This is a genomic window from Pseudomonas oryzihabitans (genome assembly GCF_032027545.1).
GTDB lineage: Bacteria > Pseudomonadota > Gammaproteobacteria > Pseudomonadales > Pseudomonadaceae > Chryseomonas > Chryseomonas oryzihabitans_F.
This window is the reverse complement of record NZ_JAVSJB010000007.1, coordinates 1-55,798: the sequence shown is the minus strand read 5'-3', so window position 1 is coordinate 55,798 and position 55,798 is coordinate 1. Positions and strand designations below refer to the sequence as shown.

Below are 55,798 nucleotides of genomic sequence, written 5' to 3'. Positions count from 1 at the left end.
ATGGCGGTCTCGGTAGTGGTGCTGGTCGGCGAAGCCAACAGCTGGTTGCCGGACCTGGTGGCCAAGGCGCGCAGCCTCAGGGTGGGCGCGGGCCACGAGACCGGCACCGACGTCGGCCCGCTGATTTCCTGCCAGGCGCTGGATCGGGTCAGCGGCCTGATCGAGCGCGGCGTGAGCGAGGGCGCGACCCTGGAGCTGGATGGCCGCAACATCCAGGTCGATCACTACGAGAAGGGCAACTTCGTCGGTCCGACGCTGTTCTCCGGCGTCACTCCGGAGATGACGCTGTATCGCGAGGAAGTCTTCGGCCCGGTGCTCTGCGTGGTGCATGCCGCCACCCTCGACGAGGCCATCGCCCTGATCAATGCCAATCCCAATGGCAACGGCGTCGCCCTCTTCACTCGCTCCGGCGCGGCGGCGCGGCGCTTCCAGGAAGACATCGACGTCGGCCAGGTGGGCATCAACGTGCCCATCCCGGTGCCGGTGCCGCTGTTTTCCTTCAGCGGCTCGCGGGCATCCAAGCTGGGCGACCTGGGGCCCTATGGCAAGCAGGCGGTGCTCTTCTATACCCAGACCAAGACCATCACCACGCGCTGGCCCGACGAGCAGGACGTCGGTGGCGCCGTGAACACCACCATCACCCTCAAATGACGGGAGACGCCAGCATGCATCTGGGATTTCTGGGACTGGGCAACATGGGCGCGCCCATGGCCCGCAACCTGCTCAAGGCCGGCCATCAACTGACCGTCTACGACGTCTCCGCCACGGCGCTCGAAACGCTGCAGGCCGAAGGGGCCAAGGTCGCTGCTTCTCCCGCCGCGGTAGCGGATGGTGGTGCCGAGGTGATCATCACCATGCTGCCTGCGGCCGCCCATGTGAAGACGGTCTATCTGGGTGACGACGGCCTGATCGCCCATGCCCGGCCGGGCACCCTGCTGATCGATTCCTCTACCATAGATCCGCTCAGTGCGCGTGCCGTGGCCTCGGCCGCCGCCGAGCGCGGCTTGGAGCTACTGGATGCCCCGGTCTCCGGGGGCACCGGTGGCGCTGCGGCCGGTACCCTCACCTTCATGGTCGGCGGCAGCGAGGCCGGCTTCCAGCGCGCCCAACCGCTGTTGGCGACCATGGGGCGCAACCTGGTGCACTGCGGAGCCAGCGGCAACGGCCAGGTGGCCAAGGTGGCCAACAACCTGCTGCTCGGCATCTCCATGGTCGGGGTGGCCGAGGCCATGGCCCTGGGGACCCGCCTGGGCATGGACGCCAAGACCCTGGCCGGGGTGATCAATACCAGCAGCGGCCGGTGCTGGAGTTCGGAGGTGAACAATCCCTATCCGGACGTGCTACCCCAGGCACCGGCCTCGCGCGGCTACCAGGGCGGCTTCGCCGCCGACCTGATGCTCAAGGACCTGGGCCTGGCCACAGAAGCGGCCCGCGCCGTGCGCCAGCCGGTGATCCTCGGCGCGGTGGCGCAGCAGCTCTATCAGCGCTTCAGCCGTACGGGTGGCGGTGGCCTGGATTTCTCGGCCATCATCCAGGACTACCTGGACGAGGACGATGCATGAGCGAGGCTAAGGTACTGCTGGAAAGACGCGGCGGGGTCGGCTACCTGACCCTCAATCGCCCAGCCGGGCTCAATGCCCTGGACCTGGAGATGGTGCGCACCCTGCAGGGGGCGCTACGGGATTGGGAACACGACTCCGCGGTGCGGGTGATCGTGCTGCGCGGCAACGGCCTCAAGGCCTTCTGCGCCGGTGGCGACGTCCGCGCGCTGTACGACAGCTATCAGCGCGGCGATGACCTGCACCTGACCTTCTTCACCGAAGAATACGCCCTGGACCTGGCCCTGCACCGCTATCCCAAGCCGATCCTGGCCCTGGCCCACGGTCTGGTGCTGGGCGGCGGCATGGGCCTGGTGCAGGCAGCGCGCTTGCGCATCGTCAGTGAGCGCACGCGCATGGCCATGCCGGAGACCGCCATCGGCTATTTTCCCGACGTCGGCGCCAGTCATTTCCTGCCACGCCTGCCCGATCACCTGGGTCTCTACCTGGGCCTCACCGGCGTGCAGATCGGCCCTGCCGACGCCCTGGCGGCGGGCCTGGCCGACGTCTTCATTCCCGAAGCGGCGAACGATGAACTGCTACAGCGACTGGAAGCGGCCACTGCCAAGGGCCCGACCGATCTCGCCGCCCTACTCCGCGAATTCGCCACTGCACCCGCCGAAGAGGCGCGCCTGACCGACCTGCGCCCGGCCATCGCCGAGCATTTCGCCGCCGCGACCGTCGGCGAGCTGCGCGAAAGTCTGCAGCGGGAAGCGCGCCCTGCCTTCCTGGACTGGGCACGGGAAACCCTCGCCACCCTGGATGCGCGCTCGCCGCTGGCCGTCGCCACTGCACTGGAGTTGCTACGCCAAGGCAGCGGCTTGTCGCTCGAACAGTGCTTCGCGTTGGAATTGCACCTGGATCGCCGCTGGTTCGAGAAGGGTGAGATCGTCGAGGGGGTGCGCGCCATGCTGGTGGACAAGGACCGCACGCCGCATTGGAGCCCGGCCCGCTGGGAGGATCTCGATCCCCGCCGCGTCAGCGCCTTCTTCGCCGACTTTCGCCACGCCTGAGCGAGGCCTGTCATGCACGACATCCGCATCACCCAGATCTACGAAGGATCGAGCGAAATCCAGCGCCTGCTGATCACCCGGGAACCCGATCGCTACGAAATGTGAGGGCGTCCGGGATGCTGGCCGTGACCTGTCCAGCAAAAGCCGAAGCTGACATCCCCAGGTCATCTGGACGGGCCGCAACGGGTGCTACGCTCAGGGCTGGGGTCGCGCTGGTACCCCGCTTTCGCCAAGGATCAACGCTATGGCCTCCCTGCTCGCCTGCATCGATGGTTCCCCCCACGCCGAGAGCGTCTGCGATCACTCCGCCTGGCTGTCGCGGCGGCTGGATGCGCCGGTCACCCTGCTGCATGTGCAGGAAGCCGCCGCCAGCGGGCAGAAGGTCGCCAACGGCGCCCCGGTGTTTCTCGACGACGAAGGCAGCGGAGCGGCCAAGGCCCTGCTGCTCAACGCCCGCCAGCGCCTGCTGCAACAGGGACTGACGCTCCCCGCCCAGATCCTGCAGCGCCCCGACGGCCTGATCGACACCCTGAAGACGCTGGAAGCCGATACCCGCCTGCTGGTGATCGGCAAGCGCGGCGAGCGTTCCGGCGCCAACGGCATCGGCAGCCAGCTGGAAGCCGTGGTGCGCGCCGTGCACCGGCCGATCCTGGTGTGTTCCGGCCCATTCAAGACACCCCGCCAGTTCACCATCGCCTACGACGGCCGGGAAGCCACCCACCAGGGCGTGCTGGCCCTCGCCCGCAGTCCCCTGCTGGCGGGCATGAGTGGCACCCTGCTGCGCGTCGGGGAGGACGATCCCACCCTGCGCAAACGCCTGGAAGACCTGGCGCTGCTACTGCGCAGCGCAGGCTGCCGCATCGACACCACGGTGGCCCGCGGCGACGTGGAACGCATCGTGCCGCGCCACCTGGACGAGCGCCGCGCTGATCTGCTGATCATGGGTGCCTACAGTCACTCTTCGGTCTGGCGCTTCCTGCGCGGCAGTCGTACCACCCAGCTGCTGCACAAGACCGAGGTGCCGTTGTTGTTGTTGCGCTGAGCGGCAGCCTATCCGCCTGGCACGCGCTTCGTCGGCAAGCCGACGGCCAGGCTCAAGCCTCTGCCCGCACCGCCGAAGCAGCTTAGGTAGTGTCCGGCCGTCCGCCGGGCCCCTGGCGCGTCGGTAGCCCCAATGAGCACCCATGTCATCCATTTCACCAGTCCCATCAATTCCACCAGCTGTGGCCAGCTGATCGCCCAGTGCTCCCAGGCGGTCCAGCAGGACGCCTCGCGTATCCTGCTCAGGATCGCCACCATGGGCGGTGACTGCAGCTACGGCTTCACGATGTACAACTTCCTGCTGTCCCTGCCCGTGCCAGTGCACACCCACAACCTGGGTACCGTGGAATCCATGGGCAACATCCTGTTCCTGGCCGGCCAGCACCGCACCGCCAGCCGGCACAGCAAGTTCCTCTACCACTCCTTCTATTGGAACCTGAACAACTCGGTCGATCATGCGCGCATGGCCGAGTACGCCATGTGCCTGGACTACGATCTGGATCTCTATGCCCGCATCGTCGCCGAGCGCACCGTCGGCGCGGCGGAAGCCCTGGACATCCATAGCTGCCTCAAGGCCAACGCCCGGCTGCTCAGCCCGGAAGCGGCCCTGGCGACCGGGGTCATCCACGCGGTGGACGAGTGCCCGCTGCAGCCCGGCGACGTCGTAAGCTGCATTCATCTCTGACAGGCAAAAAAAAAGACCCGAGGGCGATGAGCCCTCGGGTCGGTCAGTGGGTCTCAGCCGATCAGCGGCTGAAGGACACCAGCTTGTTGGGATAGCCGACGCTGGCATCCAGGCTACTCGCGTCGAGGAAGACCCCGAGGTTGCTGGCGCCGCTCTGGACGTAGCTGATCTTGACCACCTGGCCATTGCTCAGCCGTACCGAGCCGCCCACCTTGAAGGTCGAGCGATTTTCCGCGGTGGCCGGGATCGAGACGGCGGCGGCGCGGCGGTAGATGCCGCGGTTCCAGTCGGCGTTGGTGAAGTCATTGATGGCCGAGCTGACGCTGGCAGTGCTGGTCACCCCGGTGGGCGAGACCGTCACCGTCTTCGGATAGCCTACGGCGTTGCCGTTGAAGGGCGCGCCCTCGGTGAAGACGCCGAGGCTGCTGCCGGCCTGCACCGAGGAGATCCGCCGCACCTGGCCGTCCGCGGTGGTCAGGTAGGCGCCAGCCTTGAAGGCGGCGCGGTTCACCGCGGTACCGGGTACCGAGACAGCGGCCTTGCTACGGAACACGCCGTTGAGCCAGTCCGGATTGGTGAAGTCATTGAGTACCGAGGTCACGGTGCCGGCCGTCGCGCCGCCGCTGGCGGGCGGGACCTGGACACCGGCGTTGCTGCCCGCGTTATCGGTATTGCCGCTACTGCCGCCGCTGTTGCCCACGTTGCCGGTGCCGCCGGTGGCCGGTGCGGTGCTGCCACTGGCTACCGGACCTATGGCCGTGCAACTGCTGTCGTCCAGGTACTTGCGCAGGGTCGGCCACTGCGGGCGCTCCTGGCCGTTGATGGGCTCCACCGACATGAAGTAGCTGCCCCAGCCCGGACCCGCCGCCCAGTAGGACGCCGGGATGCAGTTCTGCTTGAGATAGGCCAGCATGTTGTCCATCAGCAGGTTCCAGCGCGGGTTGTTGTCCGGCACGCCGAATTCGCCGATGTAGCCGCGCTTGCCGTTCTTCTTCAGCCAGTCGACGAAAGGCTTGACGCGGGTGACGCCGTAGTTGGCATCGAGCTTGTTGACGTCGGTCTTGTCGTAGCTGCCGCCGGCGTTCTCGTCGAAGTAGGAATGCGCCGAGAAGATGATGTTGTTGGCAGGGTCCTTGAGGCCCAGCAGCGCGTCGTTGAACTCCGCCCAGCGGGTAGCGCTGGACCAGCCATTGCCCTCGACGATGACCGGCCGCGAGCTGTCCACCGCGCGCACGCCGTTGATGCCGTACTGGGCCGCGGTGGGCCAGTAGGCCATGGCATCGTGAGGCTCGTTCATGATGTCGTAGGCGTACAGCGACGACTGGCCGCTCCACTGCCGCGCGATGTGGGTCATGATCTCCTGGTAGCGCGCATAGGGCACGCCGCTGGTCCCTATCACCTGGCCGCGATAGCGGGCGTAGTTGTGCAGGTCGAGAATGATCTTGATGCCATGCTTCTGCGCGTAGCCGAAGGTCTGGTTCACCAGGGCCACGTAGGCACTGTCCAACGGTCCGCCCAGTTGCGGCTGCAGGCGCTCCCAGATGATGGGGAAGCGGATCAGCTTGACGCCTCGGGCACTCCACTGCTGGAAGTAGGCTTCCACCGGGAAGATGTAGTTGGTGCCGTTGATGCCAGGCAGCACCTGGGGTGCGAAGCCGGCGCCGGACAGGTTCAACCCGACCAGGCTGACGGGTTCCGCCTGGGCGACCGTGGCGGACAGGGCGATGACGGTAGCGACCGCGGCGAGCGGACGACGTAGGGCGGTGACGAAGGGGCGGATAGGAGTCATGGACAGGTACTGCTTTGGGAGGCGTGGCGTCGATGTCCTTTGTTTACGAGCAAAGCCTGGGTTCAAGGTAGGGCCACTGGGACGTGACGAAGGAGCTCTGCGTCCTGCAGTTGGTATGACTAATACAAGTCATATGCCAGCTATTTTCTGACGCAGGCTTAATTCCCTGTTTTTAGGCTACAGGCAGCGCTCAAAACGCCAGACTAGAGGCGCTGAGCAAAACGTAACCAAATATGCGCGACCTAGGGTCGCAGTGCGGAAAAGCTGCGACTGACGAAAGAATTAATGCTGCCAGACAGAAATCTGACGCCATGGATCAGCCTTGACTGACGCGGGGGAATTTTCTCTCGCCACCGCTTTCCAAGGCTCAGCAACGTCTTGTATATAAGGTCCAGTCATGCGCGCAGAACAGCCGGGAACCCCTGTCTTCCGACCCACCCTCCTGGTGGTGGACGACGAGCCTCTGGTAGCGGACTTCGTCCGCGAGATCCTCGAACCCGAAGGCTTCAATATCATCGCCGCTGACTCCGCAGATGCCGCTCTGCCGATTCTGGAAAAGGAAGAGGCCAACATCGACATCCTGCTGACGGACATCCGCATGCCCGGTTCCATGGATGGCGCGCAATTGGCGAATCTGGTGTGCCAACGGTGGCCAGACATGCCCATAATCGTCATGTCTGGCTACGAGACGCCCTCGACGGCGAGCATCAAGTGCAAGGTGCGCTTCCTGCCCAAGCCCTGGTCCATCGGTCAGCTGATCGATACCGTCAACGGCGTCGCCTACTCCGTTACACCCAGCGCTTGATCCTTCGGTCGCAGGCTGTTTGAGGAACCGCGGCGATGTGAACAGTGTCACATCGCCACCTCAACGATCAGTCTGGCCCGCCATGTACGTCCTGACCCAGCGCTTCGTCTCGTGCGTCAAGAACCTCGATTGCCTGTTCGGCCCCCTCGCACCCGACGGTGCCCTGCCTGTACGACTCAGCGATAGGGAAGGTCGGCGCTTCGTCACCCTCATACTCGACATCACCCGACTGCAAGACGCACGCTATTGCGAGCAACAGGCACAGCAGGCGCGTAGCTCGCTGGCCGTCTGAGCCGCCCTCAAAGCGGCGGTGCCGGTCGCAGCAGCACGGCCTTGAGCGAAAAGGCTGATGTCACGCTGGCAACCCCGGGAATGCAGGTCAGGGTATCGGCCAGAAAATGCTGGTAGGCCGCCAGATCCTGAACCACCACCCGCAGCACATAGTCCGCATCGCCGGTCATCTGGAAACAGCTCATCACCTGGGGCGCCTTGACGATCTCGCGTTCGAAGGCGCGCAGATAGTCGGTGGACTGCTTTTCCAGGCGCACCGAGACGAAGACGCTGACACTGCCGGCCAGCCGGGTTTCGTCGAGCTGGGCGTGATAGCCCTGAATGTAGCGCTCCTCTTCCAGGCGCTTGACCCGTCGCAGCGTCGGGGTCAACGACAACCCGATCTTCTGCGCCAGATCGCGCCAGCTCAGGCGCCCATCGGTGGACAGGGCATTGAGGATGCGCAGGTCGATGCGGTCCAGGCCAGCCATGGTGCAAAACCTCCAATGTTGTTCTTGTAGGGAGTTCAATAGCACCAAAAGACTGCCCTGCCCACCCTGAAATTGCGGCAAAACGGCTAGCACGGGCGGCCTATACTCAGGGGGCCAATAACAAGAATGCCGAGGCCCCCACCATGTGGCACCCTGCAGCGCATCCGGACGGCCAACCCGTCCTGCGACTCGCCCGTATCCCCTGCTCTCCAGAGGTGCGGCCATGAGCGACTACCCTCCCCTACACTTGCACGTCCCCGAGCCCAGCGGCCGCCCGGGACGCCCCACCGACTTCGGCTATCTGCAACTCTGCCCGGCCGGCAGCGCACCAAGGCCAGCCGTGGACGTGGCGCCGGTGGATACCCGGGAGCTGGCTACCCAGCTGATCCGCATCCTCGACGACGACGGCAAGGCCGTGGGTCCCTGGGCCACGGAAGAAGCGCCCGAGCTGCTGCTGAAAGGCCTGAGAGCCATGCTCAAGACGCGGCTGTTCGATGCGCGAATGCTCAAGGCCCAACGGCAGAAGAAGCTCTCCTTCTATATGCAGTGCCTGGGCGAGGAAGCCATCGCCGTTGGCCAGACCCTGGCCTTGCGCCCGGACGACATGCATTTCCCCACCTATCGCCAGCAGGGCATCCTCATCGCCCGGGAGGCGCCGCTGGAGGAAATGATCTGCCAGCTGCTGTCCAATGCCCGCGACCCGCTCAAGGGTCGCCAGTTGCCGGTGATGTATTCCTACCGCGACCTCGGCTTCTTCTCCATTTCCGGCAACCTGGGCACCCAGTACATCCAGGCGGTAGGCTGGGCCATGGCCTCGGCGATCAAGGGTGATACCCGCATCGCCGCCGGCTGGATCGGCGACGGCGCGACCGCCGAAGGCGACTTCCATGCCGCCCTAACCTTCGCCCACGTCTACCGGGCGCCGGTGATCCTCAACATCGTCAACAACCAGTGGGCCATCTCCACCTTCCAGGCCATTGCCGGTGGCGAGGGCATCACCCTGGCCACCCGCGGCCTGGGCTATGGCATCGCCGCGCTACGGGTGGATGGCAACGACTTCCTCGCCGTGCTGGCCGCCTCGCGCTGGGCCGCCGAGCGCGCCCGCCGCAACCTGGGGCCGACCCTGATCGAGTGGGTGACCTACCGCGCTGGTCCTCATTCCACCTCGGACGATCCGTCCAAGTACCGTCCCGCCGACGACTGGGCGCACTTCCCCCTGGGCGATCCCATCGACCGGCTCAAGGCGCATCTGATCGGTCGCGGCCTCTGGTCGGATGCGCAGCACCAGGCGCTGGGCGTCGAGCTGGAAGCCGAGGTGGCCGCTGCCCAGAAGGCCGCCGAAGCCCACGGCACCTTTGCCAGCGATCTCGCTCCCAGCGCCGCCGACATGTTCGAGGAGGTCTACCAGGACCTGCCGCCGCACCTGCGTCGCCAACGCCAACAGCTCGGGAAGTGATGCCATGACCGTACAACAGGAAACCGACCTGCCGACCCAGGCCGGCAGCCGCAGCACCCTGACCATGATCCAGGCCATCCGCTCGGGGCTGGACGTGATGCTCGAACGCGACAGCAACGTCGTGGTGTTTGGCGAGGACGTGGGCTACTTCGGTGGCGTCTTTCGCTGCACCGAGGGCCTGCAGGCCAAATATGGCGCCTCGCGGGTGTTCGATGCGCCCATCTCGGAGAACGGCATCGCCGGTGCTGCGGTGGGCATGGGCGCCTACGGCCTGCGGCCGGTGGCGGAGATCCAGTTCGCCGACTATGTCTACCCGGCCATCGACCAGATCGTCTCCGAGGCGGCGCGGCTGCGCTATCGCTCGGTGGGCCAGTTCACCGCGCCGCTGGTGTTCCGCATGCCCTGCGGCGGCGGCATCTACGGCGGCCAGACCCACAGCCAGAGCCCCGAGGCCATGTTCACGCAGGTCTGCGGCCTGCGCACGGTGATGCCCTCCAATCCCTACGACGCCAAGGGCTTGCTGATCGCCTCCATCGAAAGCGACGACCCGGTGATCTTTCTCGAACCCAAGCGCCTCTACAACGGCCCCTTCGACGGCCACCACGACCGCCCGGTGACGCCCTGGTCGGGGCACCCCGCCAGCGCCGTGCCGGATGGCTACTACCGGGTCGAGCTGGAGCGTGCCGCCGTGGTCCGTCCCGGCCAGCAGGTCACGGTGCTGACCTATGGCACCACGGTCTGGGTCGCCCTGGCGGCGGCCGCCGAGACCGGCATCGACGCCGAGGTGATCGACATCCGCAGCCTCTGGCCGCTGGACCTGCAGACCCTCACCGATTCGGTGAACAAGACCGGTCGCTGCGTGGTAGTCCACGAAGCCACCCGCACCTGCGGCTATGGCGCCGAGCTGGTGTCCCTGATGCAGGAGCACTGCTTCCATCGCCTGGAGGCGCCCATCGAGCGCGTGACTGGCTGGGATACCCCCTATCCCCATGCCCAGGAATGGGACTACTTCCCGGGTCCGTCCCGCGTCGGCGCCGCGCTCAAGCGCGTGATGGAGGCCTGAGATGGGTACCCATGTCATCAAGATGCCCGACATCGGCGAAGGCATCGCCGAGGTGGAACTGGTCAAGTGGTACGTGGCGGTGGGTGACGAGGTCAGCGAAGACCAGACCCTCGCCGATGTCATGACCGACAAGGCCATGGTGGAGATTCCCTCGCCGGTAGTGGGCCGGGTGGTGGTCCTGGGCGGCGAGCCTGGCCAAGTCATGGCCGTCGGTGCCGAGCTGATCCGCCTGGAGGTGGCCGGCGACGGCAATCTGCGCGAGGCTAGTCGATCAGCGGCAGAGGAATCAGCTCCCGCACCGGCACTCAGGCCAGAAGCAGCCAAGCCCGCGCCGCCCCCGCGACCGCCAGAACCGGAGGTCCATCGTGACGACGACCGACCGACTTCCCGCCCCGCCCCAGGCAGTCCACCGCTGGCCTCGCCCGCGGTACGCCAACATGCCTGGGACCTTGGCATCGAATTGAGATTCGTCACTGGCAGTGGTCAGGGCGGCCGTATCCTGCACGGCGACCTGGAAGCCTATGTGCAGCAGCGCGATGCTGGTCTGCCTCCTGCTGCCAGTGGTGGCGGTGGCCTGGCGAAACGCAGCGGCGAGGAGCGCATCCCGCTGATTGGCCTGAGACGCAAGATCGCCGAGAAGATGCAGGCCGCCAAGCGTCACATCCCCCACTTCACCTATGTAGAAGAGGTGGACGTCACCGAGCTGGAAGCCTTGCGCACCACCCTCAACCAGCGCTGGCAAGGGCGTCGCGCCCACCTCACCCTACTGCCCTTCCTGGCCCGGGCGCTGGTGGTGGCGGTTCGGGATTTCCCGCAGATGAATGCGCGCTTCGACGAAGAGAGCAGCACCCTGACCCGCTACGGCGCCGTGCACCTGGGCATCGCCACCCAGGGTGAGCAGGGCCTGGCGGTGCCGGTGGTGCGCCATGCCGAGGCGCTGGATCTCTGGGGCTGTGCCCAGGAAGTGGCGCGCCTGGCCACCGCGGTGCGCAGCGGCAAGGCCAGTCGCGACGAACTGGGTGGCTCTACCCTGACCATCAGCAGCCTCGGCCCCCTGGGCGGTATCGCCTCCACCCCCATCATCAACCATCCCGAGGTAGCCATCATCGGCGTCAACCGCATCGTCGAACGGCCGGCCTTCCGCAATGGCCTGGTGGTGCCGCGCAAGCTGATGAATCTCTCCGCCTCCTTCGACCACCGGCTGATCGATGGCCAGGACGCCGCCAGTTTCATCCAGGCCGTGCGCCTGCTGCTCGAACAACCCGCCACCCTTTTCCTGGAGTAGCCATGGATACCCGACTCCTCATCATCGGCGGCGGCCCGGGCGGTTATGTCGCTGCCCTGCGCGCTGCCCAGCTGGGCATCGCCACCACCCTGGTAGAAGGTGCTGCCCTCGGCGGTACCTGCCTCAACGTGGGCTGCATTCCCTCCAAGGCCATGATCCATGTCGCCGAGGAGTACCAGCGCGCCTGTGGTCGGGCTGACCAGGGTTCCCTCGGCATCCGCCATGGTCGCCCGGACCTGGACCTTGGCCAGGCCGTGGCCTGGAAGAACGGCATCGTTGATCGCCTCACCACTGGCGTGGCCGCCCTGCTGAAGAAGCGGGGGGTGGCGGTCATCGAAGGCTGGGCCGAGATCCTCGACGGCAAGACCGTGGAAGTACAACGTCCGGGCGGCGAACGCTTGCGTATCCGTACCGAACACCTGGTGTTGGCCATGGGCTCCACCTCGGTGGAATTGCCCAACCTGCCCTTCGGCGGGCCGGTGATATCAGCGACCGAAGCCCTGTCGCCCACGGAAATCCCCGAGCACCTGGTAGTGGTCGGTGCCGGCTACATCGGCCTGGAACTGGGCATCGCCTATCGCAAGCTGGGCGCCCGGGTCGCCGTGGTGGAAGCCCAGTCGCGGCTGCTGCCCGGCTACGATGCCGAACTGACCGGCCCACTGCGCCAACGCCTGGAGCGGCTGGGCATCGAACTGCACTTGAATTGCCGAGTCGCCGGCCTGGCCGATGATGGCGCCGGTCTGCGGATGACCAACGCCGAGGGCCAGGAGCGCGTCCTACCGGCCCAGCGCATCTTGGTCGCCGCGGGTCGCCGGCCGAGGACCGAAGGCCTGGAGCGTCTGCCGCTGGATTTCGATGGTCGCTATATCCGTGTCGACGACGGCTGCCGCACCAGCATGACCGACGTCTGGGCCATTGGTGACCTGACCGGCGAACCGCTGCTGGCACACCGCGCCATGGCCCAGGGCGAGGTGGTGGCCGAACTGATCGCCGGCAAGCGGCGGCGCTTCGCCCCGGTGGCCATTCCGGCGGTCTGCTACACCGATCCGGAGATCGTGGTGGTCGGTCTTACTCCCGAGCAGGCCAAGGACCAGGGCGTGGAGACCAAGGTCGCCAGCTTCCCCTTCGCCGCCAACGGTCGCGCCCTCACCCTGGAGGCGCCGGAAGGCTTCGTGCGGGTGGTGGCCCGCGCCGATGACCATCGCATCCTAGGCTGGCAAGCCACCGGGCAGCAGGTGGCGGAACTGGCCACGGCCTTTTCCCACAGCCTGGAAATGGGCATGCAACTGGAAGACGTCGCCGCCACCCTGCATCCCCACCCCACGCTGGGCGAGGCGGTGCAGGAAGCGGCGCTGCGTGCCCTGGGTCGGGCCCTGCATCTGTGATGGATGGACCGGCCTGGGTCTCGACGAGGTCCAGGCCAGGTTGGCTTTATGAAGATTTCGCGCGGGTTGAGTAGCTGATGGCTACCGCCCGCACCCTCACAGCTGCGCCGCTATCGTCGCCGTATCTATCACCGAGCGCACCTCGCGGATACGTCCTGCTGCGAAACGATAGAAGACATGCTAGCTGAAGCGGACGCGACGGCCATTCACTGCCAGGCCGAACAGCTCGCCCCGCGGATGGCAATCGAAGTCCAGCTGCGCTGCGAGCCACGGCGGCTCCACCACCAGTAACCGTGCGACGAACTGTAGATCGGGAATGGCGGCGTGATCGCCTTCGAGCATGGCCTGGTAGCCGGCCAGCCCCAGCGGACGGCCGTTATGCTCGACGGCCGCGTCGACGTAACGGCCCAACTCCGCCCAGGCTTGGCGATTGAGGCAATCGAGATAGGCCTGGTAGTGGTTGCCGAGTTCGGCTGCGGTAAGGGGCATGGCGAGGTCTCCACTGACGCTATCCGCTACAGGAGACCTCGACCAACCGGTAAGACTCCCCTCAACCCAGGCGATTCTTGACCACGCGTCCGCTTTGGAGAATGACCTCCAGGCGCTCACCCTGCCCCACCAGGCAGCCAATATCGGTCAGCGGATCGCCATCCACGACCAGCAGATCCGCCAAGGCACCGGCCGCGATGCAACCCAGCTCACCCTCGCGCTGCAGGATGCTCGCCGCGACACTGGTGGCGCTGCGCAAAGCTTCCAGGTTGCCCAGTACCTCGGCGCGGATGCGGAGTTCCTGGGTCTGGTATTCGTGCATCTCGCCCAGCAGATCGGAGCCATAGCCCATGGGGACGCCTGCCTCGGCATAGAGTTCGAGGGCACGGCGACCGGCCAGGCGCACGTCCTCGATCTTGGCCACGGAATCCGCCGGTAGACCGTAGCGAGCACCGTGCTCGGCGAGCATCTCGTAGGTCACCTGGGTGGGCACGGCGAAGGCGCCCCGCTCGCGCATCAACTGCGCCGTCTCCCGATCTACCAGGTTGCCATGTTCGATGGTGCGCACCCCGCACGCCACGGCGCGGCGAATGGCTCGCGCGGTATAGGCATGGGCCATCACATAGGTATTGGCCGCCTCGGCTTCCTCGACGATGGCGCGAATCTCGGCCTCGCTGTACTGGGTGTTGGCGATGGGATCGGTGGGCGAGGACACCCCGCCGGAGGCCATGATTTTGATCTGGCTGGCGCCCTGCTGCAGTTCTTCCCGCACGGCCTTGCGTACGTTGTCCACGCCATCCACCACCCGGGCGATGGCGCCGGCGCGGAAGCAGCAGCTGCACGGCTCGCTCAGCAGCAGTTCACCACGGGCGCGCATGTCGCCATGGCCACCGGTCTGCGACAACGCCTTGCCGGAGGCGAAAATGCGCGGTCCCGGTACCAGGCCAAGCGCGATGGAGCGGGCCAGGGCCCAGTCCGCGCCACCGGCATCGCGCACGGTGGTGAAGCCGCGGGCGAGCATCCCCTCGAGAATAGGCAGCGCGCGGTACATGATGATGGCGTTGGGCTGCAGGGCGTTGAACCCGAGGTTGGCGCTGGAGGCCAGCACATGCACGTGACAGTCGATGAGGCCCGGCATCAGGGTCCGGCCGCCCAGGTCGATGACGGTGATGCCTGCCTGCGGCACAGCGCTCTGGTCGCGCACGGCGGTGATGCGTTCGCCTTCCACCAGGACTTCTTTACCGGTGATCAAGGTGCCGGTGGTGAGATCGAGCAGCTTGCCGCTACGGAGCAGCAGGGGGGTACTTTGAGTCATGCGGATTCTCCCGGTTGATGGCCGCTGGCTGCGTCGCGGAACAGGGCGGCGCCCCCGGCACTGATGGCCGCGGCGAACATGATGTAGAAGGCTGGCGCCAGATGGCTGCCGGTGGCAGCGATCAGCCAGGTCACGGTGAAGGTGGCGAAGCCGCCGAACAGGGTCACGGCGAAGTTGTAGGCCACCGACAGCCCGGTGGAGAGCACGCGGGTCGGCAACAATTCGCCGAAGGCGGCCAGCAAGCCACCCAGATAGCCGGAGATCAGCAGTCCCAGCACGGCCTGGAACACCAGCAGGGACATGAGCCCCGGCCAGCGATTGAGCATCCAGAACAGCGGCCAGGTGACGCAGAAGATGGCGATGGCCGACCCCAGCAGCCAGCGCCGCTTGCCATGGCGATCCGCCAGGCGTCCTACCAGCGGGGTGGCGACCAGTAGTACCAGGCCACCGAGCACGCCAGCACTGAAGCCCAGTCCACTGGGCAGGCCCAGCACCCGTGTGGAGTAGGACGGCAGGTAGAACAGCACGGCGTAGGTGCAGACCGTCCAGAGCACCACCATGGAAAAGGTGATCGCGGTTTGGCGGGGATAGCTGCGCAGTACCTCGCGCAACGGCGACTGGGCACGCTCAGCGGCGGCATAGGCCGGGGTTTCGTCGATACGGCTACGGATGTAGAACCCGATGGGGCCGATCAGGGAGCCGAACAGGAAGGGTAGGCGCCAACCCCAGCTCTCCAGTTGCTCCGGGGTCAGCAGCGCCGACAGCAGCGCGCCACAGCCTGCGCCTAGAGCGACCGCCACTCCGATGCTGGCTTGGATCCAGCTGGAGTAATAGGCCTTTTGCCCGGCGGGCGCGTGTTCGGTGAGAAAGGCGGTCGCGCTGCCCATCTCGCCCCCCGCGGAAAAGCCCTGCAGCAAGCGGGCGAAGACGATGAGCGCTGGCGCGAACAGCCCCCACTGGGCATAACCTGGGGTCACGGCGATGATCAGGGTACCGGCGGCCATCAAGAGGATGGTCAGCGACAGCGCCGCCTTGCGGCCCCGGCGATCGGAGTAGATGCCGAGCAGGATGCCCCCCACCGGGCGCATGAAAAAACCGACGCCGAAGGTCGCCAGGGCCAGGAGGTAGGAGGTGAGTTCGCTGGCGCTCGGAAAGAACACCTTGGCGATGATGACGGAGAAGAAGCTGTAGACGGTGAAGTCGAACCACTCCAGACCGTTGCCGATCACGGTGGCGACGACCGCCTTGTTGGCCTGGCGGCGCTGAAGGATGGACGGCTGCGGGAAAGTCGTAGCGCTCTGCATTGTTGGCTCCCTGAATGCGAGTCGCGCAGGAAACTTGGGAGTCCCTGCAGCGGCGACGGCAGTTTCGATAAAGGAAACAGGACGAGGATCTCTGCCCTCTGCCGCCGAGCTTAAGGGGCTATTCGGAGCGCAGGAAAACGCTGATTGCAGGTGTTTGCATGCGTCTGGCGCATGCAAGTGGTGTCAGTGCGGTGCACTCAGGCTGTCGTTCAGCCAGGCCTCGAAACGGCGTGCCGCCAGGCCAGGCTGACGATCGCCCGGCCACAGCAGGTAGTACCCCCCCTGCCCCTGCACGCATTCGCTACAGGCTGCCACCAGCGCACCCGAGCGCAGGTGGGCATCGATCATGGGGCGCCAACCCAGGACGATACCGTGGCCGGCTACCGCCAGATCGACCAGGATGGGGTACTGACTCACGGTGAGCCGCTGGCGTATCCGCGGGGCGGGATGGCCCAGGCGTGCGAACCATTCCGCCCAGGACAGCCAGCGGCGCTGCCCGTCCTCGATCATCAGCAGGCGCCGGTCGAGCAGTTCCGGGGGTGACAGCTGATGCCCACCCAGGTAATCCGGCGCGCAATAGGCGCCCACCCATTCGGGAAACAACTGGCGACCGGCCAACCCAGGGGGCGGTGGCTCACGCAGGAAATAGAGCGCCAGATCGAATTCGGGCTTGAGCAGGGTATCGAGGTTGTCCAGCACCCGCAGGCGCACGTCGATGCCGGGAAAGGCACTGGCGAAGCGGCCGATCAGCGGGCCCAGCCACAGAGCGGCCACGCCCGAGGAGCAGGCCAGCACCAGCTGCTGTTCCCCGCTGAGATCCATGACATCCGCCGTGGTTTCCGCGAGACCCGCGAGCACTTGCTGGACCCGCTCGGCATAGCGCTGCCCCGATACCGTCAGGTGCAGCCGCTTGTGCTCTCGACGAAACAGCGCACGACCGAGAAAGGCCTCCAGCTGCGCCACCTGACGGCTGATGGCGCTCTGCGTGAGGTTGAGCTCCAGCGCCGCCCGGGTAAAGCTGCCGAGCCTGACCGTTGCCTCGAAGGCAATCAGATTGGTCAGGGGTGGCAAGGGTTCGATACGCATCCGAAGGCTCTGCAACGCTGGGCTCAAACGGTCAGTCTAGCGCCTCTGACGAGCGTCGGGTGCGCTCAACGATGCTTGAATTTCGCCGGCCGCTTCTCGACGAAGGCGGTCATGCCTTCCTTCTGGTCGGCGCTGGCGAACAGCGAATGGAAGACCCGGCGCTCGAAGCGGATACCCTCGGCCAGGCTGGTCTCGAAGGCGCGGTTGACGCTTTCCTTGAGCAGCAGGGTCGCGGGCAGGGAACGGCTGGCGATACCACGGGCGGCTACCAGGGTGCGCTCCAGCAACTCGTCCGCCGGGAATACCTGGGCGACCAGGCCTGCGCGCTCGGCTTCGGCGGCATCCAGCTGCCGACCGGTAAGACACAGCTCCATGGCCTTGGCCTTGCCCAGGGCGCGGGTCAGGCGCTGGGTGCCGCCGATACCGGGGATGACCCCCAGGGTGATCTCCGGCAGGCCGAAGCGCGCCGTGTCGGCGGCGTAGATGAAGTCGCACAGCAACGCCAGCTCGCAACCGCCTCCTAGGGCGTAGCCAGCCACCGCGGCGATCAGCGGCTTGCGCCGCTCGGCAATACGATCGGCGACGCGGAAGTAGTCGTCCAGGTAGATCTGCGGATAGCCCTGCCCGACCATTTCCTTGATATCGGCGCCGGCGGCGAAGGCCCTGGCCGAGCCAGTAAGCACCACACAGCCCACCTCGGGGTCGGCGTCCAGGCGCGCCAGCAAGGCGTCCAGGTCGCTGAGCAACTGGGCGTTGAGGGCATTCAGCGCCTTGGGCCGATTGAGGGTGATGAGGGCGACCCGCGCCTGGATGTCCAGCAGCAGGGTCGGTTCGGCAGAGGCATCGCTCATGGTCTTGTCCTTTCTAGTCATTGAGTTCCAGCGCCAGGGCCGTGGCCTCGCCGCCACCGATGCAGATGGCTGCCACGCCACGGCGCAGACCTTGCTGGCGCAGGGCGTGCAGCAGGGTCACCAGGATGCGGGCACCGGAGCCGCCGATGGGATGGCCGAGGGCGCAGGCCCCACCATGCACATTCAGGCGCCGCGGGTCCAGCCCCAAGGCGTCCTGAGCAGCCAGGGCCACCACGGCGAAGGCCTCGTTGATCTCGAACAGGTCGACATCTGCCAGTTGCCAGTCGATGCGCTCCAGCAAGGTGCGGATGGCCGCGATAGGCGCGGTGGGAAAGTCGCCCGGTGCGCCAGCATGGGCGGCATGGCCGCGGATCGTCGCCAGGGGGGGCAAGCCATCGCGCATCGCCGTGCTGGCACGCATCAGCAGCAAGGCCGCTGCGCCATCGGAAATGGAACTGGCATTGGCCGCGGTCACGGTTCCGCCTTCGCGGAAGGCCGGCTTGAGCGTGGCAATGCGCGCGGGATCGGCGCGCCGCGGTTGCTCGTCGGTGGCGATGCGCAGGGTTTCCCTACGCCCGGTCACCTCGACCGGCACGATCTCCGCGGCGAAGGCGCCGCTGGCCTGGGCCTGCCGCGCCCGTTCCAGGGAGCTGAGCGCATAGGCATCCTGGCGCTCGCGAGCTATGCCCAGCCGCGCCGCGCAGTCCTCGGCGAAGGTGCCCATCAGGCGACCAGGCTCATAGGCATCTTCCAGGCCGTCGAGGAACATGCTGTCGATGAGCGCACCGTGGCCGAGGCGGTAGCCGCTACGCGCCTTCTCCAGCAGATAGGGTGCCCGGCTCATGCTCTCCATGCCGCCGGCCACCACCACCTCGGCACTGCCGGCACGCAGCAGGTCATGGCCGAGGATGGCCGCCTGCATGCCTGAACCGCACATCTTGTTCAGGGTGGTGCAACGGGTACTCTGGGCCAGACCGGCGCCCAGGGCGGCTTGGCGTGCCGGTGCCTGACCGAGCCCTGCCGGCAGTACGCAACCCAGGAGCACCTCGTCGACCCGCTCCGGCGACCAGCCGCCGCGCTCCAGTACCGCACGTACCACGGCGCTGCCCAGTTGCGGTGCCGACAGCGTGGCCAGCTCTCCCCCCAGCGCGCCCATGGGCGTACGGGCGGCGGCGACGATGACGATGGGATCGTGCATGGCGGATCTCCTAGCGTGGGGCCATGCGCAAGGCGCCGTCGAGCCGGATCACCTCGCCGTTGAGCATGGGATTCTCGATGATATGGCGGACCAGGGCAGCGAATTCCTCGCCACGCCCGAGCCGTGGGGGAAAGGGCACATTGGCGGCCAGGGCCTCGCGCACCTCGGAAGTCATGCCGGCCATCATCGGCGTCTCGAACACCCCCGGTGCGATGGTCATGACCCGGATGCCCTGGGCGGCCAACTCGCGGGCTGCCGGCAGCGTGAGCGACGCGACCCCTCCCTTGGAGGCGGCATAGGCGGCCTGGCCGATCTGGCCGTCGAAGGCGGCGATGGAGGCGGTGTTGATGATCACCCCCCGCTCGCCACCGACATCGGCCTCGCCCTCGGCCATGGCCGCCGCGGCCAGCCGCAGCACGTTGAAGCTACCCACCAGGTTGACGGTGACGATGCGGGCGAAGGACGCCAGATCGTGAGGCCCGTTGCGCCCGAGGATACGCGCCCCACCGACGATGCCGGCGCAACTGATCGCCCCGTGCAAACCGCCCCAATGCGCCAGGATGGCCTCGACAGCCGCCGTCAGCGCCTCGGCATCGGTCACGTCGACCGGCAGGGCGAGGGCCTGGTGGCCCAGGCGTTCGGCCTGGGCCTGTACCGCCTCGGCCTGCAGGTCCAGCAGCGCCACCCGGGCGCCTGCTGCAATCAGCACCTGGGCCGTAGCCGCGCCGAGGCCGGAACCGGCGCCGGTGACCAGGAAGGTTCGATCATCGATGCGCATGCTCGTACTCCCGCTAGAGACTGCCTGCATCTTCGATCGCGCCCAGAGGTCGGACAAGGGCCGAATCGCTCACTTGGCCTGAGCGATTCGGCCACCCCTCACCAGGGCAATACCTGGCCTTGATAGTCGAGGAAGGCACAACCCGCCTGGCCGGCGCGGGATTCGATGACCGCCACCAGCCCGGCCACGCTGTCGCTGATCGCCACCGGTGCGCGCGCCCCGCCCAGCTCGGTCTGCACCCACCCCGGATGCAGTGCCAGTACCGCGAAGGTTGGGCGCCGCCCGGCCACCCAGCTCTGCAACAGGCTGTTCAGTGCCGCCTTGCTGGCGCCATAGAGCGGCATCCCCGCGGCGCGCGCCAGGCTGACGCTCCCCATCTGCGAACTCAAACAGGCCGCGACGCCCTGGGCGGCCACGTGCAGTGCCAGAACCTCCAGCAGTCGCAGGGGCGCCACGGCGTTGGTCAGGAACAACTCGCCCAACTCGGTCGCCGTCGCGCGCCGCCCTTCGTCCTCCATCGGCCCCATGATGCCGGCATTGACGATCAGGCGGTCCAGCGGCGCGCCCTGCAGTTCTTCCGCGAGGTGCACACCCAGCTGCGGATCGCACAGATCACCGACCACCACCCGCAGCCGTCCACCGGCCTGCGCTGCCACCTTCTGCAGGTGCGCATTCGGCGTCCGCACCACCGCCAGCACCTTGGCGCCCTGCGCCAGATAGCCCTCCACCAGGCCCAGCCCTATGCCTCGCGAAGCACCGATCACACAGACGTTCATAGTGTCTCCTCAATCCACCAAGGCGATACGCAGATGCCGCTTCTTGCCCAGGCTCACCCGTCGCCCGGCGTCCGTCATGGCCAGCCGAAGATCGGGATCAATCACCGCCTGCTCATCCAGCCGCAGGCCACCACCCTCCGCCAGGCGGCGTACGGCACTGCGCGATGGCTGCACGCCCGCGGCCACCAGCAATTCGACGAGGCTGACGCCCGCCGCCAACTGGGCGCGGCTCAGGACGAGCGCAGGCAACTGACCGCCCTCCTCCCGCTCGGCGAACACCTCGGCTGCGGCCTGCTCGGATTCACGCTGGGCGACCTCGCCATGGGCGAGCCGGGTCGCTTCGTTGGCGAGCACCGTCTTGGCCAGGTTGATTTCCACGCCACCCAGGGCGCCTAGCCGGCGGACTTCATCCAGCGGCAGTTCGGTGAACAGTGCCAGGAAACGCTCGACGTCGGCATCGTCGCAATTGCGCCAGAACTGCCAGAAGTCGAAGGCCGACAGCCGCTCCTCGTTGAGCCAGACCGCGCCCTGGGCCGACTTGCCCATCTTGCGACCGTCGCGGGTAGCCAGCAACGGCATGGTCAGGCCGTAGAGCTGGGGCCCGCCCTGTCGGCGCGATAGCTCCACACCATTGATGATGTTGGCCCATTGGTCAGCGCCACCCAGTTGCAGGGTGCAGCCATAGCGGCGCGACAACTCGACGAAATCGTAGGCCTGCAGCAGGGTGTAGCCGAACTCCTCGAAGGACAGCGAATGCTCGCGGTCGAGACGGTTCTTGATGGCGTCGAAGGTCAACAACCGATTGATGGAGAAATGCCGGCCCACGGCGCCGAGGAAATTCAAATAGCCGAGTCCGTCGAGCCATTCGGCGTTGTCCACCACCTGGGCGCAGCCATGGCCGTCGCCCACTTCCAGGTACCGGTGGAAGGCCTTGGCGATGCCGGCCATGTTCCGGGCGATCTGGCCATCGTTGAGCACCGGACGGCTGCTGTCGCGAAAGCTCGGATCGCCGATGCGGGTAGTGGCGCCGCCAATCAGCAGCAGGACGGGATGGCCGGCGCGCTGCAGCCAGCGCATCAGCATCAGGCCCTGCAGATGGCCGACGTGCAGGCTGTCGGCGGTGGCGTCGAAGCCGAGATAGCCGGTCACCGGCCCCGCAGCGAAGGCACGGGCGAGTCCGTCGCGGTCGGTGGCCTGGTGGATGAAGCCGCGGGCTTCGAGGGTGGTGAGCAGGTCTTGGGTGGTGCTGTCCATGGGTTCTCCTGTAGCTGGACGGTGCCAGGGAGACCGGGAGGACTTGCCTTGACCGAGCCGCCCTAGGCGGTTCGGTCATGCAGCGCAGTCCCTACCACCTGATGATCAGGTAGGGGTAATAGGCGCTGATGGGGCAGAGGAATAGGTGCATGGGCCATCACGCTACCGGGTCGTCCGCCGCTTGGCAACCGCGCGGCGCGGCGGCGGGTCAAACCGCTCGCGCCGCCGCTTTGACCAGACGTCGCACCTCCCCTGGCACCGGCTGAACGAACGGCGACAGTGACGTTCCGACAGCTGTCCTTTGCCAGCCGTATCGAGACGCAGAGATGAACCCCTTCACGTCGCTCCCCGGGGTATCCCGCACCATCTTCATCACGCCAGGCGGCCCTGGACAAGGAAAAGACCTTGAGTGAGAGGATCTCGCTGATGAAAAGAATCACCCCAGGCACCCTGTTGTTCATCCTGCTCTGCCTCACCATCCTGGCCTACGCGACCGACCTCATCGGCTAGCGGCAACTAACCGGCGGATGAAAGTTGCCCAGAAAGCCTGCGTAGCCTAGCGTTTAGGTTCGAATCGCCAAAGAGCCGCACTGCAATGCCAACGCCTTACTCCAGCGCTGTCGAAAGCGTCGAACTCTTGAGGTCGCTGGACTCCGTCGCCACGCTGCTGCGCGTCGTCTGCGACCTCAGTGGCCTGAGGGTCGCCACGGTGGCAGAAGTCACCGAAGATCGCTGGGTCGCCTGCGCCGTCCACGACCGTATGGACTTCGGCCTGCTGCCCGGTGCCGAACTGGAACTCGAATCCACGCTCTGCAACCACGTTCGCTCCTCCCACGAGTCGGTGATCATCCCCGACGTGGAGCGCAGCCTGACCTATTGCGACCATCCAGCGCCCCGCCTCTACGGCTGGAAAAGCTACGTATCGGTCCCCATCTTTCGTCCCAACGGCACCTTTTTCGGCACCCTCTGCGCGCTCGATAGCCAGCCACAACCGCAATTGGAACAGCGTCCCGTGGCGGCCGTCATGGAAGGCTACGCCACCCTGATCGGCGAGCTGATCCTGCAGGAAGAGCGCCGCCGCGATGAAACGCCCGGACCACGCAGCGATGCCGATCTGCAGGCCCTGCGCGAGCAGTTGCTGGTGCTGTTCGACCAGGACCTGCGCGTGCCTCTGCAAAGCTTGGCATTGACCGCCGAGAGCCTTGCCGAGCAAATTCCGGCGGTACGCGCCTGGTACGGCACCGTCGAACAGCTCGCGCAACGCAGCGCTGACGCCGCGGATTTCATTCGCGCGCAACTGGGTAGCGGCCTGCCGTTGAAACTCGCGTGGGTGGACGATATGAACGACCGCCTCGACACCTTGCTGTCCCAGGTGCGCAACCGGTATCCACGTCTGACCTTCAGCGCCCAGCTGCCAGCGTTGTCCGCTCCGCTGCGCCTGGACGCGCCCCGCCTGCTGCAGGCGCTGCATGCGGTGCTGGAGCAGGCCGTAGCGCAATCGGCACCGGGCCAGGACATCCGTCTCAGCGGGGCGATCCACGAGCGCGCCTATCGGCTACGGGTAGAGGACGACGGCGTACCGCTGCAGCCCGCCGAGCTCGACCAGCTGTTCCAGCCCCGCATCGTCGAGTCAGGGTCGGGTAGCCCCACGGGCCTGGACCTGGGCCTGTACCTGGCGCAGGAAATCGTGCGTGGCCATGGCGGCACCTTCACCGCCAGTACCGTCGAGGGTCACAATCGCTTCACCCTGAACCTGCCCACTGCCCTGGATTGATGCGCTTGGTCCTACCTATCCCCCTGCTGGTGATCCGTCACGGCGAAACCGACTGGAACGCCAGCGGCCGCCTGCAGGGTCGCCAGGACATCCCCCTCAATGCGCGCGGCCGTGCCCAGGCACAGGCCGTGGGCCTGGCCTTGCGCGAGCGCTTCGACCTGACCAGCTTCGCCTGCCTGAGCAGTCCCCTGGGTCGGGCGAGCGAGACCCTGAGCCTGATCCTGGCGCAGGTCGCCGGCCGCCCCCGCGCCCTGGGAACCGACCAACGCCTGGCGGAAAAGGCCTTCGGTGAATGGGAAGGCCTCGACGCCCAGGCCATCGCCGCCCGCTATCCCCTCCAGCATGCCGAACGCGCCCGGGCACCCTATGGATTCCGCGCACCCGGTGGCGAAAGCTACGCGGATGTCGCGGAGCGCGTGCGGCCGCTGCTGGCCAGCCTCCAGGGCCCTACGCTACTGGTCGCCCACGGCGGGTTGATCCGTAGCCTGCTGGTGGCAGCCGACCTGGCCACACCGAGCGAAGCCACCAAGCTCGTCATCCACCAGGGTCGCTGGCTGGAGCTCGACGCCAGCGGCTACCGCTGGTACAGCGCCGCTGGCTGGGCAGACGACGCCAAGGATCCGGAAGCCCGCCTCAATTAAGGCGACGGGCGAACTGGCTGACCGCTCCGACCACCTGGCGAGCGCCATCCTGGATCTCGGTGATGCGCAGCCCCGCATCGCCGGCCAGTTGCAAGCCCTGCTCCGCCTGCTGCCGGCTGGCCGCCATGTTGGCTACCGCCGTCTGTGCCAGTTGCTGGTTCTGCTGCACCACGCCAACGATCTCCTCGGTAGCCTTGCTGGTGCGGCCAGCCAGTTGTCGTACCTCGTCCGCCACGACGGCGAAGCCGCGACCCTGCTCGCCTGCCCGCGCCGCCTCGATGGCCGCGTTGAGCGCCAGCAGATTGGTCTGCTCGGCGATGCCGCTGATGGTCTTGACGATGGCGCTGATCACCAGCGATTGCTTGCCGAGGTCCTCGATGCCATTGGCGGCGACCTGGATCTCATCGGCGATGCGTGTCATCACCGCGACGGTATCCTGCACCACGGCGGCGCCCTGGCGGGCACTTTCATCGGTGGTCTGGGAGATGTCGAAGGCGACCCGCGCCGCCTCGGCCACGGCCAGTTCCTGCTCCACCTGCTCGGTGATGACGGTAGCGAACTTGATCACCTTGTAGAGTTCGCCACGGGTATCGAGCACCGGGTTGTAGGACGCCTCCAGCCAGACCGTACGGCCGTGGCTGTCGATGCGCTTGAAACGACCGGCCACGTAGTCACCACGATTGAGCCGCTCCCAGAAGCCCCGATAGTCGACGGAGTCCGCTTCTTCGCGGCCGCAGAACATCCGATGGTGCTTGCCGACGATCTGCGCCAGCGAATAGCCCATGCCCTGCAGGAAGCGCTCGTTGGCGGTGAGCACCTCGCCGGACAGATTGAATTCGATCACCGCGGTGGAGCGCAGCAGCGCATTGATGATGCCCGAATGCTCGGTGGAGGTTTCCACCTGCTCGGTCCGGTCGTAGGCATAGCAGCGGATCTGCTTGACCTGCCCCTGGGCATCCCGGACCGGCGTCCAGATCGCATAAAGCCAGGCCACACCACCTGTCCCACGCAGCAGACGGTAGATGCCACTGATCTGGCGCCCCTCGCTGAAACTGCGCTTGAGATCCCGATAGCAATCCATGCACTTCACGTAATCCGGAATGATGTCGTCGAGCTTCTGCCCGCTCAGGCTGCCAGGGGCATAGCCCAAGCAGAGGCCGAAATTCTCGTTGAAATCCTCGATCCGGCCCTGGGCGTCCAGCAGTAGACAGAGAGCATCGTTACAGAACGCCGTGCGCAGCTGGCGATGGTCCGCCAGTTCGGCTTCGAGTTCGGCAATACGGCGTTTGAGCGACGAGTTGAACATGGGATCACCCAGGAAAGTTGTGTCTTTCTCTGGTTCGACGCGCCAGGAATTTTCTTGACGCCTCGCCGGACGAGTTGTCCGACCTCGCCCCCGCAGGCTACGCCGGGCGGCGCTTGCCAACCGCGCCCCGCCGCAAAAGCTTAGCGGCTCTAGCCTGCACCCATCGCCTCGGTCGGCAATGGCCGGCCGCCGTGCGACGGCCGGGATAATCGTCTCGGACTACCGTTCAGCGAGGCGACCAGCGGTCAGCCATGGATGGCGGCCGTTGGACTCGGTACGGGCTGCCGCGTCGCCAACTCGAGACGTCGCGCCAGGCCGGACAGATCGATCAGGGTCGCCTGGCGGCTGTTGCCCGGCGCGCCAACGCCGACCCAACTCTGCGCACGCAGCGCCGGCGCCACGCTTCCTTCGAGGGCCGGTTGCCAGCTGCGCGCCAGGGCGTCCTCGCGCAGGCCGGTGAAGGTATCTATGGCTTCCACCCGCTCGACGACGAAGCCCAGTCGCCGGTGCTGTCCCTCGACCACGATCACCTGGTCGCCGCTCCCGATCTCGACGGCCCGCTCGCCCGCCAGGGTGCGCAGGCAGATCAGGGTGATCTGCTGGCCGCGTACCTGCATCATGCCCAGCAGCCGGGGATCGGGTTGCCCCAGGCGCAGGTAATGTCCGGGCAGCGGCAGCACCTCGGCCACCTGGTCCAGGGGCACGGCGAACGCCAACCCGGCCAGGAACGTCAGGCAGGGCTGGCGACGAGCCTGGCTGCGCTGCTCGACCAGCAAATTACGGTCGGTTCGATAGATACGCGCGTAGGCCAGCGTCGCCTCCAGGCGCCCGAGCGCCAGGTGATCGATCACCACCGCTGCCTCGCCCTGGGGATCGGTGAAGATCCCCCGCAACAAGTCCGGCTGCTGCAGACCGAAGCCGAGCAGCGGCGCGCAGTGCGCCGGATCACGCCGCCACATGCCGAGCAGCTGGTCGAAACCGAAGGCCACACGATACTCCCCCTGCTCGCCGGCCACCAGCACCAGCAACTGCCGGCGCTGCGTCGGCGCCGAGCTGGCCAGCCCCAATAGCTCGCACAATTCCAGCACCGGCAACTGTTGCCCGCGCAGCTCGGCCTCCTGGCGACAGCAGTCGCTGGCGAATTCGCTGGCGCTCAGCTGCGGCCGGTCCACCAGTTCCTGCACCACCGCCGCATCCAGGCACAGGCGGCGGCCATCGCATTCGAACAGCAGATAGAGCCGCTCCTGGCCACTGCCGGCCCCGGCCAGTTCCCGCCTGTCCCTGGGCGACTCGCTACTGAGCTCGAAATCCGGCAGCGCCACCAGGGCATCCAGGTCGAGCAGATGCACCAGCCGTCCGCTGTCCGGATCGAGATGGATCCGTCCCAGCAATCGGCCGGCCGGACCCTGGAGGCGATCAATCAGTTCGTCCGCCAGTCGCAGCACGTCCACCACCCCATCGACGCTCAGGCCGAAGCGACCACCGCCGTGGCGGATCACCGCGACCCGGCGCGGCGTATCCGGCGGCGGCAATCCCAACAGCCCATGGCCATCCACCAGTGGCAGCGGCCGACCGCTCAATTCGAACAGGCCGAGCAACCAGGGCGCAGGACTGGGATGGGCGGTCAGGCGCTCCGGCCAGGACACCACGCGCTCCAGTGCGAGAGCGGGCACGGCGACCTCCAGGTCACCGATCCGGACCACGCCCTGGGCCAGACTCACGGACGCCCTCCCACCGGGAGCGGACTCGCGGCGTTGGTCGCCGCATCCAGTTCCTGAATCAATTGATTGACCCGCGCCGCATCGTCGAGCTGCAGCGCCGTCGAGCCGTTGATCGCCTCGATGGACTGCTGGGTCTTGCCCATGCCTTCGGCGATCAGGCCGAAGGCTTCCCCGACACTGCGCGAGATCTCGCTGCCCTGGGCGATGCTCTTCACCGACTCCAGGATCAGCTTGTTGATCTCCTTGGTCGCCTGGGACGACTTCTCCGCCAGCTTGCGCACCTCGTCGGCCACCACTGAGAAGCCCAGGCCATGCTCCCCGGCCCGCGCGGCCTCGATGGCGGCGTTGAAGGCCAGCATGTTGGTCTGGTTGGCGATGTCGCTGATCACCTGGACGATGTCCTGGATGCCACCCGCGGTAGTGCCTATGGTCTCCATGGCATCGAGCGACCGGTTCAGCGTCAGCGACCCACGCTCCGCCTCCTCCAGGGTACGGCGCGCGATGCGATTGGCTTCGTCGGTGGTCTCGGCGATCTGGTTGATCGAACGGGTCAAGGCGTGCAGCGACAGATTCATCTGCTCGATCTTCTGCCGCACGTGCTGCTCCATTTCCACCTGGCGGGTAATGTCGGTGGCGAATTTCACCACCTTGTGCACCTGGCCCTCCGCATCGAAGATCGGGTTGTAGGTGGCCTGGATCCAGATCCGCTGGCCGAACTTGCTCAGCCGCATGAAGCGGCCGCCGAACACCTCGCCCTGCGCCAACCGCGTCCAGAACTCGCGGTACTCGCCCGAGGTGACGTATTCGTCCTCGCAGAAGATGCGGTGATGCTGATGGCGGATTTCCTCCAGGCGATAGCCGAGGGTCGCCAGGAAGTTGCGATTGGCATCGAGGATCTTGCCGGTGAGGTCGAATTCGATCACCGCCTGGCCGCGGTCGATGGCCGCCACCTTGCCGGCATAATCACTGTTGCGGATCTGGCTTTCGGTGATGTCCACCGCGAACTTCACCACCTTGCACGGCTTGCCGTCGGCATCGAAGATCGGATTGTAGGTGGCCTGGATCCAGATCTCCTCGCCACGGCTGTTGCGTCTCTTGTACACCCCGGCGTCGAATTCCCCCCGCGCCAGCTTGTCCCAGAACAGCCGGTACTCGGCGGAGCGGGCATAGTCGTCGGGGCAGAAGATCCGATGATGCTTGCCCACCACCTCGTCGGCCTGGTAGCCCAGTGCCAGGAGGAAATTGCGATTGGCGGTGAGCACCGTGCCCTCGAGGGAAAACTCGGCCATGGCCTGGGAACGATCGATGGCCGCCACCTTGCCCTCGTAGTCGCTGTTGCGTAGCTGGCTCTCGGTCACGTCGCTGGCGAACTTCACCACCTTGTAGGGGTGTCCTTCGGCATCGAGGATGGGGTTGTAGGTCGCCTGGATCCATACCTGGCGCCCATCGCTGGCGCGTCTCTTGTACAACCCGGTATCGAAATCGCCACGCCCGAGCTTTTCCCAGAACAGCCGATAGCCCGGCGAACGCGCATAGTCCGGCTCGCAGAAGATCCGGTGATGCTTGCCCCGCACCTCCTCCAGACTGTAGCCGAGCGCGGACAGGAAGTTTTCGTTGGCGTCGAGGATGTTGCCGTGCAGATCGAACTCGATCACCGCCTGGGCACGGTCGATGGCCGCCATCTTGCCCTGGAACTCGGCCGCCTGCAGTTGCGCAGCCGTCACGTCGGTGGCGAACTTGACCACCTTGTAGGCTCGGCCCTCGGCATCCAGGATGGGATTGTAGGTCGCCTGGATCCAGATCGGCCGACCGTCGCGGCGGATGCGCTTGTAGACACCGGAATCGAAGATCCCCTGCCCCAACCGATTCCACAGCAAGGCGTAATCCGCCGACCGCGCGTAGTCGGCCGGGCACATGAGGCTGTGATGGCGACCGCGCAGCTCTTCCAGCGCGTAGCCGGTCATGCCGAGGAAATTGTCGTTGGCCCAGAGCACGTTGCCCTGCAGGTCGAATTCGATCACCGCCTGGGATCTATGGATGGCGGCGATCTTGCCCTCGTACTCCACCGCCTGCAGGCGACTCTCGGTGATATCGGTGGCGAACTTGATGATGCGCACCGGCCGCCCCTCGGCGTCGAGCAGCGGGTTGTAGGTCGCGCGGATCCAGACCACGCGGCCGTCCTTGCGCTGCCGGCGGTAGACGCCACTGTGGAATTCGCCCCGTCCCAGCGTCTCCCAGAAGCTCGGGTAATCGCCGCTCTCCAGTACTTCTTGCGGACAGAACAGCCGATGGTGGCGGCCGCGTACCTCGTCCAGGGTGTAGCCGAAGGTCTGCAGGAAGTTGTCGTTGGCCACCAGCACTGTACCTTCGAGATCGAACTCGACGATGGCGAGGGAGCGGTCCAGCGCCTGCCGCAGGCTCTGGTAGGCAGAAGCTACATCGAGGGCAACAGGCTCAGCAGCAGTGGGGATCATGGGTAGCTCCGGGCAAGGTTCTTGTGCCCCAGGCTATCGGCAATTGCGATAACAAATTGAGCAAAAAGCCATCATCGAAGCGTTGTTTTTCGTCGGCCAACGCCGGTCGGCCGACGAATGGTCGTCACGCGCGAGGCGGCGCGTCAGACCACCAGCTTGGCCCCTATGACCATCAGCATGACGGCCAGGCAAGGCCTGAGCACCCCATCCGGTACCCGCCCGGAGAGATGACTGCCGAGAAAGATGCCCGGCAGGGAGCCGAGCAGCAAAAAGCCCAGCACCTGCCAGTCGAGATTGCCCAGGCCTGCATGCCCCAGCCCCGCCACCAGGGTCAGGGGTACCGCATGGGCGATCTCGGTGCCCACCAGGCGACGGGTAGCCAACAGCGGATAGAGCATGAACAGCGCCACCGTCCCCAGGGCTCCAGCGCCAATGGACGTCAGGGTGACCATGAAGCCCAGCACGACACCGGTGAGCACCGTCAGGCCATTCAGGCGCCCGTTGCTCAGATGGAGGCGGTCGCCAGCGTGGCGGCTGGCGAAGGCGAATATCTGCTTCTTGAAGAGAATGGCGCTGGCCGTCAGCAACAGCACGATGCCCAGGGCATGCTTGATGAGCTCATTGGTGGCGTGCTGGTCGCCCGGCAGCAGCGCGAGCGCGACCAGGGTCAGGGCGGCGGCCGGTACGCTGCCCGCAGCCAGCCAGCCGGTCACCGACCAGTCGATGTTGCGATTGCGCTGGTGGACCCAGACCCCGCCTGCCTTGGTGATGGCCGCATACAGCAGATCGGTGCCCACCGCCGCGGCGGGATTGATGCCGAACCAGAGCAGGATGGGCGTCATCAGCGAACCGCCGCCTACACCCGTCATGCCGACGATGAACCCCACTACCAGCCCCGCGATGACGAAGCCTATTGCACCTACTTCCATTACCGTCCCAATTGCCGTTGTCGGCTCATTCAGAGGCCGCACAGCATAAACACTAGGGTTATATCGGCATATATTGAAAAAATCTTTGCTTATAACCAATACCCAGGCAGCTGTGCGGCAAGACGCTTCGTACCGACGGCACCGCCGACCGGCAGCAGCTGCAGTTCCAGGTGCTGGCCCAGGTCGCCTGACGCATCGTGCAGGTGCGTTAAACCTCCAGGCCACCTCCCTCAGGGGGCGCGATGGGCATCGAGATAGGCGTCGATCTCTTCCTGACCATAGCCTGCTCGGCGGGCGTGAGTCTCCACTGCATCCCGGCAGGCAGGCTCTGTCACGCTCATCGGCAGCGGCGCACTACAGGTCGCCAGGGTCGTCTGGGCGAGAAAAGTCGACAGATCCTGCTTGTGCTCTTCGGAGACCGGGTGGGTTCCCGTCGTCGGGGCATGGGCTGCCACCGGCGGTGCGGTAGTGGCCACCACCGCAGGTTCGCTACTGGTGGAATCGCTGCGGTGCGTGGTCGACACCGCCGCCACGACCAGCACGCCGAACCCCAGACTCAACACCAACAGTTTGCGCGTCGAATTCCCGCTCATGGTCATCTTCTTCCCTACTGCTCAATTCCAGTCGCCGACATCCGAATCGATTGAGACCACGAGCGGCCGAAAGTTTCTCCCAATGAAGTCATACAATATTTTCTCGGCCCGTATCCAGCATGGATGCCGCGTGCCACACTCGGAGGCCGAAGAGGACAGGAGGGACTCATGCAGCAGAAGGATTTCACCGATCCACGCCTGCGCCAGCTCGCGGCCGATCTTTCGCTCGCCGACCACCTCGCGGAAGCCGGCGAAGCAGACCTCAACGGCGAATTGAAGCGCCGGGTCCGCGAGGATCTGGAAAGGGCCATGCGTGAGGTGGGTCAGCTCAGCGAAGAACAGGCGCTCTGGTTGCGTTGGGCGACCAGTTGAAAAGGTTGCCGGCGGAATCGTACCTCCACGTCGTTTCGCTGTAACCAACGGCTGCTAGCTTGAGGCTATCCCCTTCCTTGGAGCCTGGCATGAAATCGGATTACGAAATCAGCGACGACATCGCTCACGTAGTCGGGGGCACCCTGATGAGCCTGATCCTGCTCAGCAGCGGCGTGATCGGCGGCGCCTTCTTCCTGCTGGCCTGAATCGCTGGGCTGACGCTCCGTCGGCACGCCGCGTTAATGACTTGGCGTCCCGGATAGCCAGAAGAATACATCCAGGCAGCGGAAGGCCGCTTCGGTTACTTGCAATACCTGTCCCGGGCGTTACTCTTGGGCTATTCGAATAACAAGAAGCGCCGACGCCTGGAGAACCGAACCATGCGAACCCAGCTCACCCGCTCGATCACCCTGTTCGATGGTCAGGGGCTGATACCTCCAGCGACCTCCCGCATCCTGCCACGCCGCCAGGATCACCCTCAGCAGGTTAATTCGGAAAGAACCCTCAATACCCTGCTGCTCGGTCTGTCGCTCACTTACCTCGGGGCCGTTTTCAATCCGCTGCTCCAACATCTTTACTAGCAACGTCGGAACCAGTGCTGGAAGAGCTTCGCCGAAGCGCCGAGCCCGAGCCTCGCCAGACCGATGCCTGTCGGGCGCTTGGCGCGATTCACGACAGGGACGAACACGAACCAGGCGATTCGGCTTGCCCCCTCGGCGGGTCAGGAGTGGCGATCCGCCCCGAGCGAATCGCAGGCACAAAAAAACCGGCGCGAGGCCGGTTCTTTGGGCGTGCATCTTTGATTGGTGCGGACGGAGAGACTCGAACTCTCACACCTTGCGGCGCCAGAACCTAAATCTGGTGTGTCTACCAATTCCACCACGTCCGCGAGACGCTTAAAGACGAACGCCAGACACGAGGTCTGGCGTTCGCAGAATATGGGGTGGACGATGGGAATCGAACCCACGACACCAGGAGCCACAATCCTGTGCTCTACCAACTGAGCTACGCCCACCATATCGCTTTTGCTTGCCGTCGCCGAACCGCCAATGGCGCGCCCGGCAGGACTCGAACCTGCGACCATCCGCTTAGAAGGCGGATGCTCTATCCAGCTGAGCTACGGGCGCCTGTTCGGCAGCTGCCCTGCCCGAGACTTCTTTGGTATGAAGACCCTGGCTGCCCTTCGTCAGTGACTTGGGCTGTGCTCGGCAAGCGGGGCGAATGTTATAAAGCTCCGACCTACCCGTCAACAATTTTTTTAAAAAATTTTAAGCAGAAGAATGAGTTAGCCGCTGCTGAGCGGTCGCTGTTGCCAGCGGGCCCGTCCATGCGAAAATACGCGACCTTTTTCCCGTCACCCCAGAAATCGCCCATGACCGCCCAACTGATCGACGGCAAGTCCATTGCCGCCCGCCTGCGCCAGGATATTGCCCAGCGAGTTTCTCAACGTCGTAGCACCGGACTGCGCGCCCCCGGTCTTGCCGTCATCCTGGTCGGCGACGATCCGGCCTCGCGGGTCTATGTGGCGCACAAGCGCAAGGACTGCGAGGAGGTCGGCTTCGACTCCTATGCCCATGACCTGCCGGTCACCGCTCGCCAGGAAGACCTGGAAGCCCTCATTGATCGTCTCAACGACGACACCAGCGTGGACGGCATCCTGCTGCAACTGCCCCTGCCCGCGCACCTGGATGCCACTCCACTGCTGGAACGCATCCGCACCGACAAGGACGTGGACGGCTTCCACCCCTACAACCTGGGCCGCCTGGCACAACGCAACCCGCAACTGCGCCCCTGCACGCCAAAGGGCATCATGACCCTGCTGCACAGCACTGGGGTCGATCTCTATGGCCTGGATGCCGTGGTCGTCGGCGCGTCCAATATCGTCGGGCGCCCCATGGCCCTGGAGCTGCTGCTGGCCGGCTGCACCGCGACGGTCACCCATAGATTCACCCGTTCGCTCGAGCATCACGTGCGCCAGGCGGATCTGGTGGTGGTGGCCGTCGGCAAGCCCGGCCTGGTCAAGGGCGAATGGATCAAGCCCGGCGCCATCGTCATCGATGTCGGTATCAATCGGCAGGCCGATGGCCGCCTGGTGGGGGACGTGGAATACGAAAGCGCTCGCGAGCGGGCCAGCTGGATCACCCCGGTACCGGGCGGGGTCGGCCCCATGACCCGTGCCTGCCTGCTGGAGAACACGCTCTACGCCGCCGAGCAGTTGCACGGCTGACGCAAAAAAAAACGGGCCCACAGGGCCCGTTTTTCATTTCTCCGCCGGTCAGGGCAGCCAGGACTTCACGCGATCCGGATGCGCAGCGACCCAGGCCTTGGCGGCCTCTTCGGGCTTCTTGCCTTCTTCCACTGCCAGCATCACTTCGTTCACTTCGCCGGGCTGCCAGGCGAATTTCTTCAGGAAATCCCAGACCGGCTTGGCCTTGGCTTCCAGGGCGGGGTTGGCGACGGTATCCACGTGCTCGGAACCGCCGAACACACCCTTGGGATCTTCGAGGAACTTCAGCTTCCACTTGGCGAACATCCAGTGCGGCACCCAGCCGGTCACCACGACAGCCTTCTGGTCCTTCTCGGCACGGGTCAGCTCGGCGATCATGCCACTGCCCGAGCTGGCCACCAGCTTGTAATCCAGACCGTAGTCCTTGATCGCCTGGTCGGCCTTGAGCATGACACCGGCACCGGCGTCGATGCCGACGATGCGGCCCCCGAACTCGTCCTTCAGCGCTTGCAGGTCGGCGATGCTGTTTGCCTTGACGTACTCGGGGACGATCAGGCCGATCTTGGCGTCCGGGGTGTTGACGTTCAGATCGACCACCTGGTCTTTCATCTTGTCGTAGTAGGCGCCGTGGGTGACCGGCAACCAGGCGGACAACATGGCATCGAGCTTACCGCGAGCGACACCCTGCCACATGATGCCAGCGGCAACCGGCATGAGCTTGACTTCGTATCCCAGATTCTGGCGGATCACTTCAGCTGCGGTGTGGGTCGTGGCCACGCTATCGGCCCAGCCATCGACGTAGCCGATGGTGATTTCCGGCTTGGCCGCCTGGGCCAGGCCCATGGCCGCAGTCAGCGCAACACCGAGTCCCATCCCCAACAGTTTCTTCACCATGCTCATGCAGCAGTCCTCTCGCAATGGAATTCCGGGCGGTTGCCCCACACCAATGATTCGGCTTACGCAAGCTGGGCACTACCATCGGGACGACGCGTAACGACCGGTTAACGACAACAGCCGCACTTTCCACGACAACCGTTGTCGCTTGACGCCACGCCCGGACCGCTCTGTAATCGGCACCTCGCGAAAAGCGACGGGTCTCGATGCAACCTATCGGCGGGCCGTTGTCTTACTAACGCTCTCAGCCCTCTGAAAGGACTCTGTCCATGCGTCTTCCCTTGCGCGTCGCCGCCCTCCTGGGCGCGCTGCTCTCCGGCCTCTACGGTACTGCGCAAGCGGCGACCGAAGTGGATGCCGCCACCTACGGCTATCCACTGGTGAATCCCTTCGAAGCCACCATCGTCACCACCCCGGAGCAGCTCCGTCCCGAGCTGCCACCGGAAAGCACCATCGACCAGGACGACTACAGCATCAATCTGCGCCCTGAGCGCGAGCACCAACTCCCCGGCAACTTCTGGCCGGTGAAGAAATTCCACTACCGGCTTGCCCGCCAGGATCATCCTGCGCCGCTGATCTTCCTGATCGCGGGTACCGGCGCCAACTATTCGGCTAGTACCCAGGAATACCTCAAGCGGCTCTACTACGCGGCCGGCTACCACGTCGTGCAGCTGTCGTCGCCCACCAGCTGGGACTTCATGGTGTCGGTCTCGCGCACCGCTACCCCGGGCTACACCCCGCACGATGCCGAAGACCTCTATCGGGCGATGCAGGCGGTCCGCGCCCAGCATCCCAAGCTGCCCGTCACCGAGTACTTCCTGACCGGCTACAGCCTGGGCGGCCTGGACGCGGCCTTCGTCTCCTATCTCGACGAAACCCAGCGCAGCTTCAACTTCAAGAAGGTGCTGATGGTCAATCCGCCGGTCAACCTGCTGACCTCGGTACGCAACCTCGATCGCCTGGTGCAGACCGAGGTGAAGGGCGTCACCAACAACCGCACCTTCTACGAACTGATCCTGGCCAAGCTGACTCGCTACTTCCGTGACAAGGGCTACGTCGACTTCAACGACGCCGTGGTACGCGACTTCCAGCGCTCGCCGGAACGCCTGAGCAACGAAGAGCTGGCGATGCTGATCGGCTCGTCCTTCCGCTTCTCGGCGGCGGACATCGCCTTCACCTCCGACCTGATCAACCGGCGCGGCCTGATCACGCCGCCCACCTACCCCATCAACGAAGGCACCAGCCTGACGCGCTTCTTCGCCCGCTCGCTGCAGTGCGACTTCGATTGCTACATGACCGAGCAGGTCATGCCGTTCTGGCAAAAGAACTTCAAGGGGCAGAACCTGGACGACCTGGCGCGCAAGTCCAGCCTCACCGCCCTGGAGGACTACCTGAAGGACAGCGACAAGATCGGCGTCATGCACAATGCCGACGACATCATCCTCGGTCCCGGCGACCTCGGCTTCCTGCGCAAGACCTTCGGCGACCGCCTGACCGTCTATCCCCACGGCGGTCATTGCGGCAATCTCAACTATCGCGTCAATGCCAACGCCATGCTGGAGTTCTTCGCCCGTGGTTAAGTCCCTGCTCGCTCTACTCCTGCTGGCCAGTGCCTCGACCTTCGCCGCCGAATCGAGTCCACCGCCCTCCTCGAGCCTGACCATCGGCTCCGACACCATGCCGGCCGCGCCGGTGGGGGCCGATGGCTTTACCAACCCACTGTCCACCCTCAAGTACAACCCGGGTCTGGACCAGCGCGAATTCGAACGGGCGTCCCTGGTCGCCCTGGACGTCTACGATCCCTTCGAATCCTGGAACCGCTACGTCTATCACTTCAACTATCGCCTGGACGAATGGGTGCTGCTGCCGGTGGTCGACGGCTATCGCTGGATCACACCGCGCTTTGTCCGCTCGGGCGTGAGCAACTTCTTCAGCAACCTGGGTGACGTCAACAACCTGCTCAACAGCCTGCTGCAGTTCAAGGGCCGCCGCGCCCTGGATACCACCGGCCGCCTGTTGCTCAACACCACCATCGGGGTGTTCGGCCTGTGGGACCCGGCGACCAGGGTCGGATTGATCAAGCAGCCGGAAGACTTCGGCCAGACCCTGGGCTTCTATGGCGTCGGCGACGGTCCCTTCCTGATGCTGCCGATCCTGGGTCCGTCGAACCTGCGCGATACCGGCGGCCTGGCGGTTGACTTCGCCGCGGAGAGCCAGGTGAACTTCCTGAACGTCAGCGACGAGAGCAGCCGCCATCCGGAGATCATCCTGCTGCGTGGCATCAACCTGAGATACGTGACCGACATGAGATACGGCCAGCTCAACTCGCCCTTCGAGTACGAGAAGATCCGCTATTTCTACACCAAGGCGCGTGAACTGCAGATCGCCGAGTGAGGCTTAGGCCTCGCCCAGAAAGGCCCGCAACTCCGGCAACCGGGCCTGGGCATCGGCCCGGCCCAGCGCCATGAGCTCCTGGCAATAGGCCGACTCGAACAGCAGGTAGCTGAGCAGGGCACTGCCGGACGGCCGATTCACCCCGACGCCGCGCAACAGTTGCCGCAGAGCCGGCGGCATGCGCTTGCGATGCCGGGCGGCGAGATCGCCGAGCGGCTCGCTCGGTGAGATCACCAGCATCTCGACTGGTCGACACAGACGCCCGGTGACCGGGTCCCCCACCGGCAGGGCATTGCTCAGCAGATTGAGGCGCCGCAACGTCTCGGTGTCGCTGTCCAGGGCATCGACGAAGGTGCTGTTGAGCAGATGACCGCCGATCTGCGCCACGCTGGGTGGCCTCCCCTGCACGCCGCGCTCGTTGCCGCCCGGCGCGCCCAAGCCGATCACCAGGATGCGATCAGCCCCCAGGTGCAGGGCCGGGCTGATGGGCGCGGTCTGCCGTACCGAACCGTCGCCCAGGTACTCACGCCCGATCTTCACGGGCGGGAAGAACAGCGGAATGGCGGTACTGGCCATCAGATGATCCACTGCCAGCCGGGCCGGTACGCCGACTCGCCGGTGCCGGAACCAGGGATCAAGCGCACCCTGGCTTTGGTAGAAGGTCATCGCCTGCCCCGACGCGTAGCCGAAGGCGGTCACGGCCACCGCCCGCAGCGCCCGCTGGCGCAATGCCGCGGTGATGCCGGAAAAATCCAGCTCCCGCGTCAGCAGCGCCCGCAGCGGCGCGTTGTCGAGCAGCGCCAGGGGTTCCTGGCGCCAGGCACCGAACAGCGTCTGCAGACCGAAGCGTGTCGCCTGGCGGGTCGCCCCGGGCCAGTCGCTGCGATAGATCATCCCGGTCTCCAGGCCCGACCACACCGCCGCCAGGCGCTGCACCGCACGCCCGAAATCCAGCGCTCCGCAGCCGAGCACCGCCGCATTGAGCGCGCCCGCCGAAGTCCCGACCAGGATGGGGAAAGGATTGTCCGCGGGAGCGCGCAGGGCCGCCGCCACGGCCTGCAGCACCCCGACCTGATAGGCCCCGCGGGCGCCGCCGCCCGCCAGGATGAGTCCCGTACGCCGCTCGGACGTCGCCCTCATCTAGCGTCTCTTCTTCGGATACAGCTTGGGCTCGCCCGGCGGACGCGTCTTGAAGCGCCGATGCGCCCAGAGGTACTGCTCCGGCAGCGCCCTGACGCAGCGTTCGACCCACTGGTTGATGCGCAGGCAGTCGGCCTCCTCGCTCTCACCCGGGAAATCCCCCAGCGGCGGATGGATCACCAGCCGGTAGCCGGAACCATCCGCCAGACGCTCCTGGGTGAAGGGCAGTACCCGGGCACGACCCAGGCGGGCGAACTTGGTGGTCGCGGTCACGGTGGCCGCGGGGATGCCGAACAGCGGGACGAAAAGGCTCTGCTTGGCGCCGTAGTCCTGGTCGGGTGCGTACCAGATGGCCCGCCCGGCGCGCAGCACCTTGAGCATGGCACGCACGTCCTCGCGCTCGATGGCCGTGGCATCCAGGTTGTGGCGCTCGCGTCCGCGCCGCTGGATGAAGTCGAACACCGGATTCTTGTGCTGGCGATACATGCCGTCGATGGTGTGACGCTGGCCGAGCAGCGCGGCGCCGATCTCCAGGGTGGTGAAGTGCAGCGCCATGAGGATCACGCCCTGCCCCTCGCGCTGGGCGGCCTGCAGGTGCTCCAGCCCCTCGATGTGGGCCAGCCGGGCGAGCCGCTGGCGCGGCCACCACCAGCTCATGGCCATCTCCAGCAACGCCATGGCGCTGCTGGCGAAATTGCGCCGCAGCAGGCGGTCACGGGATTGGTCATCCAGCTGTGGAAAGCAGAGTTCCAGATTGCGCCGGGCGATCGCCCGGCGCTGGCCGGCGACCCGGTAGAACACCCAGCCCAGGCCATCGGCCAGACGCAACAAGACGGCATAGGGCAACTGCACCAGCAGCCAGAGCAGGCCCAGGCCCAGCCAGAGCGGCCAGTAGCGGGGATTGAGGAAGGCTGGGCGGAAAGACGGCCGCTGCATCGGAACTCCTGCATGAAAAAGTCGCGCCATTCTACAGGCCTCGTGCAGTTTTCCCGTAGCCTTCACAGTCAGCCCCCCCTTCGCCCGGCGAGGGTTGCGACACGCGGGGCATCCCGCTATAAGTCCCGCCATCCAAGCACAAGTACCCACCATGACCGCAGCCGACCCTTCCGATAGCGACTCCGTCTTCCAGCTCAAGGGCAACATGCTCGCCGTGACCGTCCTGGAGCTTCTCCGCAACGACCTGGGGCGCCTGGACCGGCAACTGACCCAGAAGGTCGCCCAGGCACCGAATTTCTTCCAGGAAACGCCACTGGTGCTGGCCCTGGACAAGCTGGGCGAGGAGGAAGGTCAACTCGACCTCGGCGCCCTCCTCGACCTCTGTCGCCGTCACGGCCTGCGTACCCTCGCCCTGCGCGCCAGTCGCAGCGAGGACCTGGCCGCGGCCAACGAATACGACCTGCCGATCCTGCCCCCCAGTGCCGGCGGCCGCGAACGCCAGATCGAACCGCGCGACCGTGAACCGGCCAAGCCGGTGGACCCGCCCAAGCCGCCGACCCCGACCGTCAACCCGACCAAGATCATCACCGCGCCCGTGCGCGGCGGGGTACAGCTGTACGCTCCCGCAGGCGACCTGGTGGTGCTGGCACCGGTCAGTCCGGGCGCCGAGCTGCTCGCCGATGGCAACATCCATGTCTACGGTCCCATGCGCGGACGTGCTTTGGCCGGCGTCAAAGGTGATACTAAAGCGCGGATCTTCTGCCAGCAGCTGACCGCCGAATTGCTGTCCATCGCCGGCCAGTACAAGGTCGCCGAAGACCTGCGACGTCATCCCCAGTGGGGCAATCCGGTTCAGGTCAGTCTGGTGGGAGATGTGTTGAACATCACCCGCCTTTAACGGATACTTCCGCGAATTTTTCGCACTTGGCGGATGTGCCGCCAACGCTCGAACGAAGCGCGAAAACGCCTGCAATCTCGTCATCGAGGGCGCCGAGTCGCTTCAGTTATTACTTTCGATCAAGGTGAATCAGTTTGGCCAAAGTACTCGTAGTCACCTCCGGCAAGGGCGGCGTCGGCAAGACCACCAGCAGCGCTGCCATCGGTACCGGTCTCGCCCTGCGCGGCCACAGGACCGTCATCGTCGACTTCGACGTCGGTCTGCGGAACCTCGACCTGATCATGGGCTGCGAGCGCCGCGTGGTGTATGACTTCGTCAACGTGATCAACAACGAAGCCACCCTGAGCCAGGCCCTGATCAAGGACAAGCGCCTCGACAACCTGTTCGTGCTGGCCGCCAGCCAGACCCGCGACAAGGACGCCCTGACCCAGGACGGCGTCGAGCGCGTGATCAACGAACTCAAGCAGACCTTCGACTTCATCGTCTGCGACTCCCCCGCCGGTATCGAGAAGGGTGCCCACCTGGCGATGTATTTCGCCGACGAGGCCATCGTCGTCACCAACCCCGAGGTCTCCTCGGTGCGTGACTCCGACCGCATGCTCGGCCTGCTGGCCAGCAAGTCGCGCCGTGCCGAAAAGGGCGAGGAAGCCATCAAGGAACACCTGCTGCTGACCCGCTACAACCCAGAGCGCGTCACCAAGGGCGAGATGCTTGGCGTCGAGGACGTGGAAGAGATCCTGTCCATCCGCCTGCTGGGCGTGATCCCCGAATCCCAGGCCGTGCTGAAGGCGTCGAACCAGGGCATCCCGGTAATTCTCGACGAACAGAGCGACGCCGGTCAGGCCTACAGTGATACCGTGGAGCGACTGCTCGGCAAGGAAGTGGCCTATCGCTTCCTCGACGTGAAGAAGAAAGGCTTCCTGCAACGTCTGTTCGGAGGTGGTAGCGAATGAACATCTTCGACTTCTTTCGTGATCGGAAGAAGCAGAACAGCGCTTCGATAGCCAAAGAACGGCTACAGATCATCGTCGCCCACGAACGCGGTCGCCACGCCCAGCCGGACTACCTGCCGCAGTTGCAGAAGGACCTGCTGGAGGTCATCCGCAAGTACGTGCCGATCGAGCAGGACCAGATCCAGGTGGAACTGGAGAACCAGGGCAGTTGCTCGATCCTGGAACTCAACATCACCCTGCCCGACCGCTGAGGCGAGCGACGCAGGACAGCGGCGGCCCCAGGGCCGCCGTTGGCGTTTAAGGCGTGTCGAATCTGAAGTGCCTTTAGTGCCGGCTATCAAGATTCGACCCAAGGCCCCTTAGGACACCCATGCCCCTCTCCCACATCCGCATCATTCATCAGGACGACGCCCTGCTGGTGGTCGACAAGCCCACCTTGCTACTGTCCGTGCCCGGCCGCGCCGAGGACAACCGTGACTGCCTGGTGACCCGCCTGCAGGAAAACGGCTACCCCGAGGCGCGCATCGTCCATCGACTGGACTGGGAAACCTCCGGCGTCATCGTGCTGGCACGGGATGCCGACAGCCATCGCGAGCTGTCACGGCAATTCCATGACCGCGAAACCGAGAAGGCCTACACCGCGCTCTGCTGGGGCGAGCCGGAAGCCAATAGCGGCCGGATCGAGTTGCCGTTGCGCTACGACCCACCGACCAAGCCGCGCCACGTGGTGGACCACGAACTGGGTCGCCACGCCCTGACCTTCTGGCAGGTACTGGAGCGTCACGGCCGCTACAGCAGGGTGGAGCTCACGCCCATCACTGGTCGCTCCCATCAGTTGCGGGTGCACATGCTGAGCATCGGCCATCCGCTGCTAGGCGATCAGCTCTATGCCCAGGGCGAGGCCCTGGCCGCCCATTCGCGCCTGTGCCTGCACGCCAGTCTGCTGGCGCTAACCCATCCCATTACTGGCGAACGGCTGAGATTCACCAGCCCGGCGCCCTTCTGATCCCTGACTGGACGCCCGTCTGCCGGCGCCACTATACCAGGAGCAGGCCTATGTCGGACTGGACAGCCTACTACGCAGCCACGGCGGCCGGCGGTCCCCGCGATACCCTGCTGCGTGCCCTGGAGCTCTGGTCGGAGCCACCGGGAGCCGCCCTGGACCTGGGCTGCGGTACCGGGCGCGATACCCTGGCGTTGCTGGAGCGTGGCTGGCAGGTGCTGGCCACGGACGCCGAAGACGAGGCGCTGCGCGAACTGCGCCAGCGCGTGCCAGCTGCCCTGGGCACCCGGCTGCACACCTGTCAGGCCCGCTTCGAGACGCTGGTGCTGGAGCGCCACGACCTGGTCAATGCCAGTTTCTCCCTGCCCTTCTGCTCACCCGAACACTTTCCCGCCCTCTGGGCGCGGATCACCGCCGCGACTCGCCTGGGCGGCCTGTTCTGTGGCCAGCTCCTCGGCACGCGGGACAGCTGGGCCGGCCGCGGCGTGACTGTCGTGGATCCTACCGAACTGGCGGAACTGCTGTGCGACTGGGAAGTACTGCACCACCGCGAAGAAGAAGAGGAAGGCCACACCGCCGTCGGCAAGCCTAAGCACTGGCACATCCATCATCTGGTGTTGCGGCGGCCTGCAAGGCTTAGCCAGCCGGGCACTACGCTCGACTCACTCGGGCCTTAGAACCTAGACTGGACGCCTTGCCGTCCGGAGTCATCCATGCGTACCGATCAGATCCAAGGCCTCATCGATTTCCTCTCCAGCTCCCCTACCCCTTTCCACGCCACCGCCAGCCTCGCCCGCCGCCTCGAGGCAGCGGGTTACCAGCGCCTGGACGAACGCGAGACCTGGGCAGTGCAGCCGGGGGGCCGCTATTACGTCACCCGCAACGACTCCTCGTTGATCGCCGTACGTCTGGGTGGCAAACCCCTGGAGCGCGGCCTGCGCCTCGTGGGCGCCCACACCGACAGTCCCTGCCTCAAGGTCAAGCCGCAACCCGAGCTCTATCGCCAGGGATTCTGGCAGTTGGGCGTAGAGGTGTACGGCGGCATGCTGATGGCGCCCTGGTTCGATCGTGACCTGTCGCTGGCTGGCCGGGTGACCTTCCGCGCCGAGGGCCGGGTACAGAGCCGGCTCATCGACTTCCGCAAGCCGCTGGCGATCATTCCCAATCTCGCCATCCACCTCAACCGCGAGGCGAACCAGGGCTGGGCCATCAACGCCCAGAACGAGCTACCGCCGATCCTGGCGCAACTGCCTGCGGGCGAGCGCCGTGACTTGCGCGCGCTGTTGGCGGCCCGCCTGCAGCAGGAACACGGCATCGGCGCCGCCGAGGTACTGGACTTCGAGCTGAGCTTGTACGACGTGCAACCAGCCGCCTTGGTCGGCCTGGACGACGACTTCATCGCCGCCGCCCGCCTGGACAACCTGCTGTCCTGCCATGCCGGCCTGGAAGCCCTGCTGGCGAGCGAGGGCGACGAGAACGCCGTGCTGGTCTGCACCGATCACGAGGAAGTGGGCTCCACCTCCTGCTGCGGCGCCGACGGCCCCTTCCTCGAGCAGGTGCTGCAACGGCTGTTGCCCGCTGGCGATGCCTACAGCCGCACCCTGCAACGCTCCCTGCTGATCTCGGCCGACAACGCCCATGGCGTGCATCCCAACTACGCCGAGAAGCACGACGGCAATCACGGACCGCGGCTGAACGCCGGGCCGGTGATCAAGGTGAACGCCAACCAGCGCTACGCCACCAACAGCGAGACCGCCGCCTTCTTCCGCGATCTCTGCCAGCGCGAAGAGGTTCCGGTGCAGAGTTTCGTGGTGCGCAGCGACATGGCCTGCGGCTCCACCATCGGCCCCATCACCGCCGGCCAGCTGGGCGTGCGCACCGTGGACATCGGCCTGCCCACCTTCGCCATGCACTCCATCCGCGAATTGGCCGGCAGCCGCGACCTGGGCTACCTGATCAAGGTACTGACCGCCTTCTACGCCAGCTCCGAACTACCACTCTGAGTGCCAGGGCTTGCCTGAAAAAATCGCCGACCGAGCGTAGACACTTTTCAGGCAAAGCCCCGGCTAGTCCGGCACCTCGACCCTCACCTGGATGGCGTCGTGCCGCCAGAACTCCAGGTCGCAGTCGATCAGTCGCCCCTGCTGGTCGTGGTTGATGCGGGTGATGTGCAGCGCCGGACTGCCCGGCGCCACCCGTAGTGCCTGGGCCGCCTCCGGCAGCAATGCCGTGGGCAGGATCTCGAAACGCACCTCGCCGTAGCGGATGTCGTAGCGGTCCCGATAGAGTTCGGTGAGGGAACGTTGCAGGTCGCGCTCCAGCAGACCGGGAAAGTAAGCCGCGTTAAGGTAGTGCTCGACATAGAGCACCAGCCGGCCATCCACGCGTCGCACCCGCCGGATCTGGTAGACGCTGGACAGCGCCGGCAACTCCAGCAGGCGACAGACCTCCGCGGACGCCAGCATCTGCCGCGCCGCCAATACCTCGGTTGCCGGTACCCGCCCCTGGGCCTCCACCATGGCATGGAAATGGGTCCGCGCCAGGGGGTTGTAGGCCAGCCGCGGCGGGGCGACGAACCAGCCACGCCGCTCTTCACGATAGATCAGCCCCAAGGCCTCCAGCTGCAGCAAAGCCTCGCGCAAGGTGATGCGCGTGGTGGCGAAGAGTTCGCTCAGCTGGCGTTCGGACGGCAACTTGCCCATGGCTGGCAGCAGCCCGTGGGCGATCTGCTCTCGCAGCGCCTGACGAATCGCGCCCGCGCCAGACGCACTCATTTGGACTAGACCAGTTTCGGATTGGTGCACCCGCGGCTCCTCGACTAGGGTTTCGCTTGAGACTAAGACGGCCAGATGACCGTCAGGTGACGGTTGCAGACCCCGTGCCAGCGGCAAAAGCGGGCGGAGTGCCATCAAATCGTCACACCTGACTCCTAAATTGGCCTGTGTCTTGCTGACCTAGACCAAGCCCTCGAACCTGGAGCACCCGTATGACCCGTCTGCTTGCTTCCTTGTTGGCCACCGCCGTTGCGGTACAGGCCGGTACCGCCTTCGCCGCTACCGTCGATCTCAAAGCCCTCGAAGACGCCGCCCGCAAGGAAGGCGAGGTGAACAGCGTCGGCATGCCCGACACCTGGGCAAACTGGAAAGGGACCTGGGACGATCTGGCCAAGAAGTATGGCCTCAAGCACCAGGACACCGACATGAGCTCCGCTCAGGAGATCGCCAAGTTCGCCGCCGAGGGCGAGAATGCCTCGGCCGACATCGGTGACGTCGGTGCTTCCTTCGGCCCCATCGCCGTCCAGAAGGGTGTCACCCAACCCTACAAACCCAGCACCTGGGAGCAGATCCCCGCCTGGGCCAAGGACAGCGACGGTCACTGGGCGCTGGCTTACACCGGCACCATCGCCTTCATCGTCAACAAGCAGACCGTCAAGGACGTGCCCCACTCCTGGGCCGACTTGCTCAAGGGTAACTACAAGGTCACCATCGGCGACGTCAGCGCCGCCTCCCAGGCAGTCAGCGGCGTGCTGGCGGCGGCCTACGCCAATGGTGGCGACGAGAAGAACATCAAGCCGGCGCTGGACTTCTTCGCCAAGCTGGCCAAGCAGGGCCGCCTGTCCTTCACCAACCCGGTGGTGGCCAACATCGAGAAGGGTGAGGTGGAAGTTGGTGTGGTCTGGGACTTCAACGCCCTGAACTATCGCGATCAGATCGACCGTTCGCGTTTCGAGGTGCTGATCCCGGCCGATGGCTCGGTGACCTCCGGCTACACCACCATCATCAACAAGTACGCCAAGCACCCCAACGCCGCCAAGCTGACGCGTGAGTACATCTTCTCCGACGCCGGCCAGATCAACCTGGCCCAGGGTTACGCGCGGCCGATCCGTGCCGAGCACCTGACCCTGCCGGCGGATGTCCAGGCCAAGCTACTGCCCCAGGCTCAGTATGCCAAGGCGCGGCCCATCGCCGATGCCAAGGCCTGGGAAGAGACCTCCAAGCGCCTGCCGCGCCTCTGGCAGGAACACGTTCTGATCAACATGCAGCAGTGACGTCATGAAGGTCATCCTGGTCGTGCTGGACGGACTCGCCCTGAGAGTCGCCGAACACGGACTCGGCTTCCTCCAGGCGCTCTGCCTGGCCGGCCGGGGTCGCCTCTATCGGCTGGAATGCGAGTTGCCCTCGCTCTCCCGCCCGCTCTACGAATGCCTGCTCACCGGCGTACCGCCGGTGCGCAGCGGCATCGTCCACAATGGGGTGGATCGGCTGTCCAACCAGACCAGCCTGTTCCACCTGGCCCAGGCCGCCGGCCTCACCACGGCGGCAGCCGCCTATCACTGGGTCAGCGAACTCTACAACCGCACCCCCTTCGATCGGGCGCGGGACAGGCACGTCAGCGACACCCACCTGCCCATCCAGCACGGCCACTTCTACTACGCCGACCACTATCCGGATTCCCATCTGTTCGACGATGCCGAGCACCTGCGCCTGGCCCACGATCCGGATATCCTGCTGGTGCATCCGATGAACATCGACGACGCCGGTCACCAGCACGGCCTCTCCAGCACCGAATACCGCAATGCCGCGCGCCGCGCCGACGGCCTGCTCTCCCACTACCTGCCGACCTGGCTGGACGCCGGCTACCAGGTGCTGGTGACCGCAGACCACGGCATGAACGACGACCGCAGTCACGGCGGAACGCTGGCGGAGGAGCGCGAAGTACCTCTGTTCGTCTTCGGCGACGGCTTCTCCCTTGGCGACGCCACCCCGGCTCAGGTGGATATCTGCGGCACCGTCTGCACGCTGCTGGGCCTCGCCCACGACAAGCCCCTGTGCCGGGAGCTGCTGGCATGAAGCGCCCCTGGCTCGCCCTTCTGCTGATCCTGCCCTTCCTGCTGGTGTTCGGCGCCTTCCAGCTGGCGCCCCTGGCCTGGATCGCCTTCAATAGCTTCAACTCCAGCGAAAGCGGCTGGGGCCTGGGCAACTACGGTGAGATCCTCGGCTCGCCCTTCTACCTGCAAGCCATCCGCTTTTCCCTGGAGATCTCGCTCTGGTCCAGCGTCTGCGGCCTGCTGATCGCCCTGGTCGGTGCCTATTCGTTGACCCGAGTGGGCTCGCGGCTGCGCGGCTTCGTGGTGGCCTTCACCAACATGACCAGCAACTTCGCCGGGGTGCCGCTGGCCTTCGCCTTCATCATCCTGCTGGGCATCAACGGCTGCCTGACGCTGGCCCTCAAGCAACTCGGCGTGATCGAGGGCTTCAATCTCTACACCAAGGGCGGCCTGATCCTCATCTACACCTACTTCCAGATTCCCCTGGGCGTCCTGCTGCTGTTCCCGGCCTTCGAGGCCTTGAAGCAGGACTGGCGCGACGCCGCCGCCTTGCTCGGCGCCGGGACCTGGCAGTACTGGCGACACATCGGCCTGCCGGTGCTCAGCCCGGCGCTGGTCGGCACCTTCATCATCCTGCTGGCCAACGCCCTCGGCGCCTACGCCACGGTCTATGCGCTGACCACCGGCAACTTCAACGTGGTACCGGTGCGCATCGCCGCCCTGGTCTCCGGCGACATCTACCTGGAACCCAACCTGGCCGCGGCGCTGGCCATGCTGCTGGTGGCCTTCATGACCCTGATCACTCTCGTCCATCAATGGCTGCTGCGCCGGAGCCGTCATGTCCAGAACTGAGCGCCTCTATCATCGGACAGTGGTCTGGCTGTTGTTCCTGATCCTGGTCGCGCCCTTGGCCGCTACCCTGGTCTATTCCCTGGCCACCCAGTGGTCGGCGACCCTGCTGCCAGCGGGCTTCACCTTCAAGTGGTACCTGCAGCTCTGGAGCGATCCGCGCTTCCTCGCCGCCTTCGGCCGCTCCCTGGCGATCTGCTTCGGCGCCCTGGTGCTGTCCTGCGTGCTGATCCTGCCGGCCATGTTCGCCATCGCCTACCACTTCCCGCGGCTGGACGCCCTGATGAACGTACTGATCCTGCTGCCCTTCGCCGTCCCGCCGGTGGTCTCGGCGGTGGGCCTGCTACAGCTCTATGCGAGCGGTCCGCTACCTCTCACCGGCACGCCCTGGATCCTGGTGTTCTGCTACTTCACCATCGCCCTGCCCTTCATGTACCGCGCCATCAGCAACAACCTCCAGGCACTCAACCTGCGTGACCTGATGGACGCCGCCCACCTGCTCGGTGCCAGCTCCTGGCGCGCCGCCCTGCTGGTGGTGCTGCCCAACCTGCGTACCGGCCTGATGGTGGCGCTGTTCCTGTCGTTCTCCTTCCTCATCGGCGAGTTCGTCTTCGCCAACCTGCTGGTGGGCACTCGCTACGAGACGCTGCAGATCTACCTCTACAACCTGCGCAACGGCAGCGGTCACCTGACCAGCGCCCTGGTGATCTCCTACTTCCTCGCGGTCCTGCTGATGACCTGGATCGCCAATCGCCTGAATCGGGAGCGGACATGAGCTATCTGGCGGTCAAGGGACTGCACAAGCGCTACGGCGCCAACACACTGTTCACCGACATCGAATTCCATGCCGAACAAGGCGAGCTGGTCACCCTGCTCGGCCCCTCCGGCTGCGGCAAGTCCACCTTGCTGCGTTGCCTGGCCGGCCTTACCGAGGTCGACCGCGGCACCATCGTGCTGGCGGGTCAGGACATCACCCAGCTGCCGCCCCAGCGCCGCGGTATCGCCATGGTGTTCCAGAGCTACGCGCTGTTTCCCAACATGACCGTGGCGCAGAACGTCGCCTTCGGCTTGCGCATGCAGCGGCTGGCACAGGACGAAGTCCGCCGGCGGGTGAGCGAGGCCCTGACGCTGGTGGAGCTGGAAGGCTTCGCCGAGCGCTATCCGCACCAGCTCTCCGGCGGCCAGTGCCAGCGCGTGGCCCTGGCACGCTCGCTGATCGTGCGGCCGCGCCTGCTATTGCTGGACGAACCCCTCTCGGCCTTGGACGCCCGGATCCGCCGCCACCTGCGCGAGCAGATCCGCGCCATCCAGCAGGAGCTGGGGCTGACCACGGTGTTCGTCACCCACGACCAGGAAGAGGCCCTGACCCTGTCCGATCGCATCGTGTTGATGCGAGAGGGCCGCATCGTCCAGAGCGGCGATGCCGAGACCCTTTACACCGCCCCGGTGGACGCCTTCGCCGCCGGCTTCATCGGCAACTACAACCTGCTCAGCGCCGACCAGGCCAGCCGCCTGTTCGGCCAGACCTTCCAGCGCCAGGTGGCGATTCGTCCCGAAGCCATTCGCCTGGGCGGCGCAGGTAGCATCGCCGGACGCATCGTCAGCCACAGCCTGCTGGGCAACGTGATCCGCTACCGGATCGCCACCGAAGCCTGCGAACTCAATGTCGACGTTCTCAACCACGGCCCGACGGCCTTGCAGCCGAACGGCACAGCCGTCACCCTGGCCGTCGATTCCGACAGCCTGAGAGAAGTGGCATGACCCTGGCGATTTTCGATCTCGACGAAACCCTCATCGATGGTGACTGCTCCAGCCTCTGGAGCCGGCAGATGGGCGTGCTCGGTTGGGTCGATCGCGAAGCCTTCGTGCAGCGCGACACCGAGCTGATGGCGGCCTACGCCCAAGGCGAACTGGCCATGGAAGACTACATGGCCTTCCATCTCGAACCCCTGGTGGGCCGCACGCCCGAGGAAGTGGACTTCGAGGTCGGCCCCTGGGTCGAGGAGGTCATCGAACCACTGATCTTCAGCGATGCCATGAAGTGCATCGCCGCCCACCGCGCTGCGGGTGACCGGGTGATCATCGTCTCGGCCTCCGGGGTGCACCTGGTGGAGCCGATCGCTGAGCGGCTGGGGGTGGAAGAGGTGCTGGCCATCGACCTGCAGGTCAGCCATGGCGTCTACAGTGGCCAGGTGGAAGGCGTGATGACCTTCCGCGAAGGCAAGCTGACCCGTCTGCTGGAATGGCTCGGCGGCGACCGCAGTCTGTTGGCAACCGCCAGCTTCTACTCCGACTCGCGCAACGACCTGCCGCTGCTCGAAGCCGTGGGCAAGCCGCACGTGGTGAATCCGGACCCGGTGCTGCGGGAACGCGCCACCGCCGCCGGCTGGCCGATCCTCAACTGGCGGTAGCGTCAGTCTCATACGCATCGCGGCCGTGGGCCGCTCCTACGGGACGAATCGGTACCTGTAGGAGCGGCCCATGGCCGCGATAGGACATCTGCCGGTCTGCCAGTAACGTGCCTCTACGCAGGTGAATCGCGGCCATGGGCCGCTCCTACAGACCGTAGTGTGGAAAACGGCGCAGCCTTTTCCATGAGGAGTTCGCCACTGGTGTTCCCTCACCCCAGCCCTCTCCCGGAGGGAGAGGGGGCACTTCGAGCGGATGTTCGTCTTCGGTGGCTCAGGCGATACTCCTACAGCCGAACGGTCAGGGGCGCAGCCGGTTCAGGCGAAAGGGATCACGCCAACCCCTCATCCAGCACCAACACCACCTTGCCGTTCACCTCGTTGCTTTCCAGGGCGGCGAAGGCGGCCTCGGCATTCTGCGCGGAGAAGCGCCGCTCGAGGTTGACGCTCAGTTGGCCCTTGGCGAACAGCGGCCAGACCTGCTCTTCCAGCGCCAGCATGGTCTTGGCCTTGAACTCCACCGAGCGATTGCGCAGCGTGGAGCCGATGAGGCGGATACGCTTGCCGAGGACCTTGGCCAGATCCAGCTCGGCCTCGCGGCCACCCATGAGGCCGATCAGCACCCAGCGCCCGTCCTGGCCCAGCAGGTCCAGGTTGAGCGGGGCATAGCCGGCGCCGACCGGATCGAGGATGACATTGAAGGGCGCGAAGTCGCGCAGGCCTTCCAGGTCGGTCTTGCGTAGCACCCCGCCCTCGGCGCCGAGCCGCTCGCAATGGGCCAGGCGCTCCTGGGAGCCGACGCTGACCCAGCACGGATTGCCGAAGGCCTTGCACAGCTGGATGGCCGCCGAGCCCACGCCACTGGCGCCGGCGTGCAGCAACACCTTCTCGCCCGGCTGCAGCGCGGCCAGGTCGAACAGATTGCTCCAGGCGGTGGCCCACACCTCGGGCAGCGCCGCTGCCTCGATCAGCGAAAGCCCCGCCGGCACGGCCGCGGCCTGGCGACCATCGACCACCACTTCGCTGGCCATGCCACCCCCGGCGAGCAGCGCACAGACGCGGTCACCCACCTGCCAACGCGAGTCGGCGGTGGTCTCGCTGACCACCCCGGCGCACTCCAGTCCCAATGTGGCGGGCGCACCTGGCGGCGGCGGATAGTTGCCCGCCAATTGCAGCAGGTCGGCGCGGTTCAGGCCCGCTGCCGCCACCTTGATGCGAATTTCCCCAGGCGCCAGCGCGCGGGCGCTCAATGCCTGCCATTCCAGTTGCCCTTCGATACCTTGCAATGCGTTCACGGTGCCTCCATAGTGGCCCAGGCTTTGACGAAAAGCGCCTGCGCCGGCGGGTTCTGCGGGAGTCGAGCGGACCGGAAGACGCGGTGCTGTCACAGCCGTCGCTTCCCATCGCTCTCACCCTTCAGACCTCAGACCATCGCCAGACGACTTTCGTCAGCGCCCGTCATACTTCCCAGGCCGTGGAACCGCCCGACCCGGGAACGGCCTATAGCCTATTCCTTTCCGTGCATTAGTCGAATACACATGAAGCAGCTCTTGTCCCGTACCGCCCTCGTTGTCCTGCTTGGCGTCAGCGCGACGCCCCTCTTCGCCAAGCCCAACTCACCGGTTAGCGTCGACAAGCTGCAACCCGACCGCGACCAGGTCATCGCCAGCCTCAACATCGTCGAGCTGCTCAAGCGCCACCATTACAGCAAGCCGCCGCTCAACGATGCCCAGTCGATCAAGATCTACGACAGCTATCTGAAGATGCTCGATCCCGGCCGGCTGTATTTCAACGCCGCCGACATTCGCGAATTCGATGCCTCGCGCACCCGCTTCGACGACTACCTCAGGCAGGGCAATCTCGAACCGGGCTTCGCCATCTATCGCCGTTATGCCCAGCGCATGACCGAGCGCCTCAATTATGGCCTGGGGCTGCTCAACGCCGGCATCGGCAAGCTCGACTTCACCGTCGACGAGTCCTTCGACACCAACCGCGAGAAGGCCGCGTGGCCAGCCGATACCGCGGCACTGGACGACCTTTGGCATCGCAAGCTCAAGGACGAGGTGCTGCGCCTGCGCCTATCCGGCAAGACCGACCAGCAAATCCAGCAACAGCTGACCAAGCGCTACAAGAACCAGCTGGCGCGGCTCAACCAGACCCGCAGCGAAGACGTCTTCCAGGCTTATATCAACGCCTTCGCCGAGTCCTACGACCCGCACACCCAGTACCTCTCGCCGGAAAGCGCCGAGAACTTCGACATCAACATGAGCCTGTCGCTGGAAGGCATCGGCGCGGTGCTGCAGAACGACAACGACTACGTGCAGATCCTGCGCCTGGTGCCGGCCGGCCCGGCGGACAAGTCCAAGCAGATTGCCCCGGCGGACAAGATCGTCGGTGTCGCCCAGGGCGATGGCGAGATGGTCGACGTCATCGGCTGGCGTCTGGACGAAGTGGTCAAGCTGATCCGCGGACCCAAGGGTTCCAAGGTGCGCCTGGAGATCATCCCGGCGAGCAATGCGCCGAACGACCAGAAGACCAAGATCGTCACCATCACTCGCGAAGCGGTGAAGCTCGAAGAGCAGGCCGCGCAGAAGCACGTGATCGACGTGCCCCACGAAGGCAAGCACTACAAGCTCGGCGTGATCGACGTGCCGGCCTTCTACCTGGACTTCAAGGCCTATCGCGCCGGCGATCCGAACTACAAGAGCACCACGCGCGACGTGAAGAAGCTCATCGGCGAGCTGCAGAAGGAAAAGGTCGATGGCATCGTCCTGGACCTGCGCAACAATGGCGGCGGCTCGCTGCAGGAAGCTACCGAACTGACCGGCCTGTTCATCGATCAGGGCCCCACCGTGCTGGTGCGCAATGGCGACGGCAAGGTCGAGGTGCTGGCCGACGACGAAGGCGGTGCCTTCTACACGGGTCCCCTGACCGTCCTGGTCAATCGCCTGTCCGCCTCGGCGTCGGAGATCTTCGCCGGTGCCATGCAGGACTATCACCGAGCCTTGATCGTCGGTGGCCAGACCTTCGGCAAGGGCACCGTGCAGACCATCCAGCCGCTGAATCACGGTGAACTCAAGCTGACCATCGCCAAGTTCTACCGCGTCTCCGGCCAGAGTACCCAGCACCAAGGCGTATTGCCGGACATCGACTATCCGGCGGTGGTGGACACCAAGCAGATCGGCGAGAGCGCCCTGCCCGACTCCATGCCCTGGGACACCATCGCCCCAGCCGTGACCGGGCTGAGCAATCCCTTCGCCGCCTATCTGCCGGAACTGGTCAAGCGCCACGACGTGCGGGTGCAGAAGGACCCCGACTTCATCTTCGCCCGTGAGCGGCTGAAGCTGGCCCAGGAGCTGGCGGCGGACACCACCGTCAGCCTCAACGAGCAGAAGCGTCGCGCCGAGCAGACCGCCCTGGACAGTCGCCAGCTGGCGATGGAGAACCAGCGCCGTCAGGCCAAGGGCGAGGCACCGCTCAAGGAGCTGAAGAAGATCGACGAGGACAACCCCGCGGTCGATGACGACAAGACCAAGCCGCAGGACGACGCCTACCTCATGGAGTCGGGTCATGTACTGCTGGACTACCTCGACCTCAGCCAGACCCCGCCCAAGCGCTGACATCAAAATGTAATATCTCTGTCGTGAAATGCCCGGGGGCCGCCATAAGTGGCCCCCGGGCATTTTCGTTTTCGCGTTCTGACAGGCTGACCATGACACTGAACGACCAGGCTGGGGTGTTGGATCGCATTCTCGCCAACCGGGAGCTGCATTCGCTCTTTCAACCCATAGTGTCCCTGAGCGAAAGACGCATCCTCGGTTACGAGGCCTTGATTCGTGGCGCCTCCAATACGCCGCTGCACTCACCGCTGCCGCTCTATGCCACCGCGCGCCAGGCCGGTCGTCTCTCCGAGCTGGAAATCGCCGCTCGCCAGCAGTCCTGCCAGAGCTTTCGCGAGCTGGCGCTGGACGGCCTGCTGTTCCTCAATGTCTGCCCGGAAACCCTGCTCGAGCCCGCCCACCAGTCGGGCCAGACGCTCAAGCTGCTGCAACGCCTGGGCCTGTCTCCGGCCCAGGTGGTGATCGAACTCACCGAGCAGTCACCCATCGACGACTTCGCCCTGCTGGCCACCGCCCTGCATCACTATCGCGCCATGGGCTTCTCCATCGCCCTCGACGACCTGGGCGCCGGCTACTCCAGCCTGCGAAGCTGGTCGGAGCTGCGCCCGGACTTCGTCAAGATCGACCGCCACTTCATCGAGTCCATCCATCGCGACAAGGTGAAACGCGAATTCGTCGGTTCCATCCTGAAGATGGCGGAGGCCTCCCGCGCCCAGGTGATCGCCGAGGGCATCGAGACCCACGAAGAGCTGTCCACCCTGGCGAGCATGGGCGTCGACCTGGTGCAGGGTTACCTGCTGGGCCGGCCGACGGCGGCGCCGCCCCGGGAAATCCAGACCCTGCTGCCGATGATAGCCACGCGCAGTTCCGACCTCGCCGAGGAATCCACTACGGTGGCCAGCCTGAGGGTCGAGCAGGTGGCGGTGGGCCAGGAGATGCTGATTCCCGATGTGCTGGAACGCTTCCGCCTGCAGCCCAGCCTCAACACCCTGGCGGTGGTGGACGAAGACGACCGTCCGGTAGGAATCGTCCATCACCATGAACTGAGTTCGGCGCTGCTCAAGCCTTTCGCCCACGAGGTGTTCGCCCGCAAGCCCATCGCCCGGCTGATGAACCAGGACTTCCTGGCCACCGAGAGCAACCAGTCGCTGCAGCAGGTCAGTCGCCTGCTCACCGCCCGTGCCCGGCAGCGGATCGAAGAAGATTTCATCATCACCGAGAGCGGCCGCTACGTAGGTGTCGGTCGAGTGATGGACGTGCTGCGGCTGATCACCGAGCAGCGCATCCAGCAGGCCAAGCACGCCAACCCCCTCACCCAGCTGCCCGGTAACGTGCCTATCCAGCAATGCCTGACGCGGCTACTCGAGCAGCAACGCGAAGCGGTGGTGTGCTACGTCGACATCGATGGCTTCAAGCCCTTCAACGACCTCTATGGCTACGCCAAGGGCGACGAGGTACTGCTCTGCCTGGCGCAGACCCTGGCGGAGCGACTCGACCCGCAGCAGGACTTCGTCGGCCATATCGGCGGCGATGACTTCCTGGTGGTCCTGGGCTCGGCGGACTGGCGCCGCCGACTGAACGGCCTGATGGCGGCCTTCCAGGAACGCTGCCGGCACTTCTATCGCAGCGAACACCTGGAAGCCGGCTGCTTCCTGGCCTACGACCGTGACGGGCGCCGGCGGGAATATCCACTGCTGTCGCTGTCCCTCGGCGTGGTGGAGCTGGACAAGGATGCCGGCAAACGGGTGGATGCCAGCGGCCTGGCAGGTCTCGCCTCCGAAGCCAAGCGCAATGCCAAGGCGATCCCCGGCTACAGCCTGCACCTGATGCGTGCCTGAGAGCTTGCTCGAAGGCTATTACGCATCGGCCAAATGGCGTGAAAGCTTACGGGAGGCTGCAGGTCCGA

Annotated in this window: 51 protein-coding genes, 3 tRNA genes and 5 pseudogenes (1 of these 59 cut by a window edge); 33 read left to right on the top strand and 26 right to left on the bottom strand. The window is 65.7% G+C overall.

What is annotated here, in order from left to right; genetic code table 11:
- The 6 genes and pseudogenes from RND78_RS13740 to RND78_RS13715 form a co-directional block, all read left to right on the top strand.
- Nucleotides 1–651 carry the 3' portion of a CoA-acylating methylmalonate-semialdehyde dehydrogenase gene (locus RND78_RS13740; protein WP_312729491.1) on the top strand. It extends 858 nt beyond the left edge of the window, so 651 of the gene's 1,509 nt are visible here — the last part of the coding sequence; the start codon falls outside the window, past its left edge; it ends in the stop codon at nt 649–651.
- A 14-nt stretch (nt 652–665) separates the two neighbouring features.
- Nucleotides 666–1,562 carry a 3-hydroxyisobutyrate dehydrogenase gene (mmsB, locus tag RND78_RS13735; RefSeq protein WP_312729490.1) on the top strand — a complete coding sequence of 299 codons (897 nt, stop codon included), beginning with the start codon at nt 666–668 and terminating at the stop codon, nt 1,560–1,562.
- The gene (locus RND78_RS13730) at nt 1,559–2,611 is read left to right on the top strand and encodes an enoyl-CoA hydratase/isomerase family protein (protein ID WP_312729489.1); all 1,053 of its coding nucleotides are present in this window, start codon (nt 1,559–1,561) and stop codon (nt 2,609–2,611) included. Before mmsB ends, RND78_RS13730 begins: the two co-directional genes overlap by 4 nt.
- Before the next feature lie 18 nt (nt 2,612–2,629).
- Nucleotides 2,630–2,716, top strand: a pseudogene (locus tag RND78_RS13725) (hypothetical protein); the annotation flags it as partial.
- Between the two features lie 139 nt (nt 2,717–2,855).
- Nucleotides 2,856–3,653 (top strand): universal stress protein, encoded by a 798-nt coding sequence (locus RND78_RS13720; protein ID WP_059232387.1) that lies wholly within the window; start codon nt 2,856–2,858, stop codon nt 3,651–3,653.
- 132 nt (nt 3,654–3,785) lie between these two features.
- A complete protein-coding gene (locus RND78_RS13715; RefSeq protein ID WP_312729486.1) occupies nt 3,786–4,337 on the top strand; it encodes an ATP-dependent Clp protease proteolytic subunit in 552 nt (183 codons plus the stop codon).
- Between the two features lie 61 nt (nt 4,338–4,398).
- Here the strand turns inward: RND78_RS13715 and RND78_RS13710 are convergent, their stop codons facing one another.
- The gene (locus tag RND78_RS13710) at nt 4,399–6,126 is read right to left on the bottom strand and encodes a glycoside hydrolase family 5 protein (RefSeq protein ID WP_312729484.1); all 1,728 of its coding nucleotides are present in this window, start codon (nt 6,124–6,126) and stop codon (nt 4,399–4,401) included.
- A gap of 397 nt (nt 6,127–6,523) precedes the next feature.
- Between RND78_RS13710 and RND78_RS13705 the strand changes: the two genes are divergently transcribed.
- Both RND78_RS13705 and RND78_RS13700 read left to right on the top strand, forming a co-directional pair.
- A complete protein-coding gene (locus RND78_RS13705) occupies nt 6,524–6,931 on the top strand; it encodes a response regulator (RefSeq protein WP_312729483.1) in 408 nt (135 codons plus the stop codon).
- Between the two features lie 82 nt (nt 6,932–7,013).
- A complete protein-coding gene (locus RND78_RS13700) occupies nt 7,014–7,223 on the top strand; it encodes a hypothetical protein (RefSeq protein WP_312729482.1) in 210 nt (69 codons plus the stop codon).
- Nucleotides 7,224–7,230: 7 nt separating this feature from the next.
- Here the strand turns inward: RND78_RS13700 and RND78_RS13695 are convergent, their stop codons facing one another.
- Nucleotides 7,231–7,692 (bottom strand): Lrp/AsnC family transcriptional regulator, encoded by a 462-nt coding sequence (locus RND78_RS13695; RefSeq protein WP_312729481.1) that lies wholly within the window; start codon nt 7,690–7,692, stop codon nt 7,231–7,233.
- Between the two features lie 223 nt (nt 7,693–7,915).
- Between RND78_RS13695 and RND78_RS13690 the strand changes: the two genes are divergently transcribed.
- The 4 genes from RND78_RS13690 to lpdA are packed head-to-tail and all read left to right on the top strand — an operon-like array spanning nt 7,916 to nt 12,881.
- Entirely contained in the window at nt 7,916–9,148 is a 1,233-nt protein-coding gene (locus tag RND78_RS13690) for a thiamine pyrophosphate-dependent enzyme (RefSeq protein ID WP_312729479.1), read from the top strand.
- A gap of 4 nt (nt 9,149–9,152) precedes the next feature.
- Nucleotides 9,153–10,211, top strand: a complete 1,059-nt coding sequence (locus tag RND78_RS13685; RefSeq protein ID WP_312729477.1) for an alpha-ketoacid dehydrogenase subunit beta — start codon at nt 9,153–9,155, stop codon at nt 10,209–10,211.
- 1 nt (nt 10,212) lies between these two features.
- On the top strand, nt 10,213–11,496 hold the full coding sequence (locus RND78_RS13680; protein ID WP_312729476.1) for a dihydrolipoamide acetyltransferase family protein: 1,284 nt from the start codon (nt 10,213–10,215) through the stop codon (nt 11,494–11,496).
- 2 nt (nt 11,497–11,498) lie between these two features.
- Nucleotides 11,499–12,881: a dihydrolipoyl dehydrogenase gene (lpdA, locus tag RND78_RS13675; RefSeq protein ID WP_312729475.1), complete on the top strand. Its 1,383-nt coding sequence runs from the start codon at nt 11,499–11,501 to the stop codon at nt 12,879–12,881.
- 180 nt (nt 12,882–13,061) lie between these two features.
- Here lpdA and RND78_RS13670 read toward each other — a convergent pair whose 3' ends face one another.
- The 9 genes from RND78_RS13670 to tyrS form a co-directional block, all read right to left on the bottom strand.
- A complete protein-coding gene (locus tag RND78_RS13670) occupies nt 13,062–13,370 on the bottom strand; it encodes an ester cyclase (RefSeq protein ID WP_409457050.1) in 309 nt (102 codons plus the stop codon).
- 61 nt (nt 13,371–13,431) lie between these two features.
- Nucleotides 13,432–14,685, bottom strand: coding sequence for an amidohydrolase family protein (locus RND78_RS13665; protein WP_312729473.1), 1,254 nt, complete (start codon nt 14,683–14,685; stop codon nt 13,432–13,434).
- Nucleotides 14,682–15,989: an MFS transporter gene (locus tag RND78_RS13660; RefSeq protein WP_312729472.1), complete on the bottom strand. Its 1,308-nt coding sequence runs from the start codon at nt 15,987–15,989 to the stop codon at nt 14,682–14,684. Before RND78_RS13660 ends, RND78_RS13665 begins: the two co-directional genes overlap by 4 nt.
- A gap of 183 nt (nt 15,990–16,172) precedes the next feature.
- Nucleotides 16,173–17,075: a LysR substrate-binding domain-containing protein gene (locus tag RND78_RS13655; protein WP_312729470.1), complete on the bottom strand. Its 903-nt coding sequence runs from the start codon at nt 17,073–17,075 to the stop codon at nt 16,173–16,175.
- A gap of 65 nt (nt 17,076–17,140) precedes the next feature.
- Complete coding sequence (locus RND78_RS13650; RefSeq protein WP_312729468.1) at nt 17,141–17,926, bottom strand: enoyl-CoA hydratase; 786 nt, start codon at nt 17,924–17,926, stop codon at nt 17,141–17,143.
- Nucleotides 17,927–17,939: 13 nt separating this feature from the next.
- Nucleotides 17,940–19,124 carry an acetyl-CoA C-acyltransferase gene (locus tag RND78_RS13645; protein ID WP_312729467.1) on the bottom strand — a complete coding sequence of 395 codons (1,185 nt, stop codon included), beginning with the start codon at nt 19,122–19,124 and terminating at the stop codon, nt 17,940–17,942.
- A 10-nt stretch (nt 19,125–19,134) separates the two neighbouring features.
- Nucleotides 19,135–19,902, bottom strand: a complete 768-nt coding sequence (locus RND78_RS13640; protein WP_312729466.1) for an SDR family NAD(P)-dependent oxidoreductase — start codon at nt 19,900–19,902, stop codon at nt 19,135–19,137.
- Nucleotides 19,903–20,000: 98 nt separating this feature from the next.
- Nucleotides 20,001–20,678, bottom strand: a complete 678-nt coding sequence (locus tag RND78_RS13635; RefSeq protein ID WP_312729465.1) for an SDR family NAD(P)-dependent oxidoreductase — start codon at nt 20,676–20,678, stop codon at nt 20,001–20,003.
- Nucleotides 20,679–20,687: 9 nt separating this feature from the next.
- Entirely contained in the window at nt 20,688–21,932 is a 1,245-nt protein-coding gene (tyrS, locus tag RND78_RS13630; protein ID WP_312729464.1) for a tyrosine--tRNA ligase, read from the bottom strand.
- A gap of 595 nt (nt 21,933–22,527) precedes the next feature.
- Here tyrS and RND78_RS13625 point away from each other — a divergent pair.
- Both RND78_RS13625 and RND78_RS13620 read left to right on the top strand, forming a co-directional pair.
- Nucleotides 22,528–23,706, top strand: coding sequence for an ATP-binding protein (locus tag RND78_RS13625; protein WP_312729463.1), 1,179 nt, complete (start codon nt 22,528–22,530; stop codon nt 23,704–23,706).
- 5 nt (nt 23,707–23,711) lie between these two features.
- On the top strand, nt 23,712–24,347 hold the full coding sequence (locus RND78_RS13620; protein ID WP_312729462.1) for a histidine phosphatase family protein: 636 nt from the start codon (nt 23,712–23,714) through the stop codon (nt 24,345–24,347).
- Here RND78_RS13620 and RND78_RS28285 read toward each other — a convergent pair.
- From RND78_RS28285 to RND78_RS13595, 7 genes and pseudogenes are all read right to left on the bottom strand, one after another.
- Nucleotides 24,340–24,777 (bottom strand): annotated as a pseudogene (locus RND78_RS28285) (methyl-accepting chemotaxis protein); the annotation flags it as partial. The gene RND78_RS13620 and the pseudogene RND78_RS28285 overlap by 8 nt on opposite strands.
- A gap of 105 nt (nt 24,778–24,882) precedes the next feature.
- A pseudogene (locus RND78_RS28280) lies at nt 24,883–25,653 on the bottom strand (PAS domain-containing protein); the annotation flags it as partial.
- 245 nt (nt 25,654–25,898) lie between these two features.
- The gene (locus tag RND78_RS13610) at nt 25,899–27,374 is read right to left on the bottom strand and encodes a chemotaxis protein CheW (RefSeq protein ID WP_312729459.1); all 1,476 of its coding nucleotides are present in this window, start codon (nt 27,372–27,374) and stop codon (nt 25,899–25,901) included.
- Nucleotides 27,371–27,817, bottom strand: a pseudogene (locus tag RND78_RS28275) (methyl-accepting chemotaxis protein); the annotation flags it as partial. The pseudogene RND78_RS28275 and the gene RND78_RS13610, both read right to left, overlap by 4 nt.
- A gap of 168 nt (nt 27,818–27,985) precedes the next feature.
- Nucleotides 27,986–29,848, bottom strand: a pseudogene (locus RND78_RS13605) (PAS domain S-box protein); the annotation flags it as partial.
- A 143-nt stretch (nt 29,849–29,991) separates the two neighbouring features.
- Nucleotides 29,992–30,777 (bottom strand): sulfite exporter TauE/SafE family protein, encoded by a 786-nt coding sequence (locus RND78_RS13600; RefSeq protein ID WP_312729457.1) that lies wholly within the window; start codon nt 30,775–30,777, stop codon nt 29,992–29,994.
- A gap of 230 nt (nt 30,778–31,007) precedes the next feature.
- Nucleotides 31,008–31,370 (bottom strand): hypothetical protein, encoded by a 363-nt coding sequence (locus RND78_RS13595; RefSeq protein ID WP_312729456.1) that lies wholly within the window; start codon nt 31,368–31,370, stop codon nt 31,008–31,010.
- Nucleotides 31,371–31,538: 168 nt separating this feature from the next.
- Between RND78_RS13595 and RND78_RS13590 the strand changes: the two genes are divergently transcribed.
- Nucleotides 31,539–31,742, top strand: a complete 204-nt coding sequence (locus RND78_RS13590) for a hypothetical protein (RefSeq protein ID WP_312729455.1) — start codon at nt 31,539–31,541, stop codon at nt 31,740–31,742.
- A 380-nt stretch (nt 31,743–32,122) separates the two neighbouring features.
- Nucleotides 32,123–32,323, top strand: coding sequence for a hypothetical protein (locus tag RND78_RS13585; RefSeq protein ID WP_312729453.1), 201 nt, complete (start codon nt 32,123–32,125; stop codon nt 32,321–32,323).
- 223 nt (nt 32,324–32,546) lie between these two features.
- Here RND78_RS13585 and RND78_RS13580 read toward each other — a convergent pair.
- From RND78_RS13580 to RND78_RS13570, 3 genes are all read right to left on the bottom strand, one after another.
- Nucleotides 32,547–32,631: transfer RNA gene (locus tag RND78_RS13580), tRNA-Leu, on the bottom strand.
- 50 nt (nt 32,632–32,681) lie between these two features.
- Nucleotides 32,682–32,757, bottom strand: a tRNA-His gene (locus RND78_RS13575).
- 35 nt (nt 32,758–32,792) lie between these two features.
- Nucleotides 32,793–32,869, bottom strand: a tRNA-Arg gene (locus tag RND78_RS13570).
- Between the two features lie 245 nt (nt 32,870–33,114).
- Here RND78_RS13570 and folD point away from each other — a divergent pair.
- Nucleotides 33,115–33,969, top strand: a complete 855-nt coding sequence (gene folD / locus RND78_RS13565) for a bifunctional methylenetetrahydrofolate dehydrogenase/methenyltetrahydrofolate cyclohydrolase FolD (protein WP_312729451.1) — start codon at nt 33,115–33,117, stop codon at nt 33,967–33,969.
- A 48-nt stretch (nt 33,970–34,017) separates the two neighbouring features.
- Here folD and RND78_RS13560 read toward each other — a convergent pair whose 3' ends face one another.
- Nucleotides 34,018–34,869, bottom strand: coding sequence for a glycine betaine ABC transporter substrate-binding protein (locus RND78_RS13560; protein WP_312729448.1), 852 nt, complete (start codon nt 34,867–34,869; stop codon nt 34,018–34,020).
- Nucleotides 34,870–35,132: 263 nt separating this feature from the next.
- On the opposite strand from RND78_RS13560, the gene RND78_RS13555 reads away from it, so the two are divergent.
- Nucleotides 35,133–36,443, top strand: a complete 1,311-nt coding sequence (locus RND78_RS13555; RefSeq protein ID WP_312729446.1) for a serine/threonine protein kinase — start codon at nt 35,133–35,135, stop codon at nt 36,441–36,443.
- 97 nt (nt 36,444–36,540) lie between these two features.
- The gene (locus RND78_RS13550) at nt 36,541–37,257 is read left to right on the top strand and encodes a VacJ family lipoprotein (RefSeq protein ID WP_312729835.1); all 717 of its coding nucleotides are present in this window, start codon (nt 36,541–36,543) and stop codon (nt 37,255–37,257) included.
- 3 nt (nt 37,258–37,260) lie between these two features.
- Here the strand turns inward: RND78_RS13550 and RND78_RS13545 are convergent, their stop codons facing one another.
- Nucleotides 37,261–38,397, bottom strand: coding sequence for a patatin-like phospholipase family protein (locus RND78_RS13545; protein WP_312729445.1), 1,137 nt, complete (start codon nt 38,395–38,397; stop codon nt 37,261–37,263).
- Nucleotides 38,398–39,333 carry a lipid A biosynthesis lauroyl acyltransferase gene (locus tag RND78_RS13540; RefSeq protein WP_312729444.1) on the bottom strand — a complete coding sequence of 312 codons (936 nt, stop codon included), beginning with the start codon at nt 39,331–39,333 and terminating at the stop codon, nt 38,398–38,400.
- 151 nt (nt 39,334–39,484) lie between these two features.
- Here RND78_RS13540 and minC point away from each other — a divergent pair, with 151 nt between their 5' ends.
- From minC to RND78_RS13510, 6 genes are all read left to right on the top strand, one after another.
- Nucleotides 39,485–40,231: a septum site-determining protein MinC gene (gene minC, locus RND78_RS13535; protein ID WP_312729443.1), complete on the top strand. Its 747-nt coding sequence runs from the start codon at nt 39,485–39,487 to the stop codon at nt 40,229–40,231.
- A gap of 134 nt (nt 40,232–40,365) precedes the next feature.
- Nucleotides 40,366–41,184: a septum site-determining protein MinD gene (minD, locus tag RND78_RS13530; protein WP_312729442.1), complete on the top strand. Its 819-nt coding sequence runs from the start codon at nt 40,366–40,368 to the stop codon at nt 41,182–41,184.
- The gene (minE, locus tag RND78_RS13525) at nt 41,181–41,435 is read left to right on the top strand and encodes a cell division topological specificity factor MinE (protein WP_059232354.1); all 255 of its coding nucleotides are present in this window, start codon (nt 41,181–41,183) and stop codon (nt 41,433–41,435) included. The genes minD and minE overlap by 4 nt, the downstream gene beginning before the upstream one ends.
- A gap of 119 nt (nt 41,436–41,554) precedes the next feature.
- A complete protein-coding gene (locus RND78_RS13520) occupies nt 41,555–42,190 on the top strand; it encodes an RluA family pseudouridine synthase (protein ID WP_312729440.1) in 636 nt (211 codons plus the stop codon).
- 50 nt (nt 42,191–42,240) lie between these two features.
- Nucleotides 42,241–42,864, top strand: a complete 624-nt coding sequence (locus RND78_RS13515; RefSeq protein ID WP_312729438.1) for a class I SAM-dependent methyltransferase — start codon at nt 42,241–42,243, stop codon at nt 42,862–42,864.
- A 36-nt stretch (nt 42,865–42,900) separates the two neighbouring features.
- Complete coding sequence (locus RND78_RS13510) at nt 42,901–44,190, top strand: M18 family aminopeptidase (protein WP_312729437.1); 1,290 nt, start codon at nt 42,901–42,903, stop codon at nt 44,188–44,190.
- Nucleotides 44,191–44,253: 63 nt separating this feature from the next.
- On the opposite strand, the gene RND78_RS13505 is transcribed toward RND78_RS13510, so the two are convergent.
- A complete protein-coding gene (locus tag RND78_RS13505; protein ID WP_312729435.1) occupies nt 44,254–44,961 on the bottom strand; it encodes a UTRA domain-containing protein in 708 nt (235 codons plus the stop codon).
- Between the two features lie 212 nt (nt 44,962–45,173).
- Between RND78_RS13505 and RND78_RS13500 the strand changes: the two genes are divergently transcribed.
- The 6 genes from RND78_RS13500 to RND78_RS13475 are packed head-to-tail and all read left to right on the top strand — an operon-like array spanning nt 45,174 to nt 50,275.
- Nucleotides 45,174–46,235 (top strand): ABC transporter substrate-binding protein, encoded by a 1,062-nt coding sequence (locus RND78_RS13500; RefSeq protein WP_312729433.1) that lies wholly within the window; start codon nt 45,174–45,176, stop codon nt 46,233–46,235.
- Between the two features lie 4 nt (nt 46,236–46,239).
- On the top strand, nt 46,240–47,037 hold the full coding sequence (locus RND78_RS13495) for an alkaline phosphatase family protein (protein WP_312729431.1): 798 nt from the start codon (nt 46,240–46,242) through the stop codon (nt 47,035–47,037).
- Complete coding sequence (locus tag RND78_RS13490) at nt 47,034–47,867, top strand: ABC transporter permease subunit (protein WP_312729430.1); 834 nt, start codon at nt 47,034–47,036, stop codon at nt 47,865–47,867. Before RND78_RS13495 ends, RND78_RS13490 begins: the two co-directional genes overlap by 4 nt.
- Entirely contained in the window at nt 47,854–48,639 is a 786-nt protein-coding gene (locus RND78_RS13485) for an ABC transporter permease (RefSeq protein WP_312729428.1), read from the top strand. The genes RND78_RS13490 and RND78_RS13485 overlap by 14 nt, the downstream gene beginning before the upstream one ends.
- Nucleotides 48,636–49,625 (top strand): ABC transporter ATP-binding protein, encoded by a 990-nt coding sequence (locus tag RND78_RS13480; protein ID WP_312729426.1) that lies wholly within the window; start codon nt 48,636–48,638, stop codon nt 49,623–49,625. Before RND78_RS13485 ends, RND78_RS13480 begins: the two co-directional genes overlap by 4 nt.
- Nucleotides 49,622–50,275 carry an HAD family hydrolase gene (locus tag RND78_RS13475; RefSeq protein ID WP_312729424.1) on the top strand — a complete coding sequence of 218 codons (654 nt, stop codon included), beginning with the start codon at nt 49,622–49,624 and terminating at the stop codon, nt 50,273–50,275. The genes RND78_RS13480 and RND78_RS13475 overlap by 4 nt, the downstream gene beginning before the upstream one ends.
- A 329-nt stretch (nt 50,276–50,604) precedes the next feature.
- Here RND78_RS13475 and RND78_RS13470 read toward each other — a convergent pair whose 3' ends face one another.
- Nucleotides 50,605–51,567, bottom strand: coding sequence for an NAD(P)H-quinone oxidoreductase (locus tag RND78_RS13470; RefSeq protein ID WP_312729422.1), 963 nt, complete (start codon nt 51,565–51,567; stop codon nt 50,605–50,607).
- Nucleotides 51,568–51,810: 243 nt separating this feature from the next.
- On the opposite strand from RND78_RS13470, the gene RND78_RS13465 reads away from it, so the two are divergent.
- Entirely contained in the window at nt 51,811–53,892 is a 2,082-nt protein-coding gene (locus RND78_RS13465; RefSeq protein WP_312729421.1) for a carboxy terminal-processing peptidase, read from the top strand.
- Between the two features lie 92 nt (nt 53,893–53,984).
- The gene (locus tag RND78_RS13460; protein WP_312729420.1) at nt 53,985–55,730 is read left to right on the top strand and encodes a bifunctional diguanylate cyclase/phosphodiesterase; all 1,746 of its coding nucleotides are present in this window, start codon (nt 53,985–53,987) and stop codon (nt 55,728–55,730) included.
- The last annotated feature ends 68 nt before the right edge of the window (nt 55,731–55,798 follow it).

What these genes read in the sequence shown, in the direction of transcription:
- RND78_RS13730 (WP_312729489.1), top strand. Translation starts at nt 1,559, where the DNA reads ATGAGCGAGGCTAAGGTACTGCTGGAAAGACGCGGCGGGGTCGGCTAC.
- minE (WP_059232354.1), top strand. Translation starts at nt 41,181, where the DNA reads ATGAACATCTTCGACTTCTTTCGTGATCGGAAGAAGCAGAACAGCGCT.
- mmsB (WP_312729490.1), top strand. Translation starts at nt 666, where the DNA reads ATGCATCTGGGATTTCTGGGACTGGGCAACATGGGCGCGCCCATGGCC.
- RND78_RS13490 (WP_312729430.1), top strand. Translation starts at nt 47,034, where the DNA reads ATGAAGCGCCCCTGGCTCGCCCTTCTGCTGATCCTGCCCTTCCTGCTG.
- RND78_RS13475 (WP_312729424.1), top strand. Translation starts at nt 49,622, where the DNA reads ATGACCCTGGCGATTTTCGATCTCGACGAAACCCTCATCGATGGTGAC.
- RND78_RS13480 (WP_312729426.1), top strand. Translation starts at nt 48,636, where the DNA reads ATGAGCTATCTGGCGGTCAAGGGACTGCACAAGCGCTACGGCGCCAAC.
- RND78_RS13595 (WP_312729456.1), bottom strand. Translation starts at nt 31,370, where the DNA reads ATGAGCGGGAATTCGACGCGCAAACTGTTGGTGTTGAGTCTGGGGTTC.
- RND78_RS13465 (WP_312729421.1), top strand. Translation starts at nt 51,811, where the DNA reads ATGAAGCAGCTCTTGTCCCGTACCGCCCTCGTTGTCCTGCTTGGCGTC.
- RND78_RS13495 (WP_312729431.1), top strand. Translation starts at nt 46,240, where the DNA reads ATGAAGGTCATCCTGGTCGTGCTGGACGGACTCGCCCTGAGAGTCGCC.
- RND78_RS13650 (WP_312729468.1), bottom strand. Translation starts at nt 17,926, where the DNA reads ATGAGCGATGCCTCTGCCGAACCGACCCTGCTGCTGGACATCCAGGCG.
- RND78_RS13690 (WP_312729479.1), top strand. Translation starts at nt 7,916, where the DNA reads ATGAGCGACTACCCTCCCCTACACTTGCACGTCCCCGAGCCCAGCGGC.
- RND78_RS13700 (WP_312729482.1), top strand. Translation starts at nt 7,014, where the DNA reads ATGTACGTCCTGACCCAGCGCTTCGTCTCGTGCGTCAAGAACCTCGAT.
- tyrS (WP_312729464.1), bottom strand. Translation starts at nt 21,932, where the DNA reads ATGGACAGCACCACCCAAGACCTGCTCACCACCCTCGAAGCCCGCGGC.
- RND78_RS13705 (WP_312729483.1), top strand. Translation starts at nt 6,524, where the DNA reads ATGCGCGCAGAACAGCCGGGAACCCCTGTCTTCCGACCCACCCTCCTG.
- RND78_RS13545 (WP_312729445.1), bottom strand. Translation starts at nt 38,397, where the DNA reads ATGAGGGCGACGTCCGAGCGGCGTACGGGACTCATCCTGGCGGGCGGC.
- RND78_RS13510 (WP_312729437.1), top strand. Translation starts at nt 42,901, where the DNA reads ATGCGTACCGATCAGATCCAAGGCCTCATCGATTTCCTCTCCAGCTCC.
- RND78_RS13695 (WP_312729481.1), bottom strand. Translation starts at nt 7,692, where the DNA reads ATGGCTGGCCTGGACCGCATCGACCTGCGCATCCTCAATGCCCTGTCC.
- RND78_RS13560 (WP_312729448.1), bottom strand. Translation starts at nt 34,869, where the DNA reads ATGAGCATGGTGAAGAAACTGTTGGGGATGGGACTCGGTGTTGCGCTG.
- RND78_RS13645 (WP_312729467.1), bottom strand. Translation starts at nt 19,124, where the DNA reads ATGCACGATCCCATCGTCATCGTCGCCGCCGCCCGTACGCCCATGGGC.
- RND78_RS13680 (WP_312729476.1), top strand. Translation starts at nt 10,213, where the DNA reads ATGGGTACCCATGTCATCAAGATGCCCGACATCGGCGAAGGCATCGCC.
- lpdA (WP_312729475.1), top strand. Translation starts at nt 11,499, where the DNA reads ATGGATACCCGACTCCTCATCATCGGCGGCGGCCCGGGCGGTTATGTC.
- RND78_RS13515 (WP_312729438.1), top strand. Translation starts at nt 42,241, where the DNA reads ATGTCGGACTGGACAGCCTACTACGCAGCCACGGCGGCCGGCGGTCCC.
- RND78_RS13550 (WP_312729835.1), top strand. Translation starts at nt 36,541, where the DNA reads ATGCCGGCCGCGCCGGTGGGGGCCGATGGCTTTACCAACCCACTGTCC.
- RND78_RS13715 (WP_312729486.1), top strand. Translation starts at nt 3,786, where the DNA reads ATGAGCACCCATGTCATCCATTTCACCAGTCCCATCAATTCCACCAGC.
- RND78_RS13540 (WP_312729444.1), bottom strand. Translation starts at nt 39,333, where the DNA reads ATGCAGCGGCCGTCTTTCCGCCCAGCCTTCCTCAATCCCCGCTACTGG.
- RND78_RS13720 (WP_059232387.1), top strand. Translation starts at nt 2,856, where the DNA reads ATGGCCTCCCTGCTCGCCTGCATCGATGGTTCCCCCCACGCCGAGAGC.
- RND78_RS13590 (WP_312729455.1), top strand. Translation starts at nt 31,539, where the DNA reads ATGCAGCAGAAGGATTTCACCGATCCACGCCTGCGCCAGCTCGCGGCC.
- RND78_RS13635 (WP_312729465.1), bottom strand. Translation starts at nt 20,678, where the DNA reads ATGAACGTCTGTGTGATCGGTGCTTCGCGAGGCATAGGGCTGGGCCTG.
- RND78_RS13500 (WP_312729433.1), top strand. Translation starts at nt 45,174, where the DNA reads ATGACCCGTCTGCTTGCTTCCTTGTTGGCCACCGCCGTTGCGGTACAG.
- RND78_RS13665 (WP_312729473.1), bottom strand. Translation starts at nt 14,685, where the DNA reads ATGACTCAAAGTACCCCCCTGCTGCTCCGTAGCGGCAAGCTGCTCGAT.
- RND78_RS13485 (WP_312729428.1), top strand. Translation starts at nt 47,854, where the DNA reads ATGTCCAGAACTGAGCGCCTCTATCATCGGACAGTGGTCTGGCTGTTG.
- RND78_RS13670 (WP_409457050.1), bottom strand. Translation starts at nt 13,370, where the DNA reads ATGCCCCTTACCGCAGCCGAACTCGGCAACCACTACCAGGCCTATCTC.
- RND78_RS13460 (WP_312729420.1), top strand. Translation starts at nt 53,985, where the DNA reads ATGACACTGAACGACCAGGCTGGGGTGTTGGATCGCATTCTCGCCAAC.
- RND78_RS13600 (WP_312729457.1), bottom strand. Translation starts at nt 30,777, where the DNA reads ATGGAAGTAGGTGCAATAGGCTTCGTCATCGCGGGGCTGGTAGTGGGG.
- folD (WP_312729451.1), top strand. Translation starts at nt 33,115, where the DNA reads ATGACCGCCCAACTGATCGACGGCAAGTCCATTGCCGCCCGCCTGCGC.
- RND78_RS13585 (WP_312729453.1), top strand. Translation starts at nt 32,123, where the DNA reads ATGCGAACCCAGCTCACCCGCTCGATCACCCTGTTCGATGGTCAGGGG.
- minC (WP_312729443.1), top strand. Translation starts at nt 39,485, where the DNA reads ATGACCGCAGCCGACCCTTCCGATAGCGACTCCGTCTTCCAGCTCAAG.
- RND78_RS13555 (WP_312729446.1), top strand. Translation starts at nt 35,133, where the DNA reads ATGCGTCTTCCCTTGCGCGTCGCCGCCCTCCTGGGCGCGCTGCTCTCC.
- RND78_RS13640 (WP_312729466.1), bottom strand. Translation starts at nt 19,902, where the DNA reads ATGCGCATCGATGATCGAACCTTCCTGGTCACCGGCGCCGGTTCCGGC.
- RND78_RS13660 (WP_312729472.1), bottom strand. Translation starts at nt 15,989, where the DNA reads ATGCAGAGCGCTACGACTTTCCCGCAGCCGTCCATCCTTCAGCGCCGC.
- RND78_RS13625 (WP_312729463.1), top strand. Translation starts at nt 22,528, where the DNA reads ATGCCAACGCCTTACTCCAGCGCTGTCGAAAGCGTCGAACTCTTGAGG.
- RND78_RS13710 (WP_312729484.1), bottom strand. Translation starts at nt 6,126, where the DNA reads ATGACTCCTATCCGCCCCTTCGTCACCGCCCTACGTCGTCCGCTCGCC.
- RND78_RS13685 (WP_312729477.1), top strand. Translation starts at nt 9,153, where the DNA reads ATGACCGTACAACAGGAAACCGACCTGCCGACCCAGGCCGGCAGCCGC.
- RND78_RS13520 (WP_312729440.1), top strand. Translation starts at nt 41,555, where the DNA reads ATGCCCCTCTCCCACATCCGCATCATTCATCAGGACGACGCCCTGCTG.
- RND78_RS13505 (WP_312729435.1), bottom strand. Translation starts at nt 44,961, where the DNA reads ATGAGTGCGTCTGGCGCGGGCGCGATTCGTCAGGCGCTGCGAGAGCAG.
- RND78_RS13655 (WP_312729470.1), bottom strand. Translation starts at nt 17,075, where the DNA reads ATGCGTATCGAACCCTTGCCACCCCTGACCAATCTGATTGCCTTCGAG.